We start from the raw sequence: 51,322 nt of genomic DNA, 5'->3' as shown, positions 1-51,322 counted from the left end.
ATTCCGGGCCCAATGCACTTTACGGGCGAACCAGTCCGCCAAGCTACCAGGTGGCGGGCGCCCCACGCCTCGCGGGAATGCCAAACACGCCTGCGGGGCAGGCTGCAGCTTCTGCCGCCGGGCTTCCTATCGCGCGCGGCGGCGAGGTCAGTCTCGTCTCTTTCGGTGAAGGCGCGACGAGCGGCACTGGAACCCCGGTGCCGAGGGGCAACACGGTCTATACCGACAGCGCCAATTACCTGCCGCCCAATTCAATTGCAGTCGCCAAGGTGATCGTCGGCGTCGATGCCAATGCCGGGGTCCAGAGCCAGACCGATCCGCTCCCCGTCGTGCTGCGCATCACGGGGCCGGCGCGCTCGGTCTACGACAAGGGGCGGCTGCTCACGACCAACATCGCCGGCTGCCTCGTCAACGGCGCGGCGCGCGCCGACCTCTCCTCGGAGAAGGTCTATGTGAAGCTCCAGCGCATGACCTGCCCGCAGCCGGGCGGCCGCTACGCGGTCTCGGACGTCAAGGGCTTCATCGCCTTTGGCGGCAAGACCGGGGTGAGGGGCCGGGTGGTCAGCCGCGAAGGCGCACTCGTCGGCCAGGCTTTCCTAGCCGGGCTCGCCGGCGGGTTCGGGCGCGGGTTCTCGGCCAACACCAGCTCGGTCCTCCAGGGCGCCAACGTCAATGTGAATGGCCAGCGCCAGAAGCTCGGCACGGGTGAAATCCTCGAAGGCGGATTGGGCGAAGGCGTCGCGACCTCGGCCGACATGGTCTCCAAATACCTGATCGAGCGGGCCGAGCAGTACCAGCCCGTGATCGAGATGCCGACCGGGATCGATGTCGAGATCGTCTTCCTCGAGGGCGTGTTCATCAACGGATGAGGAGTGAAGGCGATGACGTTCCACTTTGCTGATCTGAAACGGCTCAAGCCCACGAAACGCGCCGTCAAGCGTCTGGCCTGGCCGCTTGCGGCCATGGCGCTCGGCAGCGGCGCCTCGCTGGTCTGGGCCAGTGCCGAGGGCGGCGAGCGCCGCCCTTCGCAAGCCGATGTGGCGGTGGCGAGCCTGCTCAAGGAGCGCCTGCCCCGCACCGCGGTCTCCCGCGTCAATTGCCAGGTGGTGGACGGGGTCTGCGAAGTGACCGCCGGCTCGCAGCTATTCTACGTCGACCGGACCGCGCGCTACCTGATGATCGGGCGGGTCTACGACATGCAGACCCGCCAGGACCTGACCGCCGTGCGCCTGCTCGAGGTCAACCCTGACCTCCTCGTCGGCGGGGCGGCAGGCAGCCGCCGCGAAGCCGAAACCACGCAGGCTTCGGCCCGCGGGCTCAATACTTCCGCTGCGCGTGAGACAGGCGCGCAGGGGTCCCCCCGGACGATGTCGCTCGCCGAACTGCCCGAGGCTGGCGGCATCGTCTGGGGCAACCCCGCCGGCAAGACCGTTACGGTGTTCAGCGATTTTCGCTGCGGCTATTGCCGGGCGCTCTCGGCCGAGCTCGAGGCGATGAACGTGCGGGTGATCGAGCGGCCGATCTCGGTGCTCGGCAGCCGCGACCTTGCCAACCAGGTGTTCTGCGCGCGCAACCGCTCCCGCGCGGTCAAGGCGGCCTACGCCGGCGCAGCCATCGCCGACAGCAAGCCCTGCGACACCTCGGCGCTCGATGCCAACGAGCGCTTCGCCCGCGAGGCCGGGATTGCCGGAACCCCGGTGATCGTGCGCTCGGACGGCGCTGTGATCGAAGGCTACCGCCCGCGCGCGGTTCTCGAAACCTGGCTCAAGGCCGTGCGCTCATGACGCTTCTCACGCCCCGGCAACAGTCAGTGTTCCAGCGCGCGGTGCAGCGCCGCTCGCGGGGACAGGTGCGGCTTCCGGCCCTGAATCTTGGTCAATCGGAGGCAATCGCCCTCTGGCACAATCTTGTCGCAGCCTTCGCAAGCGACAGTGGCAAAGGCAGGGGCAGGGCGCTCACCCCCCGCGAACTCATGCTGCTGCGCCAGCGTGCCTGGCAGCGCTCGGCGGGGCATATCGCGCTGTCGCAGGACAGCGTGACGCTCGAGGCCGGGCTGGCGCTCTGGAATCTCGCGGGGCAGATCGAGATGCTTCTTGCGCGGCAGTCGCACGGATATGCAGCGCGGCCGGGCCTTGCACGCGCGGCGAAGGTGGCCGCGCTCGGGCTGGCCGCGACGCAGATGGCGGCCTGCACGAGCCTCTGGGGCGGCAACATCAAGGGCAACTTTGCCTGCAGCGCGCCCGGCGGCACCTGCGCGCCTTCGACCGTGATCGACGACCAGGCGCTTGCCGTCATCCAGAATGCGCGCCCGATGGTGCCGGCCTCAGGGCCCTATTTCCGGCCCCAGTCACGGACCTCAGGTCAGAGCGCCCGGTTGATGCCGACCGGCAGCGGCAGGATCGCCGCAGCCGGGCCAGGTGTCGCCCACCGCGAGCGCCGCGTGCTCAAGGTGGTGTTCCCCTCCTATGTCGATGGCTCCGGCAATTTTCACGAGCCGCGGGTAGTGCACACCGTCGCCGATGCGGGTGGCTGGATGCAGCTGTCCGGCGCCAGCTCGGGCGAGCAGGGTGCGGCGCAGGCCCAAGCTGACGCTGATGCCGCTGCGCCCCTCGCTGCGCAGCAGGCCAATCCGCCCGGCGATCCACAGTCTGCCGTTAGCCACAAGCCTGACGAGCAAGCCGGACTGCCCGGCCCAGGTGCCGTGCCATCGGGAGCCCTGCCCGATCCCAGGGTGGTGGCCGAAGCACGGGCCAAGGGCGCTGCGAGGTCGGCAGGCTCGCCGGTCGATGCGATCAGGGCCGAGGTCGAAGCACGGCTTGGGGGCGCCACCAAGGCTGGCCAACCATCCGCGCCATCACCCGTCCAAGGCGGCACCGCCGCCAAACCGGGAGACGCGGAACCTGCTGCGGCACAGGGCGCGACACAGGGCGCGGCACAAGCTCCTTTCCCGACACCCACGGCCGCCAATCCTCCCGCGTCCTTCTCCGGCAAGGTCGAGGAGTAGAACCATGGCGCGGCGCGGCTTCTGGGACAGCTTCCTCGATCTCCTCTTCGGCGAGAGCGCGCGGCCCGAGGCCGACCGGCCGCTGCTGGGCGCGCCGATGCTGGCAAACTGGCTGCCCTACCGCAGCTACGACGCGAAGTCGGGTCTGTTCATCAACACCGAGTCCATGGGGTTCATCCTCGAACTCGCCCCGATGATGGGAGCGGACGAGCGCAGCGGCGAAATCCTCACGCAATTCCTGTCGGATGCGGTGCCCTCTGGCTGTGAGATCCAGTTGATCCACTGGCAGAGCCCGTCGGTCGGAACCCGCATCGCCGATTGGGTCATGCCGCGCGTTGTCGCCAAGGGCGTCTATGGCCGCGCCGCCGCGCACCGCGCGCGCTGGCTGAGGCGCGGAGCCTGGATGTCGATCTCGCGCGACGCACCGTTCTTCGTGCGCAGCACCCGCCTCATCCTCTCGGTCGGCGCCAGGCTCAGCGGGTCCATCGGTGCCGACGTGCTGTCGAGCGTGCGCGAGAGCCTCAAGGGCACCTGCCAGGCGCTTTCGATCCCGGCGCGCGAAATGGGGCCGGTCGAGCTCATCGCCTTCCTCGACGATTTTCTCTGCCCCTCTGTCGACAATGCCGACCGGCCCGAACACTATTCCGAGCTCGACCCGATCAACGTCCAGTGCATCAGGCGCGATCTCGAGACCCAGGTCACGCCCGACCGAATCGTGCTGAGGACCGAGCGCTTCCGTCCCACCGGAGAAAATGTCGACGGCGCGCCGGTGATCGGCGAGGTCGTCCCCGACGCCTTCGACTGGCGCTTCTTCGCGGTGCGGCACCTGCCCAAGCAATGGGCGCCGTGGGACGTCCAGAAGATCATCGGCGACATGGTCAACGACAAGCTGCGCTTCGGCTGCAACGTCATGACCGTCATGGGCCTCGTCTTCCAGGACGACGAGGCCGTCGCCTCGCGCACCGGCCTCAAGGTCATGCGCACCACCAGCCTTGCCGACAGCCGCTCGGCCCGCTTTCTCCCCCAGCTTTCCGAACAGCGCGACGAGTGGCAGTACGTCCAGGGCCAGATCCGCCAGGGCCGCAAGCTCGCCCAGGTCTATTACGGGGTCGGCGCGCTCTCGCCGCTCGGCAAGGGCGACGTCAACGAGCGGCTCGTCAAATCGGTCTACAAGGCGGCAGGCTGGGACCTCATCGACGAACGCTATTTGCAGGTCATGGGGCTGCTCGCCGCCATGCCGCTGTCGCTGCCGAACGGTCTGACGGCGGATCTGAGGCGCATGAAGCGCTTCAAGACCATGCTGACCACGACCGCCGCCTCGATCGCCCCCTTACAGGGCGAACACATGGGCGGGCCGATCCCGCACGTGCTCCTCATCGGCCGGCGCGGCCAGCCCTTCTTCTGGTCGCCGTTCCAGAACCAGGCGGGCAACCACAACGTCGCGGTCTTCGGCAAGTCGGGTTCGGGCAAATCGGTCTTCCTTCAGGACGTCTGCGCCGCGATGTCGGGCGCTGGCGCCAAGGTTATCGTCATCGACGACGGACGCTCGTTCGAGCACATGGCCAAGGCCTTCGGCGGGGCTTTCGTCGAGTTCAAGCTCTCCTCGGGCTTCTCGCTCAATCCCTTCGACATGATCGATGCCGCCGCATTGACCAGCGACGAGGACGGCGAGGACTACGAGGTCGAATGCCTCGCGATGCTCAAAGCGATCATCGGCCAGATGGCGCGCCAGCAGGACCGCCTCTCCGACACCGAGCGCGGGCTCATTGATTCGGCCGTGAGCGCGGTCTGGCGCGAGAAGCAGCGCGCCGGCACAATCGATGATGTCGCGGCAGCGCTGCGCTCGGCGCCATCGCCCTTCGCCGGCGATCTCGCCGACGCCATGGCGCCGTTCCTCACCGGCGGCACCTATGGCCGCTTCTTTGCCGGCGCCTGCTCGATCGATCTTTCGGCGGGGCTCACCGTGTTCGAGCTCTCGGACCTTTCCTCGAAGCCCGAACTGCGCTCGGTCGCGCTGACCGCGCTCATGTTCCTGACCCTCAGGGTCATGCGCGATCTCGACCGCTCGGTGCCCAAGCTCACCATGATCGACGAGGCCTGGCAATTGCTCGGGGGCGGGCAGATGGGCCAGGCAATCGAGACCTATGCCCGCACCTGCCGCAAGTATGGCGGCTCGCTCATCACCGCAACGCAGTCCTTGAATGACTTTTACAAGTCCGAAGGCTCACTCGCCGCGCTTGAGAACTCGGACTGGTCGGTCGTGCTCCAGCAGAAGGAGGAGACGATCAATGATCTCGCGAAACACCAGCGTTTCGAGATGGACCGCTATACCGAGACGCTGCTGCGCTCGCTGAAGCGCAATGGCACCGAGTATTCCGATGTCCTGATCAAGGGGCCCGAGACGCTCTGCGTTGGACGGCTCGTGCTCGATCCCTATTCGGCGACGCTCTATTCCTCGAGCCCCAGGGTCTTCTCCGAGATCGAGGAGCGGGTGCGCGAGGGGCTGGCGCTCCCCGATGCGATCGAACGCGTTGCTTTCCCCGACTTCGTGCCGCCCGAACCCGGCGCGCCCGACTTCCATGCCGATGAATTCAGGGAGGCAGCCGAATGACCGCTGCGGTCCCTTCGGCCAGTCCGGCGCCAGCCTCGCGCTGGGCGGACGCCTGCTATGCCGCGCTGCGGCTTGCAGGCTGGCTCACGACCTCTTCGGCCATCGTCGCCGCGCTCTGGGTGCTGTTCTTCGTGATGCTGGGCGAGTTCACCTTTGCCGGTGCCGTCCTCCACCTGGGCAACTTCGCGGCGCGTTATGTCGCGGCGGATCTCGAGCGCCGAGCGGCGTTCGAAACCCAATTCTGGATCGCCAGCGCCGTGCTTTTCCTCGTGATCGGTGTGCTGCGCCGCCACGCGCTGCGCGATCTCATCCCCCACAGCAAGGAGACTGCCGATGGCCAGGTCTAAGGCGCCGAGCGGCGATGGCCCGTTGTTCGAGGAAGCGGGCGAGCGGTCAGGCGAGAACCCGCCAGTCGCCCCGCGCCCGGCGAACACGCGCAAACTGGGCTGGATACCGGTCGCGCTTGTCGGCGGCCTCGTTGTCGCAGGGCTCTGGGGCGCCTGGGTGACCAAGAACGTGCTTGCTGCTGGCGACCTGCCACCGATGGCCAAGGTCCAGCTCGCGGGGCTGGTCGGCGAATATGTCCAGGCCCAGGCACGTTCGGCAACCCCGCCCGAGCAGGTCACCTCCGAGACCAGGGCCTTCATGGCCGAGATCCAGCGCAACCTTGCCGCGCGCGGGCAGGCCGGACAGATCGTGCTGGTGGGCGAGGCGGTGCTCGCAGGCGAAGTCCCCGACATCACCGCCGAGCTGCGCCGCGAGGTCTATGCACGGGTCAAGATGCCGCAGGCGGCCACGGCCAATGCCGGCGATGTCATGGGCGCGATGCGGGCGGCGATGGCCATGCCCCCGACCGCCGCCAATGTTCCCACCGGAAACCCGCTCCATGCCCCCGGCAACTGAGCTCTCCGCCCCGGCCGCGCCCGCCAAGCTCGGCCAGCGCGCGCGATGGCTCGCGATCGGCGTGCTCGGCGCAGGTCTTGCCGCCAGCTCGGCGCTTTCACAATGGCGCGACGAGCACGCGGTGCTCATCAACACCACCGAGTCGCTCCCCAACTGGGCCTTCTTCATCGACAAGGGCCGGCTGCCCCAGCGCGGCGATTTTGTCGTGTTCAACCCGCCGAAGAGCGCGCTCATCACCGCGCATTTCGGGGAAAACCCCGCGCCCTTCGCCAAGCGCGCGCTCGGCGTGCCGGGCGATGTGGTGACGCGTGAGGGCAACCGGGTTAAGGTCAACGGCGAAACGGTCGCGACGCTCAAACCCCTGACCAAACGTGGCGAGACGCTGGCGCCCGGGCCGACCGGGCCGATCCCCGAGCGCTGCTACTATCTCGGTACGGCGCATCCCGACGGGTTCGACAGCCGCTATGCCGCAATCGGCTTCGTCTGCGCCGACCGGATCGTCGGCACCGGGGATGCGCTGCTGTGAGGCGGCGGACCCGCCTTGTCCTCGCGCTCGGCCTTGCCGCGCTTGCCGGATGGCCAGCCGCCTCGGCAGTCAGCGCCGCCGACCACGGACAGATGGGCGAGACTTTCCCGATCATCGAAACCGATCTTCTGGCGACGATCGAGACGCGGCTTCGGACCCTCGAAGCCAATGGCGGGATCGAGCGGCTGCAAAACCAGATGCGCGAACAGGCCGTCGCCAGCGTGCGCCGCCCCAAACCGGTCGAGGGGCTCACGCCCGCGACGGCGCGGCGCGAATGGCTCTACGACCCCTCGATGGTGCTCGAGGACGACATTGTCGATGCCAAGGGCCAGCTTATCGCGCCGCGCGGCACCCGGGTGAACCCGCTTGATCATGTGTCTCTCGGCCAGGACCTGGTCTTTGTCGACGGCACCGATGCCGCCCAGATCGACTGGGCGGTGAGGACCTACAGCGCGGCACGCGCCAAGGTGATTTTCGTCGCCGGTTCGCCCTTCGATGCGATGAAGCCCTACCAGCGCCGGTTCTGGTTCGACCAGGGCGGGCAGCTGACCGCCAGGTTCGGCATCCGCCATACGCCAGCGGTCGTGACCGGGGCTGCAGTTTCGAGCGGCGTCAAGGCGCTCAAGGTCAGCGAAGTGCCGCTTGCTCCCAAAGGCCGCGCGTCATGAGGCATCCGCTGCTCGCATTCCTGCTGACCCCGATGGCCGCGCCCGAGACGCCGCGCCTCAAGAGGCTGCGCTGGACCTGGGCCTTCCTCTGCGCGTCGCTTGCCCTCGCGGTCACCCTTAACCAGGCCAGCGTCGGCTTGTTTGGTCCGCTGGGCGCGCTTCCGGCGCTGCTGCTCGCTCTGGCGACCCCGGTGATGGGGATCGTATATTTTCGCGCCAAAGCGCGAGCAGACGCAGCGCATGATCGGGGAGCGGAGGCATGAAGCGGCTGCGCCGACTGGCGCTTGCCACTCTCGCCGTGCTGGCGCTCGCCATGCTTGGCGCCGCACCCGCCAGGGCGAACGCCACCTGCCACGGCAAGTTCGTCAATCCGATCACCGACGTGTGCTGGTCGTGCCTGTTTCCGCTGTCAATCGGCGGGCTTTCGATCTGGAAGGGCTCACGCCCTGATCCCAAGAACCCGACATTTCCCTTGTGCGCCTGCGGCTCGCCGATCCCGCGCATCGGCATCTCGGTGGGCTTCTGGGAGCCGGTGCGACTCGTCGATGTCACCAACAAGGCCTGGTGTTTCCCCAACCTCGGCGGGATCGGGCTCAACCCCGGCTTCGATATCGGCAACGGCCATGTCCAGGGGCGCAGCCAGGTCGGCGGCAAGACCCAGAACTCGTCGCAGTGGCAAGCCCACTACTACATCTATCCGCTGCTCTACTGGATGGAGATCCTCACCGACTTTCTCTGCTTCGAGCAGACCACCTTCGATGTTGCCTATGTAACCGAGCTTGATCCGCTCTGGCAGGATTCGGCACTGACCTCGATCCTCAATCCCGAGGTCGCGCTCTTCGCCAACCCGATCGCCACGGCCGCCTGCGCGGCGGACTGCGTGGCTTCCAACGCGAAGCTCCCGATAGATCAGATGTTCTGGTGCGCTGGCTGCAACGGCTCGATGTATCCCCTCAATGGCCATGTCTCCGCGCACGTCAGCCCGGTCCAGGCCTCGCGGCTTGTCGCGGAGCGCATGCTCTACAAGGTTCACCGCCAGGCGCTCGCCTGGGGGACGATGGGTTCGAAGGCGCTGTGCCACAAGTACCTGATGCCGGTGATGAGGAAGCAGCAGTACCGGCTGCAGATGACCAATCCGGTCTCCACCGTGAAGGGACGCTACGCCTGCGCCCCCATCGGGGCGACGACGATCATCCCCCACACCGGCAAGTCGTTTCCCGTCAAAGGCGAGGACTTTGGCTACCTCGTCTGGAGGAAACGCAATTGCTGCATGTTGTGAAAGGGTTGGCCGTAATGCGCCTGCATCTCACTCGCACCCGGGCGACTGCTGCCGCTGGCCTTGTAGCACTGGCGGCTGTCTCGGCAGCGCTCGCCCAGAGTGCCGCGCAGTCGGTCGAGGACCTCGATCTGGCCGCGATCAAGGCGCGGGGGAGCGAGCAGGTGAGGGAAGCGCAGGCCTTGGTCGACGCCGTGGCCCATCGCGGCGAGGCACACCAGGCCGAGGCAGAAGACCTGCGCGATGCCGGGCTCGCGGCGGCGGCCTCGCTCGATCCCGCGAGCCTGCCGCAGGGACCGAAAGGCCCGGTCGACTTCGACGAGATCCTCGCTGGCGCGGCCGCCAACAGTCAGGCGCCGATGGGCGAGGGGCCACTGTTCACGGTGTTCGCCAGCCTGTCGATGCCGCAGGCTTCGCTCTCCCGCCTGATCCGCGACACCACCCAGGCCGGGGGCGTCGTCGTCTTCCGCGGCTTCCCGCAAAACAGCACAAAGGCCTTTGCCGAAGGCCTCAAACGCGTCGTCACCGACGAGCGTCAGGAAGCCCATATCGCGATTGACCCGCGGCTGTTTCGCGCCTTTGCCGTTACCGCCGCGCCAACCTTCGTGGTGACGGGACGCGCCTATGAGCTCTGCGACGGGTTCGATTGCACCAGCATGGTTCCCGACCACGACCGCATGACCGGCAATGTCACGGTCGAATATGCGCTCGAGCGCTTTGCGACAAGCCGGGGACCCGGTGCCGGCGTCGCCCGGGTGGCGCTCGCCGAGCTGCGCAAGGGCAACTGACATGGCGGGAGCGGGACCACGGATGGCGAAGGGCAGGGCGGGCCAGTTCGCGCGCCTTGCTCTCCCCTGCCTGCTTCTCGTGCTCGCTGCCCTCCCGGCCCAGGCGCAGGTCTATATCCCGCCGCCCGATGATCTGGTCGAAGAGCTGCCGGTCCTGCCGCCCGACGTCGATCCCGTCCTGCCAGCACCCGCACCCCCGCCACCTTCCGCGCCAAACACCATGAGCGCGGAGGAAGCCAAGGCCGAGGCGAGGAGCACCGGCGCCGCGCTGCGGGGCGCTTACCAGGGGCTTACCCAGGAGGCAGGTGCCGCAGGCCAGGTCCCGGGCTACCAGGAAAGCTATCCGGGCCAGACCCAGTATTACACAAACCCGGAAGCGCTGCAGACCGACGGCGCGGTGGCGGGCTGGAACAGCGAGGCCTACCGCACCGCCAATTCGACAACGCGGCCGACGGTCAACGTGACGCGCAGCGACCTTGCCCGCGCGACCGCGATCGAAGCCGATCCCGATGCCTATCTGGAAGGCATGAGCGCCGATGGTTCGACCGGCGACTGCGTGCCGCTCCCGCCCGGCTCGGGCACAGCCAACACCGCAGAATGGACCTGCCATGTCGGATCGCAGGTTGTCGAGCAGCCGCGGACCTGCACCAACAGCCTCACGGTCGCGGAGTGGAATGACATGCTCTACCAATATGCCTGCGTGATCGCGCCAAGGTTCGACGGCTGCACCGCGCTTGCCGGAAATGGCCAGTGCCGCAGGACCGCGACCTATCCGGTGCCGGACTACAACCTTACCATCGACTATTACGACTGCGATACCGCCGTCAGCGATCCCAACGCCTATTTGATCGCCGCGCTGCCCAAGCCGCCGCCCGCCGACGCCTTCGCGGTCGTGAGCAACGCCTATCGCTGTAATGCTGAAGGGATCACCGATGCCCTGACTTTCGATCCCGTCACCGGCATGCCGCTGCAATATGTGACCGGCCTGCAGCAATGCGGAACGATTGCCTCGGACACGACATGTACCCGGACAAGCCCGGCGGCGGCCGGGCTTGCGGAGCGCGTCCTGTGCAAGACCTGGGATTTCATCGGCGATCCCTTCGGCGGCGGCGGATACCTGACCTGCATCGAGCCCGCCGCGCCCGAGGAGGTCTATCTCTGCTCGTCGAATGTCGCCGGAATGACGGCGGAGAGCGCGGTTTCGAAATGGTTCACGCAAGCGTGGACCGACAGCGCCTGCAGCATCGATCCGGCCAGTTGCACGCTGTCCACGGAAACCTGCACCGCGCCGGGCGAAGCCAGGATCATCGGCGGCGTGGCGGTCACCCGCCCGTGCTGGGAACGCACGCGGACGTACCTGTGCCAAAGCGTGGTCGGCGGCGGCAACGACTGCGGCGCGCTCGAGACCCAGGCGGGCTGTTCGCTGGCGCGCGAGGTCTGCCTCGACGATCCGCCCTCGGCCGATGGCTCCTGCGCGGTCAGCGAGCGGGTCTATTCCTGTCCGATCCCGGGCACCAGTGAGGAGCCCGCGCAGTACATCTGCGGCGGCGACGTCTACTGCGTGAACGGCGACTGCGAGGCGGTGGAACGTGAAGCCTCCGACGAGTTTAAGGACTCGGTTGTAGCCCTCAACGCACTCGGCCAGGCCAATGCCGAGTTCGACGAGGCCGCGCTCACGCTGTTCAGGGGGACGCGCGAAAGCTGCTCGCACAAGGTCTTCGGTCTTTCGAACTGCTGCTCGGGCAAGGGCGTGCCGCTCCTCACCCCCTGGCTTTGCTCCTCGGCCGAGAAGCTCCTCGACGAGAAGGACGATGCGGGCCTCTGCCACAAGGTCGGGACCTACTGCTCGTCGAGCTTCCTTGGCATTTGCGTCACCAAGAAGGATGTCTACTGCTGCTTCCAGTCCAAGATCAGCCGCATCCTCCAGGAGCAGGGCCGCCCGCAGATCGGCAAGCCCTGGGGCAAGCCCAAGACCGAAACCTGCGAGGGATTCTCGATCTTCGAGTTCCAGCAGCTCGACCTGTCGGTGATGGATTTTTCCGAGGTCTACGCCGACTTCATGGAAGCCGCGAAGCTGCCCGACGAGGCCGCCGCTCTCGTCCAGATCCAGCAGAAGATCGCCGACTATTATGCGGCGCACAAGCCATGAGGAGCTCGTCATGACCAGAAAATTCCGGAAACGGCCGCGCGGCGAGGTGCTGCAGTTTGAGGTCGGCTGCCACCGGCTCTGGACCCACATGAGCCTGTCCGAGTTCTTTGCCGTCATGGCTCTTTGCCGCCGCGGCCCTTCGACCTCTTCCGAGGTCGCGAGCGAGGCATCGACCTGGCTCGACACGCCGCTGCCGCCCGATGGCCTCGACCGCGCGCTGCACGCGGTGGCCGGACTGGGCTGGGCCCGCCTGGATGGGGGAATTTACACGATCAGCAGCGATGGGACCCGGATCATACGCAGCTGCCACATTGCCTACACGCGCATGTTGGGAAGCGGCGTCATTCACCCCGATGTCGCTGCTGCCCGAAGCTGCGCCGCAGAGTTTGAAAGGTCCTGATCATGATCCTGCGTCCCCGAACCTCTCTCACGGTGCTGGCCGCACTTCTGGCAGCACCCACCACTTTGGCGCTTGCGGCAGACCCGCACGGCGATGGCGTTGAAGTCGAGCAGCAGGAAGACGCGCTCTACTGCAAGGAGCGCAGGCTCGGGACCTGGTTCTACTGCGAGCGGCCCAAAGAAGCGCCGCGCGCGGCGGCAGGCCCCGCAGTCTCTGCGCGCAGCCAGCTTGCGGCGATCTCCGCCAATCTCGAGGAGCTGAAGGCGCGCGCCATCCTCGATCCGAGCGCCGAGAACGTCACCGCCTATGTCCGCTTCCAGCGCGAGCAGCTCGACCGCTCCTCGCTGTTCGCCGATGTCTGGCAGCGCGCTCTGTGGCAGGATCCGGGGCTCGACTACACGCTGCAGCGCCCGGTCTCGACGCTCGGCAAGCGCGCCTGGATCGACCAGCGCAAGACCGACCGCGACCTTGCCATGGCGAAGCTTTCCGGGCGCTACGGGGTGTTCTACTTCTACGCCTCGAGCTGCGGCGCCTGCGATATCTTCGCCCCGATCCTCAAAGCCGTGAGCGACAGGTACGGGCTTGCCGTCCTCGCGGTGTCAATGGACGGCGGCCCGACCGCGACCTTCCCGAACTATGTCGTCGATGCCGGGCAATACGAACGGCTCGGGCTCGGCACCGATCGCCAAGTGCCCGCGCTGGTCCTGTTCGACTCCGTGACGAAGCAACCGATGCCGATCGGTTACGGGATCCTCAGCCAGGACGAGATTATGGACCGGGTGTTCCAGCTGACCCAGGTCCAGCCCGGGAGCGACTTCTGATGCGCGGCGCGCTCACCCATCGCCTCGCCGGCGCCTCGCGCAAGGCTCTGACCGCCGTGCTCGCAGCCTCGGTCGTGCTCGCTGCCCCCACGCCTGCGCTCGCGGGCGTCGAAGGCGAGATGCAGAACTTCATGTCCGACATGGGCGCGCAGGCCAATGTCACCGGCCCTTCGGCCTATCAGGGCCAGTCGGCGGGCTATTATTCGGGCGGCGCCATGTGGTCGCGCTTTCCGCAGAAGAACATCCAGCCCTTCAACATCCAGCTGCCGCACGCACGCGCCGGCTGCGGCGGCATCGACCTGTTTGCCGGCTCGTTCTCGTTCATCAACACCGCCGAGTTGGTCGCGATGCTCAAAGCCACGGCCAACAATGCGCTCGGCTTCGCCTTCAAGCTCGCGATCGACACGATCTCGCCCGAGATCGGCAAGGTCATGGATGAGCTTGCCCAGAAGGTGCAGCAGATGAACCAGATGAACATTTCGAGCTGCGAGACCGCGCAGGCGCTGGTCGGCGGGCTCTGGCCGACCTCGGACACCGCCTCGTCGGTCATCTGCGAGGCAATCGCCAACAGCCAGGGTGCGGTCGCCGACTGGGCGCGGGCGCGCCAGCAGTGCAACAATGGCGGGCAGCGCGAGGCCCTGAAGAGCGCGAATTCCGATCCCGACATGAAGGAACAGGCCGGGATGCCCAACAATTACACCTGGGAAGCGCTCGGCAAGAAGTACGGCGGTTTCGACACCCAGTTCCGCGAGTTCCTGATGACGCTGGTCGGGACCGTGATCTACGATCCCAACGGCAGTGGCGGCAAACCGCGGGTCCAGTTCATCGGCCCGGCGGACTCCGCGCTGATCAGCGCCATGCTCGACGGCACTTCGGCCGCGCCGCACAAGGTCTGGTCCTGCGGATCGGACACGGCCAAGTGCATGGCTCCCACCGAGACCTCGCTGGTGATCGGACCCAATGTGGCTTTGAAGGCCAAGGTCCGCGCGCTGATCGAAAGCATGGCCCTCAAGGTCCGCGATCCCGGCGCTTCACTCACCCCGGCCGAAGTCCAGCTGCTCGGCATGGCAAGCGTTCCCGTCTACAAAATCATCACCGTGAGCGCGGCGGCCGAGTTCGGCATCTCCGTCCAGGAGATCAACGACCTTTCCGAAATCGTCGCAGTCGACCTCGTCACCACCATGACCATGCGCTTCATCGACATGGCGGTGAACGCGCGCTCGGACTTCAACGGGGCGGACGCCGATAGTTTGCGCGAATGGCGCGAGGGACTTTACGAGACCCGGCGCAACTTCCTCGGCCTCGCGGCGCGCACCTCGGCACGCTTCGACCAGACCTTCGCGCTGATCCAGCGCACGCAGATGCTCGAAAAGACGCTGCGCAGCCAGCTTTCCCCGCAGATGTCGGCGGCGCTGCGCTTCTCGCGCACTCTGAGCAGCCAAGTCCAGTAGGGGCGGTAACCGCACGATGCTCGAGGTCTTCACAGTCGGCGGCGGCGAGTACCTCGTCAATACCTTCAACGCCATCGCTGCCTGGACCGGTTCGGGCGGGTTCAAGTCGGTGATCCGCGTCGTGATGGTGATGGGGTTGATCTACGCGCTCCTCGTCACCGCCATGGACCTCGACTGGCGCGCCTGGTTTCGCTGGTTCATTCAGTCTACGCTGATCTACCTCGTGCTCATGGTGCCGACGGTCACCGTCAAGGTCACCGACCGCGTCAATCCGGGGCTTGCCCCCGCCACGGTGGCCAATGTGCCGATCGGGCTCGGCGTCATGGCCTCATTCACCAGCCAGGTGAGCGACTATTTTACCCGCACGGCCGAGACGGTCTTCGTCATGCCCGCCGCTCTCAATTACTCGAATGGCGGCTTCGTCTACGGCGCGCGGATGTGGGACAAGGTGCGCGGCTTCGAGATCCGCAATCCCGTCTTCAAGGCGAACCTCGACGGTTACCTCAAGCAATGCGCCTATTACGACATCCTCTTGGGCACAAAGAGTCTGAAGCTGCTCAGCGAATCTACCGATCTCTGGGCCGACCTTGGGGCCAATGCCGCGACCAACCGCGGCATGAAGTACCTGACCGATACCGGCGCCGGCTCGGTAGACATCGAGGGCAAGACCTGTGCCGAGGCCTGGACGCTGATCGACGGGCAGTGGGAAGCCGAGATCAATGCCTATGCGCTGCCCTTTGCCCACACCATGTACCCCAAGCTCAGCCAGGCCGCCGCCGGGGCCAAGCTTGCCACCGACGTGCCGGTGATTTCGCAGCTGCTCACCGGCGCCGCCATGCCGCGCAACCAGTTCCTCAAGCAGAAGAGCGTGGTCGATGCCTTCGAGGCCGCCCAGCTCGACTTCGGCAATGCCGACAGCGATTCCTTTGCCCTCCAGCGCGCCGATGCCCAGACCCGCAACGCCATGACCACCACGGCCGAGCAGGGGTTGATCTGGATTCCAGTGCTGAACGTCGTGCTGACGGTCGTGTTCTACGCGCTCTTCCCGATCGTCTTTCCGCTGCTGCTGTTCCCCAAAAGCGGCATCGCGACGCTCAAGGGATACTTCGCCGGGTTCTTCTACCTCGCCGCCTGGGGACCGATCTACGTCCTCATCCACATGTTCATCATGGACCGGCTGACCGCTCAGACCAATGCGGCGGCGCCGGGCGGGATTGCGCTTGCCAACTGGGCGGGGATCGACGCGGTCAACCAGGACATCGCGACGATGGCCGGGTTCCTGATGATGTCGGTGCCGGTACTTGCGCTGATGGTCATGCGCGGCACCATGTCGGTCGCCTCGAACATGGGCTCGATGCTCAGCGCGCCGCAAGGGGCGGCCGATGCTGCCGCGCTCGAGCGGACCACCGGCAACTACACATTCGGCGATGTCAGCCATGGAAACTTCAACGCCAACAACCGCCAGATGGCGCAGTGGAACCAGGCCCCCAATCTGGCTGTGGGCGCAAGCCACATGGGCCTCAGAAGCGACGATGGCGCGATGACCCATGCCTATGGCAGCGGCGCGCGGGTGATCGACACCAGCGGGGCGATCTCGCAGTTGCCGTTCAAGGCCTCGATGACGCGCGGCTATGCCAGCGATTTGCGAAATCAGGGCCAGTGGTACCTCAATGAGGCCGACCGGATCGAGAACGGCACCTCGGCGAGTTGGAGCAGCACACGCGGAACCTTTGGAAGCGCGGTCAGCGCCAGCAGCCAGGTGACCGGAAGCCGCAGTGAACGCGGATCGCGCGCGTCCGACACCCACAATGTCGGCGGCAATGTCGTGGTCGAAGGCTCGGCCGGCAAGTCGACGCGGGAGGTAACCAACGACGATCTGATCCTGCGGCAGGGCAATAGCCGTTCGAGCGGGAATTTCTCGACAAGGACCTTTGGTACGAGCGCCTCTCTGACGGGCACCGGGACAATCGGGACCCCGCTCGAGGGCGCCATCGGAAGCGGCGTCTCCGCTTCCGCCTCCGCGGCCATATCCGGTCGCAAGGAGACCGGCGACAGCGCGAGCGTAAACACCGAGCGGTCAGCAACGAACCAAGTCACCCGCGGCACCGACAAGTCCGAGGATGTCAGCAGCCGCGTCGTCGTCAGCGGCAACAGCGGCGACGTCCAGTCTTCAGGCACGTTCAGCCAAAGCTCCGACTACACCGATGCCAGCCAGAGCCGGACCAGCAGCGAGGGCTCCGACTGGCGGGTCTCCGAAGCCGAGGAGCGCCGCGCCGCAGCCGCGCGCTACCGCGAGATCGGCAGCCGGATGATGAACGAAGCAAGCTATGCGGAAAGCCACGGGTTTCAGGTCTCGAGCGACATGTCGAACCTGATCCAGGATCGATACGAGGCACTGCAGCGCGAGCATCCCGAGTGGCACCTGCCAGACATTGCCAACCCGCGGCTCGATTACCGCGACATGGCACGGCGCGATCAGGCGATCAGCTACATCATGGACGACCTGATGAGCGACCTCAGGAACCGCCGGATTGACGAACTGGGCGACGTCGCGGCGATCGCCGGGCAGGGCAAGCTCGGCAGCCATGCCGATCTCGGCATGCCGCAAGCCGCATCGCTTTCGCCTGCCGATCGCACGCCGCCCCTCGTGGCCTCTTCCCTCGAGGGAGGACCACTGCTTGCCGCTCCCGAAGGCCCGGTCGATGGTGCCAGGCTGGCCAGGGAACTCGGCATGGGCGTCAAGGCCGGCGCGCGGCTCGGCCGAATGGACGGCGACCTCGTCCCTGCGATGGGCGTGGTGGCGGACGAGGCAAGGGCGCTCGGGTTGCCGCGCCCGGTGGTAACTTCGGGGAATGACAGCAACCAGCATGCCTCCGGCTCGGCGCACTACGACAATCGCGCGCTCGACTTCCGCGGCAACAACATCTCGGACCAACAGGGAGAACAGTGGGCGGAGCGCGTACGCGAGCGCCTGGGCCCGAATTATGCCGTCGACTTCGAAAGGTTTCCAGATAACCCTGCTCGCGATCACCTGCACGTTGCCAGGCGGCGTGGATAGCTTCAGCCGAACAAATTCGACATATAAGCGAGGAAAGCTCCCAGCGCGGCCATGATCACCGCCAAGGGAAGAGCCAATGGGTAGTTCCCCGAACGACCCCCTCCCCGAAAAGTCGGGAGCGGTTGGCCGGTTACGTGATCGAAGTGACCTGGGCGGGGAAACACGGGTTGGCCATCGAGTCCGTAACGATTGTGGTCCATGGCGGGGCTCCTTGCGCTGGCAGGATCATATCCGGTTCTCGCCCGATTTTCAATGATCTGCCAGGAAAAGGGAATGCCCCCCGCACCCATGCCGAACCTCCACACTCCCCAGCGCGAAGCGCCGATCACCTCGGCCCCCATCGGCGGAAATGCGGAGAATAGAGCGGCTATTCTCCGCAACATGTGCGGTGAACATATCCAGAGAGTCCGGTCGATGCCAAGTAGGAACCTTGACAAGGTAAGAATTATTCCTTACCTCAATCCCCGACATGGAGAGCATCATGGCGATCTCACTCGAAGAAATCAGCACCATCACCGCCAAGGGGCAAACGACGATCCCCAAAGCTGTGCGCCAGGCGCTTGGCGTCGACTACGGCGGCCGCATTGCCTTTCGCGTGAGCGATGGGGGGGTTACCGTCTGCCGTGCCGACGACGACGAAGATCCGGCAATCGACAGCTTCCTGAGTTTCCTGGCAGCCGATCTGAAGCGTCATCCCGAGGCCGTGAAGGCGCTTGGCCCGGAATTGGCAGCGCGCATCACGGCGCTCACGGCCGATGTTCCGGTCGATCTCGATGACGCGATCGATGGCGACGTCGCCCTTTGAAGAGGAAGCCCGTTCCTGAAGGGCTGACGGTCAACGGATGGACGCTTTACGCTCATCCGCTTTTTCTCGAACAGCTTGAGAAGTTGACGCTCGCGGTTGAACGCGCCCGCGAGAAGGATCCGGGTGGATACGCGTCGACTGCCAACGCCAAACTTCTGGCAGCGCTCCGCAAACTGATGTTCGAGGTGATCCCCGTCGATCCCGCTCGCCCCGAATTCCGCCAGGGCGGGACGCTGGGTCCGGCGCGCAAGCACTGGTTTCGGGCAAAGTTCGGCAATGGCCGCTTCCGCCTGTTCTTCCGCTATTCGACCGCAGCGAAGATCATCATCCTGGCCTGGGTCAACGACAGCGACACGCTTCGCACCTATGGCGCGAAGACCGATGCCTATGCCGTGTTCAAGACCATGCTCGACAAGGGCAACCCGCCCGAGGATTGGAATGCCCTGCTGAAGGCGAGCCAGTCGCTTGCGGAGAAATGATCAGGACGGCTCAGGCGCTATCCCTGACGTCAACGTACTCGGCCTCGATCCGGTCGACCTCGACGATACGGCCGCGCACACGAACGCGCCCGCTCAAGCCGACCGCGACGGCTTCATCGACAAAGCCGAGCCGCCAGCACATCCCGTCATCGTCGCGCAGGATCAGCCCGCGCGCACCAGGTTCGATGGTGCCGACGAATGTGCTTGCAGAGAGGCGGGCGGGCTGGATCATGGAATCACCTTGGCATCCTGATAGCGGGCAGGGGCGTTTGTGGCGAGATCAGGATGCAAGTCATGCCGGCAATGGCTGTCTTTTCCGCCATGACAGCAGCCGGTTCGGCAAGTGCAAGGCGCCGATAATGATGAACAGCCCCATGAATACCGATATCTTCAGGGGCATCTCCCCACGAAATCGGGGCGGTGTCGTCGCAGACATATCGAGCAGAAACTGGTAAAGCTCGGGCGAGCGAAAACCATAGACGGCAAGGCCCAGGCAAGCGCCAAGCATTAAGGTGCGCACTGCCGCCGCGCGGCCGCCAACGATGGCGTCACCCTCCCGAATTGCAGTCCACCCCTGACAAAAAACCGCCGCGCCGCAGATAAAGTTCAGGCCGCAGACCAACAGGGCAGGACCTGGGCCGAGATGGCGTCCCAGATGGAAGCCAACCGTCTGGTCAAAGGTCACCGCGAGCAGGAACATGCCGATCAGCAATGTCAGGATCCCCCCCGATATGCCATTTTCGCGGCCAGGGTCAGCGCCATGCCGGACTGGTACTGGTCTTGCCACGGTGGCAGTGGGCACAGTCTTGGCGCGCCGCACCACTGGACCTGGTCCTGGAGCCCTTGCAGGCGAAGCCTTGACGCTCTGGGCCCCGGTTGCCTGGGCGGCCGCCGGCAGCGATGTGGGCTTGGGATCCATTGGCAACGGTCCATAACGCTTGCGGAACTGATGACGCAGTCGGCGCAATGCCTTCATCTCAATCTGGCGGATGCGCTGGGGATTTACTCCAAACTCGTCGCCAATTTGCTGCAAGGTCCATTCACCGTGACCTCCAAGTCCGAAGCGCAACCGGATGACACGCTCCTCGCGCGCAGAGAGGCAGGACAAGGCCGCGGTCAGGACACCGATATCGCCGATCAGGTCGATTGATCGCGGCTCGCTGGTTGCCTGCATGGCTTCGGCCATGTCCACCCGCTCTGGCGCATCAAGCATGTCGCGCGGCGCTGCTCCGCTGCGAAGGCACAGCAGGTCATCGTCCTCCACCGCGTTTGCCAGCAATGTCCGGCTGCAAGACTGGCGCGGCCCGGTGGGAGGCGTCCCGGACCGCGCCTTCCGTCCGGATGTGCGCTGCGCACCCGGTGGAAGCGATTGGGTTCTGGCCGGTTTCGCTGTCGGTATCAGAAAAAGCCGGTCCGGCGGCCGTAGGAGAGGTCGCTGGTTGCAGAATCCCCGAGCGCCGACCGGCGCACGCTCAGGGTCACGCCGCGCTCGCGCACCGCGCGCAGATGCAGGTCGCGAACATCGATGCCATTGCGCTCGGCCCAGTCCTGAGCGTCGCGTTCATTGGCAAAGTCGCCGATTTCCTGATGGTCATAGGACATGGCTCTCGTCCTCCCTGGTTGTGGGTGATGCATCTCGCAGGCTTGGGGCTGGGGTCGCAGGGCAAAGCGCAACGAAGGCCGCGGCGAGCGCCACGGCTGCCATGGCAGCAAGCGCCAGTGTCTCGACTTGCTCGTCGGCGACAACACTGGCGAGCACCGCCAGCCAGACCAGCGCCGCCTGGCAGCCGTCGAACAGGCGTGTGCGCCGCTCGCGCGAAAGCAAGGGCAGGGGCCTCACAGGTCGAGCCCCAGCGATTTTTCCGGGACGGGGAGCTGGCGCACCGCCGGGGCTGCGACCGGGCCAAGGGCAGCATCGAGCTTCGCCTTCAGTTCCGGGCTCATCCTGAGTTCGGGGAGCTGGCGAGGCTCGATCGGGTTCGCGGGCCGCGCGTCAACCTCGAGCCTGCCGACCGTCTCGAGCGCCGAGGTCTTGTTGCCCGGCGTCCGGTCGAGCTGGAACTTGAGCGCCTCGAGGTCGTTGGTCACGACCCGCATGTCGTCGGTCGCGCGGGTATTGAGAACGTTCTGGGTGCGCTGGGTGGCGAGGTTGCGCTGCCGTGAAGAGATCACCTCGATCGCCTGGGCCTGGGTCATGCCCTGCGCCATGTGCGCATTGAGCGCATAGCCCAGGTCAAGCCGCCGCAGCATGGGATCGCTGGAGGGCAGGGTGATCTGCCGCTTGTCGGCAAGCTCAAGCGTCACGGCTTGCCCAGTTGCCGAGACGACCTTCGCATAGGTCGACTTCGCGATATCGCGGGGCCCATCCTTTTCGCGCCAGAACACCGTCTCGCCGCCATGGAGGGTAATGTCCTTGCGGTCGTAGAGCCCGATTCGGTCGAAACGGTGCTGCGGGTCGATCCGGTCCGGATCGATGACCTTGCGCTTGCCATCGCGCTCCAGCGTCACTTTGCCGTCGCGGCCGATCGCCACCACGTCGTATTCGCCGCGCCTCAGCCCCAGTTCGCGCACGTCCATCCGCGCCTCGAGCACCTGGCCGGGCCGGTAGGTCGAGGCAAAGCGCATCTCCTCGCGGGTGGCATTGGCGCTCTGCAGGGTCGAGAAGGGGACGCCGGGGCCGGCAAGACTGCCCTCCTTGAGCAGGCCCTGCTGGACGAGGCCGTTGATCCGGGTGCGGTCGTCGCGGCCGGCCGTGAATATCGCCGTGCGCGCGCGCTCCTCCGGGGCAAGCGACAACCAGAGGTCGGCAGCGGCGGCAATATGATCGGCCTTGTCCTCGATCACCCGGCCGTGGGCCGCCAGGAGATCGAGCGCCAGGCCGGCATGGCCTTCGTTCGACAGACCGGCCACCGCGAGCAGCAGCGGCGAGCCCTTCTGGCGGATGTTCTCGTCCATCCTGACTGTCGCCTGCCCCGCGGCCTGCGACACCGCGAACATCTTGCCCTGCTCGATCGCCGAGAGCTGCTGGCGGTCGCCGATGAACGGTGCCTTGGCGAGGTCGAGACGCTCGGCGATCATGGTCAGGCTCGCCATGTCGCGCGAGGAGACCATCGAACTTTCGTCGGTGATGATGACCGTGTTCTGGAGCGCGGTGCGCGCGGTCTCGAACCGTTCGCCCTGGCCTTGCGCGGCGGGCCCGGCATAGCGGTTGACGAAGCTGGCAATGGTCCAGGCTTCGATCCCGGCCTCGCGCATCTGCTCGGCAGTCATCATGCCTGAGCCTCCGCCGCGCAGGTCGGCAACCATCTTGTTCTGGAAGGCGAGGCCAACGAGCTTGACCCCTTCGGCGGACAGCACCTTGTCAAGCGCGCCCAGCAGCGTCGACTTGCCCGCGCCCGCCACGCCCTGGATGTTGAGGAAGCGGTCCTTGCCCGACAGCACGGCCACGCCCGCGGCGAGCTGCCCGGCATTGAGCTGCCAGCCATCGCTGCCGGCGCGCTCGATCCCGAGTTCGCGTGCCGCCGCCTGGAGCCGTACCATGGCGACCTCTGGCGCCATGAACACCCGGCCCTTGCCGGCTCCGGCATCGATCCGGTCCAGTATCTGCTGCTCTCGCCCGAGCGCCGCGGGCGTGGTCACGAGATCGTAGTGGCCATCGAGCCGGTCGGACTTGCCCGGGATCAGATGCCCCTCACGGACCAGTTCGCCGATCCGCAGGGCGACAGCGCCCCCTTCGAGACCCTTGATCTGGAAGCCGAGCGCGGCGCTCAGGATCGCCTGCGGGCTGAATGCGGCCTCGCGCTCCGAAAGGTGCCGGATGGCCGAGGCAGTGGCATGCTGGGCCTTGATCGTCTCGGCGGAAAGGAAGAGTGCGGCGGGGCCGCTGACCGCGAGCGCACTGGGCGGCCGCATGGCAGCGCTGATCCGTTCGGCGACTTCAGCAAAGGCCTGGCTCGCCGTTTCGCGCAAGGTCGGGCGGACCTGATGGGCGGCCCGCGCCATGGCCTCGGCGATGAGGGGTTTGCCGTCAAATCCCAGTTCGGCAGCGCGGGTCTTCCAGCCTTCGGCCAGCGCGGCCCGATCCTCGACGGCGAGCTTGGGGTCACGGGTGTAGAGGGTGATCTGCTTCTTGGTGGCGAGGCGGGTCGCGCCGGTCTCGGCGATCTTCGCCTCGATCTCGTTAGCCCGGGTCGAAAACGCCTTGATCACAGCCGTGGGCACGCCCTTGATCTCGAATGCGCCATGCTTGCCGGATGCCTCGGTCTCATAGCCGAGCTTCTGGAGCTGGGCGCGGAAAGCGGCGTGGTAGAACTGGCCGATCGTCGTGTTGTTCTTCCAGATCTCGCCGTTCCACAGCGCCTTCCAGTTGCCCTTGAGGTCGCGGGTCAGATTGGCGACGACGGCGTGAATATGCCCCTGGGGATCGAGCGCGCGGCTCGTGTCGTGGGCAAACAGGGCATAGACGAGGTTGCCGGTCTTCTCAGGCTCGCCGCTGCGACTGCGCTCGTAATTGCGGCCTTCGGCATACTGCTTCTCGACGAGCTGCGACATGGTCGAGCGCACGGCCGCCATGTGGGCATCCAGGATCCGCCGGTCGCCTGAGACCAGAGCCAGGATCGAGGCGGACTTGGGCATGGAAAAGGTGAGATCGAGACCCAGCCTGCGCCCCTCGACCTGCCCCACCTTGTCCCCGTCGGGCAGATGGCCGTTGAGAATGGCTTCAAACGCATCGCGCCCGACCGTTCCCTCGAGCCCGAGTGCGCGCGCACCCTCGCCAGCCCAGACCCCCGCTTGCGCGCTCTCTTGTGCCGTGTAGTAGTTGTCGTTCGCGAAATAGTCGGCAGCACCACCGGACGAACGAACCGCTGCGATGGAATGCATGGCCTAGATCTCCATGCCCTCGTCAGGCGCGATCTCGGGCTCATCAGTGCCTTTAGGCCCGCCCGCGGATCGCTCGATCCGGGTTTCCGGTTCAAGGGCTTCACCCAGCTCGCGCGCGTTCTGGTTCGCGCGCTGTCCGGCCGCTTTGGCAGCTGACTGTGTGATTGCTTTCGCCTCGCTGGGCGCGTGGCGGGAATGGGTATCGGCGACAGGCGAGGCGCCGCCCGCTCGAAACGACATTGTCGCTGCGATACGGACCGCGGGCGCGCCGCTCTCGGCGCCGACCTGCGGCGGTAGAGGCTCTGCCTCATCTTGCCCCGGCACCGCCGCGGCAGGCTTTGCCTGTTTCTCATCGGGCTCGATCAGATTTGCAGGTTGGAGCTCATCCCTGGTCTCCCGGCCACCCTTGTCTTCCGCATCGTCAGCCTCGCCGCCAGCGGCATTCGAGAACTCGATCGGCTCGACATTCTCGCGCAGGACATAGCCATCGGCGACCTTGGGATAGTCCTTCCAGGCGAGCTTGATCCGAGCGGCGTCGAAGCCTTCAGGGAACACCACGAAGCCGCGCAGCGAGGGCAGCTTCATGATGTCGTCGGGGAGCACCAGAGGCTGGACTTCGGAGCGCGGAGTGATCGTCGCGGCGTCGCGGATGTTGGAATAGCCGTAGCTGTAGGCTTCATCCATCATTCGCACTTCGCGGTGGCCAATGTAGTCCGAGCAATGCTCGGCGGTGTCACGGTCGGCCGCGGCCAGAATGAGCTTGGTGCGCGCCAGCGCAGCAAGGTTCTGCGCGCCTTCCTTGCCGTAAGTCTCCGAGAGCTTGGCGAACGAATGGATGCCGAGCACGAAGGCGCCGCCGAAACCTCGTGCGGTCTGCAATCCGTCCTCGATTGCCGGCAGGCGGTGGAGCGCATGCACCTCGTCGAAGAAGAACCAGGTGCGCAGATCCCGCGTGCGCGGCAGGCGCATCAGGGTATGAACAGCAAGGTTCATCCACAGCGACAGCAGCGCCCGGTTGAGCACCAGCTCGTTGTGCGAGGAGGTGATGAACAGGATCGAACCCGGCTTGTCCTCGACGCGGACCCAGTCGCAGATCGAAAACGGCGCTTTGCCTTCAGGGAGAAAGCGAAGGGCCTGCGCGTTGGTGTTGAACACGGCCCGGATCGATTCCGCCATCTTGGCCGCCTCGGGCGCGGTCAGCGGGTCGGCGACGGTATTCTCGAGCATTTTGTGGACCGCCTTGAGGTCGGCCATCATCAGGCGGCTTGCGAGCGCCTGGTTGGTCGCCTGACCTTCCTTGATGAGCTTGATGCAGGACTCGACGAACAGCGTGCGCGCAGCGAGCATCCAGAAGGGTTCCGCGCCTCCGCCATCCGCGGGCAGCAGCGCGGCGGCGATGCCGGTAAAATCGGCGTGGTTCTTCGCCTCTGCGAACACCGACCACGACGGACAGCGCTCGTCCATCGGGTTGAGGATGATGTCGGTTTCCGGGTTGTAGAAGGCCTCGACGTAGGCGCCAGTGAGGTCGAAAACGACAGCCCGGTCGCGTCGCACCCGCATCTGCGCGATAAGTGCGCGCATCTGGGTTGTCTTGCCGGTACCGGTCGAGCCGATCATCATCGTGTGCGACTGTTCGGTGCGCCAAGGGAAGGGGATACCGGCCATCGAATAGACATGATGGATACCCGCCGCCTTGCGGTCTTCGAAGCTCATTGCCATTATCTGATCGAAGCTCTTGCCGGGCAGTTTTTCGGCGATTTCCTGGTCCAGCTGCGCGCGATTGTGGGCATTGATGACACTGGCGAGCTCTGCCCCATCGACCAGCATCGCGCCGCGTTGGTGTCGCTCCTCGAGGATCGACTTTCCGCGCCGCTTCGAGAAGTCAACGAACCAGACCGCGAGCGGGACGGCGACGAACAACGAGATGAACAGCGAACCCCAAATGGCGCGCATGAGCTTGTTCCAGGCGATCACCACATCGGGGTGCGAGGCCACCATCGAAATCGGCGCCGGGATCGCTTCGCCCGATGGCACGGTGAGGTTGATCACCTTGCTCGGCGAGAACTCCATGAAGGCCCAGCCTGCGGCATAGATCCGCATCAGGATCATCTCGATTTCGTGTTCGTGAAGCCGCAGTGCGAGGACCACCGAGAGCACGAACAGGAACGTGAAGAACCAGACCAGGAAGGGGAGCCGGGCAGAGGCAAACCACATCAGGAATTCATGAGTGATGAGCTGCGAGCCGCGGGTGAAATCACCGGCATTGCGCGGCATGGTTCCGCGCGCCGAATGGTGCTGCAACTTGCCCGGCCGAGCGCGGTCCGACCAGGTGTCAGGCCCCGCCATGGAAGACCTCCATGCGCCGCTCGGCTTCGGTCAGGAGTTCATCGTGCACCTCGGGATATTCGCGCTGGACCATGAGGTCGAGCGCGAGGAAGGTATACTCGGCCGAGAATTGCCGCCGACGGTCCTGTTCGGACGAACCGGAAAGGTCATCGAGGAAACGCTCGATGGCGATTCGCAGGAGCTTCGAGCGGGAGATGTTGCGCGAGGTCGCAGCGGCATTGGCCGCCTCGGCAACCGATCCGGGAAGCCGGACCGAAATCAGGACTGTTTCTGTCATCACCAAACCCTTCGAAAAGGGCCCGGTGGGGATTGCGCCAGAAGGTTTTAGGCCATCGTCGATGGCTTGGCAAGGGAAGGGAAGGCCGGCACCTACCGTATTCTAATGTATTACGCCCTAAATGGCGCATTTGCGTTGTCTGCATTTGTGTTCAGCAATTTGCACACTTTGTGATACACAGAGACGATTGCTGTATACGCGCACGATTCCGCCAAATCGCCTGACGGCCATGCCGTGTACGGTCTGCATTTCTTCCCCTCAATCCGATGCCTTGTGTCTGGTGGGTGGTTGCTGGTCTTTGATGCGCATAGAGTCGAGCCTTGACCGCTTGTCCGGGAGCCAATGAACGTCGCTGATTACAGGACGAGCAACACGATTTATTTGCAGGGCCGATGGCAAAGGGCTTGCCACTGACGGCGCAGCTTGGAATCCTCGCGCACGGGAGGTTTCAGCGCCAACCCACGAGGTATCATCATGGCCAGGAAAGGAAGTCTTGAAGCGGAACGACAGGCGATCGCAAAGGAGCGCAGTGCGCTGGAAGCGCGCGAAGCGAAGCTGCGGGAAAGCGAGCAGGTTGCCATGGCCGAACTGCTGAGGAAGTCAGCACTCGGCAAGGCACCTTTCGAGCGGGTCGAAGCCTTCTTCGCCGCGCTCGGAAAGCTCGGCCTCGACGAAGCAGAAAAGCGCCTGCGGGCAAGCTGAAACCGGCCTCGAGAGAGGCCAGCGCAGCCGGGGTTCCCAAAGTTGCTGCCTGCCTTGCGCAGGCAGGCGAGGGGGCCTCGGCTGCGCTTTATCTGGACACGCAAAAAAGGGGGCCGGAGAGCCCCTTGTCGGTGCCCTCCGGCGCTGCGGTCGATGATCATTTCAGAATGGGCAATCCGCGTCCCATTCGGGATCCATCACCACGCTCATGAAGCTTGCGGCGCGGGCGATGTTCGCTTCGTCGAAGTCGTCGGCCATCACGCCCGGGACGGAATGGACGATCCGGTCGATCAGGTCCTGGGGCAGGGCGTTGTAGTCGCCTTCGTCGATGGCGAGAAAGCAGCCGAACTCGTCCTCAATGACGTGCTGGTCGAAGAAGCTGTGCTGGGCCCGGATAGTCGCGGCGCGCACTGCTGCGTCATAGCTGATGGGGTCGAAAGCCGGGATGTCGAGGGACTTGGTAAGAGCGTTCATGGGAGCCTCCTGTCAAAGGAATTGAAGAGGCACCTCAAGGGATGGCCGAGCTTGGACCGGGTCAGGAACGGGCCGCCCGCGGCCCGCCGCGCGAGCGGGGGTGGGGGAGCCGATTTTTTCGCCTTCTTCAGGCGTAAAAATTGGGGGAACCGCCCTTCTTGACGCGGGCCAATGGCGGCCATCATGCTTGGAATTCTGCGAGAGTGTTTAACCCTGTTGGGCAGCCCCCCGGTGGTCCCAGGCACAAGCCTTGCCGCCCGGCCGATGCGAGGCCCTCGGAGCGTTCCTAGTCGCCACATCGCCAGTAGCGATGCTTAGGCGCCAGCAGGCCGTCAGGCGATTACTGGCGAGGGCAAGAAGCAAGCGAGCCGGACCATGGCAGTGTGCGTCCCGATCGACAAAAAGGAAGGGCATCCGGCGGTGAGGCCGGACACCCTTCATGCTTGATGCAATCGGAGCAGGCCCTGCTCAGAACGGCGGGAGTTCATCGCTATTGACGGTGCCACATGCCGTGCGCTTCATCGCAGGCCGCTCGGCTTGCGCTGCGGCTTTGGTCCGCGCCGCCGGAGCCTCGTTCTGAACCGAAGCGTCGCGCACGATGTGGAGCGGCACGCGGGCTTCACGCAGCCGGTCGGCCAGGTTCGCCTGGATGCCGCCGCCGCTGCACACCACCGCCTCGACAGGCTTGAACGCGAGCATGCGCGCATTGCGCTGATAGGGGGCGGATGCTCCCCGAGAAGCGTCGGGCTTGCACAGGATCACCGGCACATTGTGGCGCGACGCCCAGGCCGCCGCGATCACGTCCGCACCCTTGTTCTGGGCGGTCGTTGCCAGCGCCATTGACGGGACCCGGGCATGGATCGCATCGAGGTAATCCTCAACCAGCGCAATGTCAGTGAACTGCTGTCCACCCGAGAACACCACGACCGGACCCGATGGGGCATATTGTTCGCGCCGCTGCGCCTTCTGTGCCGCGAGATAGTCGCGTGCTTCGATCATCGAGGCATTGGTCTTGGACGACACCCGCGAGCCCCGGACCGGCGAGAATGGACGGCCGGTTTCCACGAGGTAGATCTTTGCTGCGTGGTCGCGCATGCATTCCATCGCATCGCGGCATTCGGCAAGGCTGCGGGCCTGCATGGTGAGGTCCTCAAGATCGGTCGCATAGACCTCGCTCGGATCGTACTCGCGCAGCTTCTCCTGAAGCCGGTTCGCCATCGCGTCCTCGCGGTCATCGAGGCGTTTGGCGACGACATGGAAGCTGTTGGCCACGCCCCAGGCAACTTCGCTAGCGAAGTCCTCCATTCGGGTGTCGCGGAACAGGTCGAAGACCGTTGCCAGCATCATCTCGATCGCCGCCTGGGCCACCTCGGGGTCGGGCATTTCCGCAGCGCTCGGCTCATGCTCGATCGAGAGCTTGGCCAGTTCGGTCTGCTCCATGAACGCCCGGGCGTAGTCGGGCGTGGCGATTTCGCGCGCATAGTGTTCGGCAAGGTCGGCGAAGTTCGAGAAACGGTCCGTCATGATAACCTCCAAGAGGAATTTTCTCTCATCACGCTGATGAAAGATGCCCATCGGAAGGACGCCGGAGTCAGGCAGTCAGGGACGGCGGCGCGCACGCGCTGCCGCCGCCAATAGCGGGCGTGGGGGGAGCCGATTTTTGCTCGCAAGGCGATAGCCGCAGCAGGCCAAAATCGGGGGGCACCCGCGATCCTTGACGGCCGCCAATCTCCCAGGCGTCATGCTATGGCGATGCTGATTTCGCTCAGCCACCGAGATGAGAGAGAGATTACGGTTTTGCCCCCGAACCCCATCGGGGCGTTCGGGGTTAACCGCAAAACTCAGCCCTTGCCTAGCCGCAGCCTCGGTTGCGGCCCACTTGCAAATGACGGACCCCTTGCCGGAGCAAGTCAGTCGCACCGTGGCCCGGTGCATCGCACGGGCGCGGGACGGCGACGGAGGCGAAGGCAAGAGTGCCGGCGGCCCAATGCAGGAAATCCCGCACCCGCAGGAGCGCGCCAGCAAGGCGCGCGGGACCGAGTGCGGCAATCTTGACGGGGCCGCTCCTTATTTTCGGACCTGCGATGTCTGGCACCCTGCTGATTGTCGTCATCACCGAACGCCGTCGCCGGTGATGGTGATGGTGGTGATGACCAACAGGCATGCGCTGACCATGATCATGATGGCCATCGAAGGGCCTCTCGCGGTGGTATGGTTTGTTTGAAATATGTGTGCTAGTTTCTAACGAAAGGAGCATACGAATCATGTCCGCCATGGCCGACAAGATCATGAAGCGCGTTCGCGCGAAGGGGCGGGGGTGGGTATTCACCCCCAAGCATTTCATCGACTTCGGCACACGCGGCTCGGTCGACATGGCACTGTCGCGCCTGGCGCAGAATGGAGAGATACGCCGGATCGGGCGCGGCCTCTACGACTATCCGCAGTTGCACGACAAGCTGGGCGCGCTGACACCAGATGCCGAGATGATCGCGCAGGCCGTATCGGCGCAAAGCGGCGACCGGCTCGCGCCCTCGGCAGCAGCAGCGGCCAACAAGCTTGGCCTGTCGACACAAGTCCCTGCCAGGGCGAGCTATGCGACGACAGGACGAACCCGCGTGCGCCAGGCCGCTGGCCGAAGCGTCACGCTCAAGCACAGCCGCGCACCAGTGCTGGGCAATGCCTCTGAGGCTGCCAACGGCGTGGTCCAGTTCCTGGCCGGGCTCGGGCGAGACAAGGTCGATGCCGATGCGATTTCGCAGCTCGCCGCGCGGCTCGACGACAAGGACGTGCAGGCGCTGATCAAGGGCCGCGCGCAGATGCCGGGTTGGATGGGCGATGTCGTGCTGAAGATCGGGGCGGCGCACCATGGATGAATTTGCAAGGCGGCCTGCCGAAGATCGGCGGGCGTTCTTTGCCGAAGCAGCCGCACGCCGCGATCTCACGCCGCTCATCGTCGAGAAGGACTTCTGGGTGTGCTGGACCCTGCGCCGACTGATGGGCGTGCCCGAGTTGGCCAAGGTCCTGACCTTCAAGGGCGGGACCTCGCTCTCGAAGGCATTCGGGATCATCAAGCGATTTTCAGAGGACATCGATCTCACCATCAATCGCGCAGCGCCGTTGCTCGGCGAAGTCGCTTCGCCGACGGCGAGCGACATCAGCGGCAAGGAACGCGAACGGCGCGCCACGGCGCTCGGAGCTGCCGCGCAAGAATGCGTTGGGACGATCCTCCTGCCGGCACTCGCGCAAGCGATCGCGGAAGCCCTGGACACGCGTGATGGTTGGAGCATCGAGGCGGATCCCGAAGACAAGGATCGGCAGACCGTCCTGTTCAACTACCCGGCATCCTCGGGCTACGGCCTCGACTATGGCAACGCTTATGGCGGGCGTACCGGCTACGTGCAGCCGCGGATCAAGCTCGAATTTGGGGCAAGGGGCGATCCCGAGCCATTCGAGCTACGGGACATCCTGCCCTATGTCGCTGAGGACTTTCCGGCCGAAGTGCCCGATGCGGTGACCGCCGTGCCAACGCTTGCACTCGAAAGGACCTACTGGGAAAAGGCGACGATCCTGCATGCGCTGCACCACAGCGGCAAATTGCGGCCAGGTCTGTCGCGGCACTTCTATGATGTGTTCATGCTCGATGCTGCCGGCATTACGGAACGGGCGCATGCGGGTCGAGTTCGGGCTCGAGACCGACAAGGGACGCAGGTTCGCCATGTGGTCGCTGCTCTACATGCTGGGTTCCGCGCCGGACCTTGACGTTGCGTTCAAGGACCCTGGCGACCGCGAAGCGGCGCGGACCTTCATGGACCTGCTCGATAAGGCAAATGCCGGCGAGGACAGCTGATTGCAGCTTGTTCAGGCGAAGTGCCGCTCGCCAGCATGCTACTCAGGGGAATGTGCTAGGCCGTCTCGGGCGCAAGCATGGCGCAGAGCCTTTCGAGCGCCGCGAATGCCTTCTCGAAATCGGGGATGTCGCCGGCCCCAGCGAAAGCCATGCTTTCGACAAATTGCCGGTACTCGGCCGCATATTCTGGATCGCGCTTCACGCGATCGATCATTGTCTTGAGCCGTTCTTGGGGCGGCAGGTCTTGCACCGCGCCCTGGCCGCGCATCGTGTCTGCGCGCAGGGCTTCTAGCAGCAGCGCCGGAAATTCGGCGCTGGCGGTGGCGGCAGCCTCAAGCGCTGAAAGATCGTGGAGATGGCGCACGATAGTCGGATCGTCGTCGGGGTGGCTGCGATCACGCGCGATCGAGCGCCAGGCAAAGGCGCTCAGCTTGTCCGCGGCGGTCTCGACCGGATCAACACAGAGGATGGCAGGCACCTCGGGTTCCGCGGCACGGAACTGCGCGACGAACGAGGCAATCGATCGAGAGACCGGCTGCAAGGCGGGTGGCTTGGCAGACAGTTCGGCAAGGATGTGCGGGCGCAGCGCCGCATGTCCGCCGAGCTTGGTCGGGTAGCTCATTTCGAACTGCAGGAAGGAATTGCCGCTGCGGGCCTGGACTTCCAGATCCGTGAAGCCCAGCTCGGACCACAGCGCCGTCAGCCGGTCGCGATAGTCGCCAAGGCGCCGGCGCTGCTGATGGTGCGACAGGGCGAGGAATTCTGCCGACAGGCTCAGCTGAAGTCGATGTCTTCGGAAAAGCGCTTGATCAGGCCGTGGCCTTTGAGCAGCGAAGTTCCTCCGGAAAACACAGGCGTGAAGTCGGCGTCGTCGAGCGTCAGCAGCGCCCGAATCGCCTGCACAACATACCAGTCCTTTTCGACGAAGGCTTCGTCGACGGCGAGGGTGCCCGCAACCCGGCCCAGCGTCCTGCTGTCAGGCGGGTTGGAGAACGACATAATTGCCATTGTAGCCGATGCGGCGGCGAATCCGGGCATTGACCATCAAGGTGCGGCCAGTCGGAACCTGGGTCGAGCGGCCGCTGTTATAGGCCTTATCAAAGCGCGTGGGCTCGACCGACTTCCCGAGCCGCTTGACCGCTTCGCTCGCCAACGCGCGAATGCCGACAACGGGCGCGGGCTTGCCGGTCAGCGGCGATGGCTCGGCCTTGGCATAGAGGCCATAACCGATCTGGACCAGGCGGCCGGCCTGGACCTGCTGGCGCAGCGCGCGTCCGACACCGTCGTAGCTGCCGAATTCGTCGAAATCGGCACGCAAGAACACGTTGCGCCGGGACCGCCGGACCCGCTGGGCAATGAGGTCTGCAATCGACGAAGCTGAACAGGTCGCCGGACCACCAGATTTGCGGTAACGGCCGCGACCGACGCGCACCAGCTTGCCGGTCTGGACGAGCTGTTTCAGCGCGCGTCCGACCGAATCGTAGTCAGCCGCCAGCACGAGCGCGCCGCGATCGACGGTCGCATTCTCCGGGATGGAGTCCAGAATCTGGTTCGCAAGGCTCGACATCGTTCAACCAACATACGACGTTTACGGCACCCAGATAGGCCCAAGTGGTAAAGATTTCAAGCAATCCGTAGAGGTCGCTTTCGCGGGCTCGTGCCAAATGCGCGCGGGACCAGGAACGTTACCCTGCAAAAAGGCCAAACTGCCAAAATGCAGGGTAAAATCTTGTCGCCCGGCGAGGCAGCGCGCATGGTTGGGTTTATCCCACAACCCGGCAAGAGGCGAAAATGTGGGATAAACCGGTGGGGCCCGCTCGGTCGTTGTTCCCTACTTGTTCCAGATTGATAAGATTAATTATGTTAAATGAAATCAAGTACTTGGCGGAAATTAGCGGTTCAGCTGGCGTCTGCCGAGCCGAAGGCAACGCCGAGCTTCTTGCGTTTTGCCGGGGTCGCAGCGGCCTTGGGCTGCGCCTTGGGTGCAGCTTCGGGCGCTGCGTTGGTCTCAGACTTCGGGCTCTGGCCAGGCTTGCGGCCGAGGCCGATCCTGACAGCAAGATCCTTGCGCTTGGCGGCATAGTCGGGCGCGACCATTGGATAGTCGGCGGGCAAGCTCCAGCGCGTGCGGTACTCGGCCGGGGTCATGCCGTGCTCGGTGCCGAGGTGGCGCTTGAGCATCTTCATCTTCTCGCCGCATTCGAGACAGGTGACGGCGTCGGGCTTGACCGACGAACGCACCGAGACGGCAGGCTTCAGCTCTTCCACAGCCGGTTCCGGCGCCCGTCCAAGCGCGGCAAGCGAAGCGTAGACCGCCTGGATCAGGCCCGGCAGGTCCGCGGCTGCCACCGCATTGTTGCTGACATGGGCAGAAACGATATCGGCGGCATGATCCAGCAGTGCTTCGTTTTCCATGCGGGCGAGACCCTTTTCAATCCTCGGTCGGGGGTGTCCTAGGCGATCGGTCGCCAAGACACCATAGGAGCATCGCCGCAGCGTGGTAGGCGTAGCTTGATGCTTGAAGTTCAGGGGTTCAGGCCGCGAAGAGTTCGCCCTGGGGATTGGCAGCGCCCGGGCCCTGACGCCGCAGCGGCGCAGGTTTGCGCAGCAGGGCAAGGACGCCCGGCTTGACCACATAGACCGCATGGCGCCCGCCGCCGCGGTTCTTGTGGTTGGTGGCGTAGCCCGCATAGTGCCGGGTCATCAGGCCGGCGCGGACCAGATCGGAAATCGCGCGGCTGACATTGGCGCGGCCGACCGCCTGGACCTGCTCTTCCACCGCCGCGTCAATGCGCGCCGCATCGCGCATCGCATCGCCGGTGAGCTCATCCTTCAGACCCGCGGCAACGCGCGCGCGCAGCGCAGCGCGACGTGCGGGCTGCGCGCTCATCGGCAGAAGCTGGGAGCAGAGCCAGTCGCGCAGGAGTACCGGCACGCCGCCTTGCGCCACAAAGGGGCCAGCCTGCCCTCGCCCGTCGGCGATTTCAGCGACCAACTGGAGGACGAGGAAGGCGTAGCGCGGGCGGTTCGAGGCTTCGACCAGGACCGCGTAGATCCCACCGACGCCAGTGATTTCTTGGGCTCGTTCCATCGATCAGTATTGAGCACAAAAGGTGAATCCTGTGAATCCCCTTTGTGCCTTGCGCTGTCGTTTGTCGCCCGTGACACTTCGCCCAGCGGCGCCGCCGGACTTGCACGGCTAGTCGCGTCAAACCTTGTCTCTCGGCCGATCTGGGACCCAGGCTGGCAACATCGACGGGCCGCCCTCAGCGCTTGTCACGCGCGCCATGCAACATGACACTCCGCCCGAGGGCAAAGTGTCACAAATGCCATGCCGGACGGGGCGCAAGCCGCCGATCCGGCAGGCAAAAAATAGGGCCAGCTTGCGCCGGCCCCTTGGAAAGTTTTGGGAGAGGATGCCTGAAAGGCACTGCTGATATGGGTGAAGGATCCTGATGCTGCAAGTGCGAAATAAACGCGGCGCGTTGTCTTTTTCGCAATCGGTGTTTCGCCCGTCGCAGCGTCTACATGAGTGATGGGGGGCTGGCCTTGGCCCTATGGGAGGCGGCGCTGCCGCCTCCCGGGCTCGGGTTTAGAGGAAGAGGACTTCCTCGGCCACGATCTCGACCGCGTAGCGTTCGACGCCCTCGCGGTCGGTCCACTTCGAGTAGTGGAGGCGGCCCTGCACCTCGACCACGTCGCCCTTCTTCTTGTGCTTGGCGACCGAGGTGCCGAGGCCGTTGAAAGCGGTGACGCGGTGGAATTCGGCGAGGGTTTCGGTATAGCCGGCCTCGTTCTTGACCGTCTTGCCGTCGACCAGCTTGGGGCGGTCGGTGACGAGGGTGAAAGAGGTGATCGCGGTCTCGCCGGCGTGGCGGGTTTCGGGAGCAGCAGCGATGCGGCCGATCAGGATGACGAGGTTCTTCATGGGGTATTCTCCGTGGCTTGAACTCGGCGGAACCGCCCGCCGATGAACACCACAGGCAGGGCCAAAGGCCCGGGCCCGCACCGAACGCATGTGAGGGGAACCCAAAAGCGAGGAGTGGTGCGGCAAGCCCAAAGGGCTTCACGGTCCGCTGCTTCTGGGTTGCGGCCAGGGACTGGCCCTGCAGGGTTCATCGGCAAACGAAGGGCGGTTTCGTCAGGTCAGGCCCAGCGGATGCCCGCAAAGGCAAGACCCGTCAGCCTCGGCCATTTCGCCGGAACCTGCTCCCACCCGCCAGCGCCCGCGGCAGCGGGCATTGCCTTCCTCGCCACCGACTCCATGCCGGTCAAAGACGCGTCGGGTCACAGAAGGGCCGCCCTCCGGCCCTCCCCGTTCAGCGTTTCGGCTACGGCTAGGCCCCCCGGTCTGTCGCAAAAGGAGGCGTCCGCAGGCGAGCAAAGCTCGCCACCTTCGATAGGGACCATCAGCGCCAGGGCCTCGCGAGGCCTTGCGCGACCAGATAGTCGCCGGCGTCCACGCCGTTCACCGTGACCGTGGCGAGCGTCCGCCCATAAGGGTCGGTGCCGAGCCGCGTGATCATGACCCGTCCGCGCGACAGCAGCCGCGCGAGTTCGACCCGCGAGGCTTCACCCGCTGCAAAGTCGCACCAGGCGTAAGAGCGCCTTCGGTCCTGACACTTGGGGCTGTCGGGAAGCTCGGGTGCATCGATATTGGCGATGCGGACCCGCTCGCGGCCGCAGCGGATCGTGTCGCCGTCGTGGACAGAAGGTGCGAGGCAAAGGGCGGCGGCGGCAAGAATAATCGGCATGGACCGGAGCCTAGCGCCCTCGCCCGCCCGCGCCAACCAGCCTTGCCGACTCCCCCACTGGCCCCGATCGTCACCCGCAGGGCCGGCATCCATGCCGGCGAGCTTGGGTGGGCGGCGGTGCGACAGCGCCGACGTGCGCCTTAGCGAGTAGAGCGGGTTGCCCCCAGCCCGCGCGGGGCGCGGGCGCCGGGGTGCCCCTCCCCTTTACCACCTCGCCAAATCCCGCCAAAATCGGTATGCTCGCCCCCCAGCTCAACCTGTCCGGCCCCGCTGCCGCAGGCAGAGCCACCCGAAGGGAAGGATCCCGGCCCATGGCTGATCCACAGCAGATGCCCAGCGCCCTGCAAGTCGCGCGCGCGATGACGCAGGTCCTGCGCACGAAGCTTGCCGTGTACGGTGCGGAAGAGATCACCCTCACCCGCGAGGAAGCGGCTCTGTGCCTCGGCCTGGCCGAGGGCATAAGCGAACACCTGGAACTGGAAGAGGGCGGCGCACGCTGAGGCGGGCGGTCCCCGCCCCTAACGGACGTTGAGCCCGAGTTCGCCCAGCAATTGCCCGGCCTGCTCGCGCGAGATCGTCGCTCCGCGAAACAGCCCACCATCGACCAGGCGAAGCCCGCCAAGATCGGCGCCGCGCAGGTCCGAGCCTTCGAAGCGCGACCCGGCGACCAGCGCCTCGCGCAGCGAGCAGGCCTCGAACACCGTCATGCGGAAATCGCCCTTGCGCAGGTCTGCACCCGACATATCGACCCGGCGCAGGGTCTCCTTGCGGAACGAGAACCCGGGCAGCTTGGCAGAGACCAGCAGCACTTCCTCGAAATGGATGTGCATGGCGCGTGCTTCGGTGAAGTCGGCGCCAGTGAGCTTCGATCCCACGAAACGCGTCGCGGTCAGGCCCGCGCGGCGCATCACGCAATTGTTCCAGTCGCCGCCGATGAACTCGGCTTCGCTGAGGTTAGCACCGGCGAAGTTGGCGAACGGTCCCCGGCAGGACTGCCAGACCGTGCCTTCGAGCTTTGCCCCCGACAGGTCGCTGCGCCGCAGGTTGCAGCGTTCGAAGCGCCAGCGGGTGAGATCGAGGCAGGAAAGGTCCGCTTCCTGGAGGTCGCAGTCGATGAGCGTGCGCGGCGCCGCGCCGATCAGGCGCTTGATGTCGCTGCGAGTCAGCACGGCGCCGGTAATGGGCTGCGAGGCGAAAAGGTCGTCCATCCAGGGACCGGTAGCGCCAGTCATGCGCCCGCACCAGCAAGCCGCGGACGGCCTCCACGGTTGCGCAGCCGCCGGTGCGAGGCGCGTCCCCGGCGAGCTTGCCGCGATCTCACGGCTATCATAGACTGACCCCAGCGCGCCCACCCGGGGCCGCGAAAACCTGAAGGAGATGCGCGAGAGGTCGAACGGGCAGCGTCGATCGCGAGAAATTGGAGCAGACCCCAATGATCCAGCGATACCGTGTGCTCGGCCGCAGCGTGGCCGAAGGCGATGAACTTCAGCCCGTCTTGCGCGAAGCCTACGAGCGCAAAGTCCCGGTCCATTGCGAATGCCGTAAGGGCTCCCCCTCTACATCTCGCACCGGCAGACCGGCTACGTGCTCGCGCGCTGGCCGGGCTCGGGCGCGCGCCATGCGACCGCCTGCGATCACTACGAGGCGCCCGATTACCTCACCGGCATGGGCCAGGTGCGCGGGAGCGCCGTTCTGGACGATGAGACGAGCGGCGAGACCAGCCTGAAGCTCGGCTTCCCCCTCTCGCGCGGGGCGGCCCGGCTCGCGCCCGCGGCGCTCACCAACGACAAGCCGACGGTAAAATCGTCGGGTCAGAAGCTCTCGATGCGCGGGCTGCTGCACGTCCTCTGGGACCGGGCCGAGCTGACGCATTGGCATCCGAAGATGGCGGGCAAACGAACCTGGTTCGTGGTGCGCCGCGCGCTGCTCGAGGCGGCAGCCAGCTGCCGGGCCAAGCAGGAAGCCCTGTCCCACGTGCTGTTCGTACCCGAGAGCTTTAGGCAAGAGGAGAAGGAGGAAATCCGGGCCCGCCGCCGCGCGGCCCTCGCCCGGGTCTATGCCTCACGCGACGAAATGATGGTGGTCGTGGGCGAGATCAAGGAGATCGTGGCCGCGCACGGCGCCGAAAGGATCGTCCTGCGCCATGTCGGCGACATGCCGTTCGTGATGGACCAGGACATGGCGCGGCGCTTCCACAAGCGGTTCGCGGGCGAGCTCGCATTATGGCAGGCGCAGGATGGCCCGAACGGCAAGAGCGGGCACCTGATTCTCGGCGGTTCGTTCGCGCGGCGGCGCGAGGGCACGTTCGATCTCATCGAGGTCGCGCTGATGCCGGTGACGGCGGAATGGCTGCCCTATGAGACCAGCGATGAACGCTATCTCGTCGGCAAAGCAGTCGCGGAGAAACGGCGGTTCATGAAGGGCCTGCGCGTCAATCTCGACCTCGACACGCCGATCGCCAGCCTGGTGCTCAAGGACACCGGCGAGGAAGCAAGCGCCATCCACATCCACGACCGCGACGACGAGGTGGCAGAGCCGCTGGAAGCGCTGCTCGCCGGGCAAGGCGTCGCGCACCTGCTGTGGAAGGAAGGCGAGCCGCTCCCGGCCCGCGTCAGCCGCGCGCCGCGGCGAAACTGGGACGCGCAGCAGGCTGCCTGAACAGGGTCAGTCGCTCTCGCGCGGCAGCGGCCTCAACGGCAGCAGATCGAGACGCCGGGACGTGTCGCAGGCCGCGCGCAGGGCTTGGAGGCGCGCCGCGACTTCGCCCTCGTGCTGGGTGATCTCGATGCGATTGAGGCCAACGATCGTCCAGACCGGCAACTCGGGCCGCTCGGTCACGTGGACCGAGTAGGCGATGGGCAGCTTGTCGGGATAGAGCCACAGCAGCAGCACGGGCAGCGCGGCGAGGTTGGGCTTGCCGCCCGACGCAGCGAGTGTCATCACGCCCCGGTCCTGGTCATACCGGCAGGTGATCCCGAGGGGTTGCGGGTGCCCGGCAAGGCCGAGGATCGTCTCGCCTGGCCGAGCCCCGAAAACCGCCTCGAGCTCGGCGGGCGGCGCGGCCTCGGCGTTCTCAGCCACCTCGGCGAGGAACAGTTCGACCGCGGCAAAGCGCGCGGCCTCCTCGCGGGTGCAGGCAAGTTCGAGCGTGAGCGTGATCGAGGACATGGCTGGGACTTTCGTGTTGCCGCGCGCCGACGCGTCCCGTTGCCAAGGCAAGGGACAGAACGGCGGACAGGCGTGGAATTGAACGGGTCAGAGCACGAGGTGGCGCTCGACGTGCGAGCGTTCGCGCGGCCTCTGGAGGTTAAAGACGGGGACGCCGTGGCTGGCGGCGATGCGCAGCGCCTGGCCGGTGCCGCCCGAGGCCTCACCGTCGGCGGTCCAGCACAGCACGAATTCCGCGGGGCTATCGAGGCTCACTCCCAGCACCTGGAACACGTTGCGGGTGTGGAGCGCCTGGACGAAAGCCGAGAGCCCGGCAAAGGCCGGATGGTGCGCGGCAGCGATCAAGCGCGCCCTCCCCCAGAGCTCGGCCCCGAGCGTCCCGGGATGAAGCGCACTTGCCGACCCGCGCCAGCCCACCGCCGGCAGGAAGATCTGCGCAGAGGGGCCTGCCCCGCGTTCGAAGGCGCTGTCGGCGCCGATCGCGTGGCCCGAGCGCAGGACATAGCCGCGCTTGGTGAGCGCGAAGGCGGCGTGGGTCATCAGGCTGAGGATTGCGGGCGGCGTCGCGCGCGCACCGATCCCGGCATAGAAGCGAGGCATGGGCTTGGACTCCTTTACGGAACGCCCAGCCCCAAGCCCCCTCCCCTTACCCCGTGTCGGCGGCGGCCAGAGTGGCAGGCCCGTAGGCGGCGAGCAGGTTGCGGTGGAGCACCGCGTTCTGCGCCGGGAAGAAGCTGCCGTCGGCGTTCGCCCGGGTGATCTGGAGCGCAGCGGCGACCACCTCGCGAAACGGCCGCATCACCGCACGCGATCCCTCGTAGGTCACCGGCTGCGGAAATCCCGCCGCGATCCAGGTGGCCGGTTCGACAAGGTTTTCGAGCCAGGCCTGCGCGTCGTCGGGCAAGGGCGATTCCGCCGAGACCAGCCAGAGCGTCCGGTATGTCCCGAAATCATGGGTATTGGCGACCATGGCAAAGCCGAGCGGCAGGGGCGGCTCGCCGTTGAGGGCAATGATCGCGGCCTTGTAGGCGAGCAGTTCGAGGGTGTTGGCCGCGGCAAAGTCGGCGCATTGCCCAAGCTGCGCGCAGGGCTCGTCGGCGGGACCGGCGCCGAGTTCGAGAATCCAGTGCCGGCTCATGACGCGGCCCCCTCGAGGCTGTCGGGATACCAGGCGAGTTCCACCGCGTCCGGATGGGCGGCTTCGAACTCGGCGATGCGCGCATGGGTGATGAGGCCCGCACGGTCCCTCACCCCGACGTAGCCGCCGTAAAAGCGGCCGCCTGCAGCAACGAACTGGGCGTGGATGTCCTCGCACACCGCCTCGGAGACGAAGAAGCCCGGCACGCCGGCGATGTGCGCCGGCGGCAGGACGCCAAGCATGTCGTCGAAGAAGGCCTCGCTCACCCGCGAGAGCGGGAAGCGGGCGAGCACGACTTCGCGTGAGGAGGCCAGCAGGGCGGCGTCAATTGCGGTCATCGCTCGACCCTCCAGCGATCACGAAGGCCGGGATGGTCTGTTCGGCGCGGGCAATTTCGCGCTTGAGATCGCGCAGCCGGGTGAAGTTGTTGATCCATGAAGGAGGGAAGAGGACGTATTCGTCTTCGCTCGCCGTGTAGTCGCGCATCGGACCTTGCCCATCGAACAGGATGATTTCGGGGAGATAGGCGCCGAGACAGCCACCCGACCAGCGGCGGAACGGCAGGCCGTGCTCGGCGCAGAAAGCGTCGATCTCGGGGATCTGCCCGCCGTTGAGCTCGGTGCCGTAGAGCTCGAGCGGCTCAGCCTCGGGCAGCACTGCCGGATCGAAGGGTTCGCCGTCCCACTCCGTGCGCAGGTCATAGTCGGCGGCGTGCGACGCGAAGGCTTCGAGATGTTCTCGCGGCAGTGCGCCGCCGATGGTGATGTGGACGGGGGCTCGGTCGCCCATGGGCTTGGGTCCTTTCGCTTGGGTCTGATCCGACCGGCGAAGCCCCCCTCCCCTCAGCCTGACGTCGCCGCGGACCTCCCGGCACCCCAGCGCTCGGCTCTGCGATCGACGGCGAGTTCATTGGAACAGGTCTGGCACAGCGCGAAGGCTTCGGCGGGTGTGCCTGCGAGCCATTGCTCCCACTTTTCTCGGGCGAGGACGACGGGCATGCGGTCGTGTACGTCGGCCATCTGCGGGCAGCCATCCACCATTATCATCGAATAGGCCGCGCCCCACTCCTCGGTCGCTCGCCACAGGCCGGCGACGGCAACGACCTCCTCGCCCGCCAGCGAATACCAGGTCCGGGTCATCTGGCCCTTGATGCCCTCGGCCTCGGCCCAGGCGGTCACCGGGATCAGGCAGCGGCGGCGCTCGAAGCTCGGCCGCCAGAACGAGGTGCCGAGCTTGTCCTCGCGCGCGTTGTTGACGGGCTTGGGCTTGAGTGGCTGACCGTTCTTGCCCTTCAGGACAAGCGGAAAACCCCAGGTCATCACCCGCGTCTCGCCTTCGGCGACGACGAGGCCGGGATAGCCCGGGTAGACCTCGGCGGCGAAGTTCGCGCCTGCGCCGCTGCTCGCGCCGAACAGTCGGGCGATTTCTGCAGGGGCCTTGGTCATGCGGTACAAGTTGCACATGCCTTGATGCTCGGCGGACCGCCCTGCCCTGTCAATCAGGACAAACAGCGGCGCCCGCTGTCTTGCAAATATGTTCTTCCTATGTGCTCTTACCAGCATGGAACGAATCGATACGTCTGCTGTCGCTCATGCGATCCTGGACGCTCCGGGCTGGGCGCGGGTCGGCATCACAGCCCCAAGCTCCTGCATACGCGAGGATGCCGCGCTCGAACTCGGGCGCGTGATTGCCGATGCGGTCGACGCGCCGGCGAGTGCGCCGTCATCGGAACAGTCGATCCTGCCGCTCTGAAGCCCGCCAACTCAGCCCGCCGGGCGAGGGAGCAGCGCCTCGATCTGCGGGTCGAGCGGAAATCCGAAACGCCGGGCGATCTCGGCAGCGTGTTCGAAGTCGGCCGCGCTGACGTGGAGTGAGCGGGCGAGATCCGCGAGCGTGTCGCCCTCGCGTGGCGCAGAGAGGGCATGGAGATTCCCATGCGCCAGTGTCACCGCGAACGGTCAGGTCATGGCGATGCCGATAACCTCCTCGGTGAGGACGACCATCGTATCGCCGGTGTGGATGGCCTCATCGCACTGGACCGCGTCGTAGGCGTTGCCGGTGCTCGCAAAGGCGTGGTGGCGCCGGGTGGTGAAAGCGAAGCGTTCGCTATCGGTCAGCATTGTGGATCTCCGGGTAACTCCAGGCAAATGAAGAGGCGGAACGCCGGGCGGGGGGGGCAGTGCCGGCGTTCCGCCTCAGGCCGCGCGGCGGGCTTATCCGCGGCCTTTGCACGGGAACGGGGACCCGCTTGGAGTCCCCGCCGGTTGGAGTTGGACTTGCCGATCAGGCGTCGACGAGCGGCGGCAGCGCGCCATCGTGTTCGGCGCCGTCCTTGGCATTGGCCCGGACGCGCTTGGCGGGCGGGGTCGCGGTGCTGTCACCCAGACCGTCGTCGTTTCGGCCATCGCCAGCCTGTTCGCCGCCGCGGTCGCTGCCACCGGCATCGTCGGCCGGGAACATGTCGCTCTCGCCGTATTCTGCCGAACCGAGCTGCGTATTGCGGCGGCGCGGACGCTGCCAGGCGATCGCCATGGTGCCGTCCTCGCGCGGGAAAGCGGCGATATAGAGCGGCTGCGCCATCGACGGATCGTCGATCTTGCCCTGGTAGAAGCTCTCGCCGGTCGAGTTCGAGGAGAGTTCGAAGAGCGCACCGACGATCACCCAGCGGCGCTGGTCGTTGAGCGCAACGATCTCGTAGCGGGGTGCGCGGGGGTTGCTGGAGGTCACTGGCCTGAGGCCGATGGTGCGGGTGATGGTGAGCGTTTCGACAGAGCCGATCAGCTGGCCGTTGGCGTTCTTGCGGATTTCACCGATGTTCATGGACGTTCTCCTGGATGGATCGATTGCGACCGAACCCCTTGTTCGATCACTCTCTTCCCACCCCCCTTCCCTCCCGGCCGTCAGGCCGAAGCTGCGGGCGCTGCCCGCAGAGGTGTCCAGGACCGCTCAAGCGGTGTTTTCAGACAACGCTATGACCGAAGAACCAGAGACGAGGACGTTCAATGACAACGATGAGTGTAATACGGATTCTACCTTCCAAAGATCGATTTAATCTGATCAGCCAATGCCAGTGCTGCCTTCCACAGACGGGCAATCCAGGATTTTGGCTTGGCGTCGTTGGCGACATGGCGCAAAATCTGTTTCTGCATGAGCGATTTCGCCGCTTCGGTGCTAAATGCATCCAGCCATTCGACCTGTCCGGCTGAGATGACATAATGAGATTTGCAGGGACCATCGCACACTGCGATGGAAGGGCGGATCGTGGCAAACCCGTCGTCGCAATAGACTTGGTGGCTATCGGGAACGAGAAGCGTGATCCGATGGCCGCAGCCGCAAGCACAGAGAAGTCCGGCGAGCTCGAATTCCTCGCTGTGATAGACAGTTTCAGGCTCCAGCTGCTTAGGGATCCGATCTACCGCTTGATAGGCAAACTTCATTCTAACCCCCCAAAGCGATCAAGATCAAAAGATGCCGTCTCAAAAGTGTAGGCGATGGCATCGCTTAATCGGTCATAAAACTCAAAATGCTGCTTGAACCGGATCACGGCGAATATCGCGTTGAGCGCATTGAGTTCGGCGACTTGCGCCTGCTTCCGATACTCTCCATTTTCTGGATTCGTCGTTGGCAGATAGGGTGTATTTACCGATTGCTCAAATGCAGCGCGATCCGCTCCGGTGATCCGAACGACGCCATTCAACCCAATGAGTGAGCGATTGAGGCCCATGCCACAATCAACGAAGGGAATGGCATTTGCACTCAACCAGTCGACGATGGCGAGCCGCGACGGCCCGTCGTCAATCGACACAAAGACAAAATCGAACTCACGCAGGCTCTCGATATTCTCGGAGGTGATGCGCTCCGGGATCGGGACGATGCCACAATGCCAATTGGCATAATGTTGCGCCAGCGCGTCAACCTTCTTCATCCCGACCGCCCGATGGATGAAGCCGGGGATCCTAAAGAGCGTGTGAATATGAACCTTATCGTCGTCGAAAAGCCCGATCTTTTCGAGATGCGTGCGGGCGATGAAATCGAGGATGTAAGCTCCTGTGCCGCCGAGGCCAATGATTGCTACCTTTATGCCCCTCAACCGCGAAGCCACGTCGTTGAGGTGGTAGCGTGACGACATTGAGTCTGGAATGCGCAACGGACTGTTCTGCGCCGCGGCTTTGATTTCTATGCCCCGCAGCGGACTAGCATCGGGGAAAGCTGCCATCGCGGGTGCAACGATCACATCGAGATAAGTGCGCACCTTTTCTTCAAACGACCGATATGGGCGCATTGCGCCAGACTCGAGCAATTTGAACGAAAAGGAATGGTTGCAAACAAAGCCGTCAGCCACCAGGACGGTAGCCGCGCCACCGCCCAATCGCAGCGCCCGCCCGTTCTGGTCGTGCGGACGGCATCCCTTGAACCAGGCCTGATGGTCGCTTGGGGCATCGATGACCCAGTTATTCAGATCGACTGGACTTGCCCAATCGCCATATTCGAGCTCACCGGCGCTGTTGAGGCACGGTAACCCGTAGATGACGAAATAGGCGTTGACGAAGTCGAGGTGATAGCCCTGTTCCTCCAAGTCCCGGATGAAAGGATTATGACTCGCCAGTTCCTGAAACTCTGAAGCGCATTCCATCTTTAACCATTACCTCCTGACCTGGCGCGAGGGTGCCGCTGATGTTAGCGGAGTGGCCGCGTGAATATTTGATGAGATACTCGGTTGAAGAGGCGCCGCCGTCCTGAAGGTAGTAGGCGACGACCTCGTCATATGAGATTTTCGTCTTGACCACTTCGTGGTCGTCTTGGTTGACGATGATGGTGACGGTCTTTTCCGACTTTTCAGACATGTTTTGAATCCAATGCAAGGGTTGGGTGTTGCGGCTTCGGAATCGGACCAAGGCTCCAAAGCACTTTGGCCGGAATGGGGATGAATCGTCGGTTCATCAGGAATTCGGGCTATCGCGCCCGTCGGGTTCACGGGCGACGCCTTTGAACGGCTTGCCGTCCTGCTTCACCTCCATGAAGTGTCCGGTGCGCTCGTTCCGTTTCTGATAGTTGCCGTCGGTCCGCTGAAATTGGGTGCGAGCGGTAACAGCGCCGCGACGGAAGTCATTTCCTGTGTTCTTGGCCATGAGAACGATTCCCTTGTTCAAGCCTGCGATTTAACCCGGCTTGAGATTGATCGCCGGATGGCGTGGATATGATAGCTAGTTTTTAGCTAGTCAAGGGCTATTTTTTGATTGACATTTGCGCAGATGTTGTGTAGCCCTACTCCCGCTGAAGGAGGCGTAATGGCTGCCAAGAAGACGATGACGCTCAACCTTACGGATGCGGAAATGCACGCACTCGAAGGCCTTTGCGACAAGAAGGATTTGAGCAAGACGGCTGTGCTGCGTCAGGCATTACGGCTCTATCAGCTTGTTGAAGCTCGTGTTGAAAAGGGCGACAAGCTGTTTTTCGAAGACGAAAAGAGCAAAGAAAAAGCGGAAGTCATGATGCTATGACCGCCGTGATCAGTCCGATCGCACTCTTGAACGCGACGAACGGCAAGCTTGAAGAAGCCGAGCTCTGGGATGCGATAACCGAAAAGCAGCTGGGTGACTGGGAAGCCGAATGGATCCCGGAGCTCTTCAAGGCGATCCAGAAACTGCACCGCGCCGGTGTCGAGCGGGTGCATTGGCCGCAAAGTCGGCATTGGAACTGGCGTCAGAAGACCCGGGCTTTGCAGGGCATGTTGGCGCATCCCGGCTTCAGCATCGTGTGCAACGGAACCACCCAGGGCATGATGATCGTGGACATCACAACGCATCGTTGCCGGGTTGAGAGCCAAAAAGGAAAGGACCTGGTTTATGTCGAATATGTTGAAAACGCGCCGTGGAACCGCCCCGAGCTCGCCGATCCGCCGCTCTATCGCGGTATCGGCAGTATTTTGATCAGGGCTGCTATCGCACTCAGTATCGAGGAGGAGTTTAAGGGAAGGATTGGCTTACACGCTTTACCGCAGTCGAATGGCTTCTATGCCAACACCTGCGGCATGACCGATCTTGGCATCGACGCAAGCTATCATGGTTTGCGCTATTTTGAGATGACGCCGGAGCAAGCCGAATCCTTCATCGCCAAAGGAAATTAGCCATGAAGATCGAGATCTCCAAGGATTGGTGTCTCAAGATGGCATCGTTAGAAGGTGACACCGAAATTGGTGCCGGCGTCACCGCCGCCGATCCGCTTTTTGATGGTGAGGCAGAAACGCAGAATGTTGGCGAAGATGAGCCGAGCATTGCTTTTGGTCGCTTTGTCCGTCTCATGCGGCGCAACAAAGGATTGACGCTCGAGGAACTTGCCGAGCAAGCCGACATTGACGTCGCCGAACTCGTAGAGATTGAGGACGACGTTCGTCACAAGGCTGAATTGCGGTCCGTTTATCAGCTGGCCAATTATTTTCAGGTTCCGCGTGGGAACCTGATGCAGGTGGCCGGTCTGACGACACCCAAGAATGACAACCTCATTCATGAAGCCGTTCGCTTTGCTGCGCGATCTGAGCCTGTGGCAGCGCTTAGCCAGGCTGAACGTGCTGCATTGGAGGCGTTCGTCACAGTTTTGAGCGAACGGGACTGAACGTCAAGGAGCAGGCGGTTGAGCAGAAATCGACTTTTATCTGAGAGAACCGCCCATGATATCGACGCCCGCGTCGAACGGGTGTTGAAGGGGCTCGGGAATCCCGAGCCCCCGCTCCGGCTCGAAGACGTGCGGCATTTGCTCAAGCTCGATCTCAAATTCTACACGGCGAAGGATCCGAGCGTCGCGCAGGAGGCGATCAGCCGGATCAGAGTCGCCACGCTTCAGGTTTTCAATCGTCCGGCACTCATCCTGGACGCCATCCACAAGTGGTCCTTGAAGGCGCTGTATCTGCCCGATCGCAAGCGTATCCTGCTTGATGGCGACCTGCCGATCAAAAAGCATCGGTGGAACGAAGCGCATGAAATCGGTCACAGCCTATTGCCGTGGCACGAGGATGCGATGCTTGGCGATAACAGCCACACCCTCTCGCCCGAATGCCATGAGCAGGTCGAAGCCGAAGCCAATTTTGCCGCAGGCCGCCTGCTGTTCCTGCGCGATCGATTTACGCAAGAAGCCCTATCGATGTCGCCGACCATCGAAACCGTGAAGAGCCTCCACGGCGTTTTCGGCAACACGCTGTCGACGACGCTATACCGATTCGTCGAGACTGCGGGCGTTCAAACTCCACTGGTCGGGATAATGTCCGGCCATCCACACGTTTCTCGCCGCAAGCCGGACTTCGATCCAGCGAATCCCTGTCGGCATTTCATCCGGTCATCGGCCTTTGCCAAACACTTCGGAAAAGTAGACGAGTTAGAGCTTTTCAAGGCTGTCGCTGGATATTGCGGAGCACAGAGCGGCGGGCCACTCGGCAGTTGCGAACTGGTGCTAATCGACGACAATGGCGATCAACATCGCTTCTATTTCGAGACATTCTTCGCCTATTGGGACGCACTGACGTTAGGGGTGTACGTTAAGCCTGAAATTCAAATGGTTGCTGCTGCATAGCTGGAATATCAACTATCCAGTCGTTTGGCAGGCGGGGAGAAGGATGATCAGACGCAGCCATTCCCGAGCAGCCCTGAAATCAATCGACTCAACCGCTGTGGAGGGCTCGCGCCGCCGTTGCTTTGGTCGCCTCGAAGCCGACTGACCAGTTCCATCGGAAGTTCAGCGTATGGCGATACCTCAGTCTGAAGCTCCTCGACCGTAACAATCTGTCTGGGCTGGCCACCACGCCAGTGCCTCACATCAGGATCGCGGCCAACCTCGGCGACGCCGAATACCATCACAAAAAACGTCCCCAGCCCCAGGTCCCACCCGACCGCGACCTCGAAAATGTCCGAGCGCTCCGGCAGCGGTCTTAGCGAATACCGGCTCATCGCCTCACCAGTCGCTTGCCAACATAATCGTGACGACGCGGAAGCTCTGCTGCGCGTCCCACAGTGTCTCCGACCCCCCAGGCGAACGTCCCGTCGTTGGCATAGACATCGATCTTCCAGAAGATCTTGTACCCCTGGAACTCGACCGCGCCGAAGTCGCGCTCGCCATGAGGATCGTTCCCCGGCTCGATCGGCGTTTCGTTGATAAGACGGCGCAGCGCTGCCTGACCCAGCATCAGGCTGGCCTGGCGTGCGCCGGGGTCTTCGGCGTCGCCAGCACGAATGTCGGCCAGCGCCCGCGTGAACACAGTGCGCGAAGTGGGCAGTGAACCCGCGCGGGCCGCGTCGTTGAGCCGGGCGATCTCAGCAGTGTGGTCGACGCCGGCAGGTGTGGATGAAGCAAGTGCGGTCATGGGTTCTACCTTTCATGATTGATCCCCCGCTGAGTTCCCCCTCCCCTCCGCTGTCCGGTTGACGGGGCCTGAACGTTCACGCTACGTTCTTTTGGAAAGGATCTCGCCATGCCCGCTCCCAGCCACCTCGACCATTTCGATCTCGACATTGGCCTGCGCGATGCGTCGTGCGACGAGAACCTGCCGCCAGTGCGCCGGGCGATCGCCGCGCTTTGCATCGGGGTCGGCGTGGACGATGCCTACCTGTCAGTCCGGGAACTGCGCGAGGCAGTGTCGCTGGTGCATGAGAACGCCCCCGGCGGGCGGGCAAAGCTCGCGGGCATCCTCAGCACCCAGTGCGACGACTTCCAGCGGGCGATCTATTACTGCCTCGCCGGGCGCGGCGTGGTCGAGATGGCCGAGGCGATGGATTGGCTGCTGACGGTCCTCAAAGCGCGCGGCCGCACCGCGGCCTGGCTCAGCCGGATGCGGGTGCGGCGCAAGGACCTCGTTTCGCCCTACGTGGCTGAAGCACCTGACGGGCCGCTCGTGTCGCCAAGTCCCGATTTCGAGCTCGGGCAATCGTGGTTCGTCGAGCGCGGACCCGAGCCCTACTGATCCTCGGGCTCGTCATCGTTGCAGGTGACGACCCGCGAGACGGTGCGCCCCGGCGCTGCCTTGCTTGCCAGAACCACGCGGAAGGGCTGCAGCGGATTGCCGGTCTTTACCACGGCGGTGTCGCCCTGGACGTGCTCGGCGACCCGGGTGGCGATCCGGTTGGCGTTCTCGATGCTGCAAAGGCGCGCTCGCTTGGACGAGCGCTGCGGTGGGGCGGGATCGGTCATGGCGCTACTCGCTTGGGTGCCGGGTCACGAAGTTGACGGGGCACCGGGTGGCGGCACGATCGTCCACGCCCGGCTCATCAGCTTGCTGATCTTCACCCCAACCCCGTCGCTGACCCGGCGCAGGATCGTCTTGCGGCCCGACTGGACCACGCGGAAGCTGCGCTCGCTCTGCCCGTCGGTGAAGGTCAGCGGCTCGGCCAGCACCAGCATATCGCCCGGTGCGGGCTTGCGGCGCGTGGTCAGGGCGAGGCGCTGGCGGCAATGCTCGCGCCACTGCGCGGCATATTCGTTGCCGGGCGGTCCCAAGAGGTCGAGGATCGAGGCCGGGCAGTCGTAACTGTAGGGGCCCATCGTTTCGGTCATATCCTTGTAGCCAAACTCCTCGCCGCTCTTCGCGCCGGGGTTCCATTTGACGAGGCAGATGATCGCGAAAGTTTCGTGCGGGGCTTCAAGATCGTAGCTCTGGCAGGCGGCATAGTAGGCGCCCGAACGGACGGTGGATTTGAGGACACGCAGGCCGGTCGCCCGGCCCTTGTCAGGGTCGGGCGGATAGGTGCACTGGTTGTCGAGATAGGCCTTCGGCGTGGCGAACGGAGCCATGCCGCCGCGAGACATGAACAGCCAACCCATGGCGGTTCTCCTAGACGAGCGCCTGTTGGCGCGGATTGATGGAAAGGCCGGTCTCGCGGACGACGAGCGCGCGGAAGCTGTGCGGCGCGGCAAGGACCGCGATGTCGCAAAAGTGATTTCGATCGCCGAGGTAGTCCTGGCGGCCTTTGCACCGGCGGAACATGACCTCGCGGCCCGGATGGATGCAGGGGATCGAGACCTGGATGTAGATCTCGTCGCCGTGGAGCGTGATCTCGCCCGAGACCGCAGGGCCGGCGAAGTTGCTGCGCAGATCGTACTGATCTGGCTCGAGACCGAGATGGCGCGCCGCCACCCGCAATGCCGAGCGGGCTTCGCGGTGGAAGGCGCGCTTGGCTTCGGGATCGTAACCGATGCCGCGGCGGGCGAGCGCGACCAGCGCGGGCTTCAATTTCAGCTCGTCGATCTTGGCCAGGCACTGCCGGCGCAGCGGCAGGTCTTCGGCAAAGGTTTCGTCGGGCGCGTGGCCCAATGCGATGCGCCCGACGTGACGCGCGAGCAGGATCGTCGCGGGATCGCGCGCTGGGTCGATCCCGGCGTTGCGCGCGTCCTGCATTGCATCGACCACGGCCTGGGTGGCGGTGGCAATGGTTGCGAGCGCGTCGGGCTGCAGGGCACGGCGATAGCGGAAGTCGAGATCGTAGTTCATCGGTGAAATCTCCCTTTGCGCCCCCTGGCGCATCGGGCTCCCACCCCCTCCCCTTCCCGCTCGCGCTGCGAGCGGGCCAAGTGCCTCGGCTTCCCGGACACCGTCAGGCTGCCTCCTTGAGTTCGTCCGGCAGGGTCGAACCGAGCGCCGGATCGAACTGGCGAAGCCACTTGACCGCCTGCTCGGCCTTGGCCGCCGCGTGGAGGATCGCGGTCTTGTCGCCGCGCAGGATCTTCATCCAGTGGTGGATGTAGGAGGCGTGGCTGTCGTGGAGTTCGTTGGGAAGGCCGTATTCGGCGCAGAGGGTGGCCTGGCAGAGCGAGGC

64 protein-coding genes and 2 pseudogenes are annotated in these 51,322 nt (G+C 64.8%); 31 read left to right on the top strand and 35 right to left on the bottom strand.

Features of this window, described 5'->3' with window-relative positions; genetic code table 11:
* From NSE01_RS19070 to NSE01_RS18980, 18 genes are all read left to right on the top strand, one after another.
* On the top strand, window positions 1-869 hold an 869-nt coding region (locus NSE01_RS19070), incomplete at its 5' end, for a TraB/VirB10 family protein (RefSeq protein ID WP_218033307.1).
* A 12-nt stretch (window positions 870-881) separates the two neighbouring features.
* A complete protein-coding gene (locus tag NSE01_RS19065) occupies window positions 882-1,784 on the top strand; it encodes a DsbC family protein (protein ID WP_092960362.1) in 903 nt (300 codons plus the stop codon).
* On the top strand, window positions 1,781-3,004 hold the full coding sequence (locus tag NSE01_RS19060) for a hypothetical protein (RefSeq protein ID WP_092960364.1): 1,224 nt from the start codon (window positions 1,781-1,783) through the stop codon (window positions 3,002-3,004). Before NSE01_RS19065 ends, NSE01_RS19060 begins: the two co-directional genes overlap by 4 nt.
* 4 nt (window positions 3,005-3,008) lie before the next feature.
* On the top strand, window positions 3,009-5,615 hold the full coding sequence (gene traC / locus NSE01_RS19055; RefSeq protein ID WP_147161217.1) for a type IV secretion system protein TraC: 2,607 nt from the start codon (window positions 3,009-3,011) through the stop codon (window positions 5,613-5,615).
* On the top strand, window positions 5,612-5,962 hold the full coding sequence (locus NSE01_RS19050; protein ID WP_147161216.1) for a hypothetical protein: 351 nt from the start codon (window positions 5,612-5,614) through the stop codon (window positions 5,960-5,962). Before traC ends, NSE01_RS19050 begins: the two co-directional genes overlap by 4 nt.
* On the top strand, window positions 5,949-6,518 hold the full coding sequence (locus NSE01_RS19045; protein WP_147161215.1) for a type-F conjugative transfer system protein TrbI: 570 nt from the start codon (window positions 5,949-5,951) through the stop codon (window positions 6,516-6,518). The genes NSE01_RS19050 and NSE01_RS19045 overlap by 14 nt, the downstream gene beginning before the upstream one ends.
* On the top strand, window positions 6,502-7,044 hold the full coding sequence (locus NSE01_RS19040) for a S26 family signal peptidase (protein WP_147161214.1): 543 nt from the start codon (window positions 6,502-6,504) through the stop codon (window positions 7,042-7,044). Before NSE01_RS19045 ends, NSE01_RS19040 begins: the two co-directional genes overlap by 17 nt.
* Window positions 7,041-7,712 carry a type-F conjugative transfer system protein TraW gene (traW, locus tag NSE01_RS19035; RefSeq protein ID WP_246135293.1) on the top strand — a complete coding sequence of 224 codons (672 nt, stop codon included), beginning with the start codon at window positions 7,041-7,043 and terminating at the stop codon, window positions 7,710-7,712. The genes NSE01_RS19040 and traW overlap by 4 nt, the downstream gene beginning before the upstream one ends.
* Window positions 7,709-7,975: a hypothetical protein gene (locus NSE01_RS19030; protein WP_147161213.1), complete on the top strand. Its 267-nt coding sequence runs from the start codon at window positions 7,709-7,711 to the stop codon at window positions 7,973-7,975. The genes traW and NSE01_RS19030 overlap by 4 nt, the downstream gene beginning before the upstream one ends.
* Entirely contained in the window at window positions 7,972-8,991 is a 1,020-nt protein-coding gene (gene traU / locus NSE01_RS19025) for a conjugal transfer pilus assembly protein TraU (protein WP_147161212.1), read from the top strand. Before NSE01_RS19030 ends, traU begins: the two co-directional genes overlap by 4 nt.
* Window positions 8,992-9,005: 14 nt before the next feature.
* Window positions 9,006-9,776, top strand: a complete 771-nt coding sequence (gene trbC / locus NSE01_RS19020) for a type-F conjugative transfer system pilin assembly protein TrbC (protein WP_147161211.1) — start codon at window positions 9,006-9,008, stop codon at window positions 9,774-9,776.
* Between the two features lie 22 nt (window positions 9,777-9,798).
* A complete protein-coding gene (locus tag NSE01_RS19015) occupies window positions 9,799-11,925 on the top strand; it encodes a conjugal transfer protein TraN (RefSeq protein WP_147161210.1) in 2,127 nt (708 codons plus the stop codon).
* 10 nt (window positions 11,926-11,935) lie between these two features.
* On the top strand, window positions 11,936-12,325 hold the full coding sequence (locus NSE01_RS19010) for a hypothetical protein (protein ID WP_147161209.1): 390 nt from the start codon (window positions 11,936-11,938) through the stop codon (window positions 12,323-12,325).
* A 2-nt stretch (window positions 12,326-12,327) separates the two neighbouring features.
* Window positions 12,328-13,146 carry a conjugal transfer protein TraF gene (gene traF, locus NSE01_RS19005; protein ID WP_147161208.1) on the top strand — a complete coding sequence of 273 codons (819 nt, stop codon included), beginning with the start codon at window positions 12,328-12,330 and terminating at the stop codon, window positions 13,144-13,146.
* Window positions 13,146-14,597 (top strand): conjugal transfer protein TraH, encoded by a 1,452-nt coding sequence (locus NSE01_RS19000; RefSeq protein WP_147161207.1) that lies wholly within the window; start codon window positions 13,146-13,148, stop codon window positions 14,595-14,597. The genes traF and NSE01_RS19000 overlap by 1 nt, the downstream gene beginning before the upstream one ends.
* A 16-nt stretch (window positions 14,598-14,613) precedes the next feature.
* Window positions 14,614-17,655 (top strand): conjugal transfer protein TraG N-terminal domain-containing protein, encoded by a 3,042-nt coding sequence (locus NSE01_RS18995; RefSeq protein WP_011608034.1) that lies wholly within the window; start codon window positions 14,614-14,616, stop codon window positions 17,653-17,655.
* 481 nt (window positions 17,656-18,136) lie between these two features.
* A complete protein-coding gene (locus NSE01_RS18985; protein ID WP_147161205.1) occupies window positions 18,137-18,460 on the top strand; it encodes a type II toxin-antitoxin system PrlF family antitoxin in 324 nt (107 codons plus the stop codon).
* The gene (locus tag NSE01_RS18980) at window positions 18,457-18,939 is read left to right on the top strand and encodes a type II toxin-antitoxin system YhaV family toxin (RefSeq protein ID WP_011608037.1); all 483 of its coding nucleotides are present in this window, start codon (window positions 18,457-18,459) and stop codon (window positions 18,937-18,939) included. The genes NSE01_RS18985 and NSE01_RS18980 overlap by 4 nt, the downstream gene beginning before the upstream one ends.
* Before the next feature lie 10 nt (window positions 18,940-18,949).
* Here the strand turns inward: NSE01_RS18980 and NSE01_RS18975 are convergent, their stop codons facing one another.
* The 7 genes from NSE01_RS18975 to NSE01_RS18945 form a co-directional block, all read right to left on the bottom strand.
* The gene (locus tag NSE01_RS18975) at window positions 18,950-19,171 is read right to left on the bottom strand and encodes a DUF5818 domain-containing protein (RefSeq protein WP_011608038.1); all 222 of its coding nucleotides are present in this window, start codon (window positions 19,169-19,171) and stop codon (window positions 18,950-18,952) included.
* A 60-nt stretch (window positions 19,172-19,231) separates the two neighbouring features.
* Window positions 19,232-20,218 (bottom strand): sigma factor-like helix-turn-helix DNA-binding protein, encoded by a 987-nt coding sequence (locus NSE01_RS18970; RefSeq protein ID WP_011608039.1) that lies wholly within the window; start codon window positions 20,216-20,218, stop codon window positions 19,232-19,234.
* 119 nt (window positions 20,219-20,337) lie between these two features.
* Window positions 20,338-20,541, bottom strand: coding sequence for a hypothetical protein (locus NSE01_RS18965; protein WP_011608040.1), 204 nt, complete (start codon window positions 20,539-20,541; stop codon window positions 20,338-20,340).
* Window positions 20,531-20,779, bottom strand: a complete 249-nt coding sequence (locus NSE01_RS18960) for a hypothetical protein (protein WP_147161204.1) — start codon at window positions 20,777-20,779, stop codon at window positions 20,531-20,533. Before NSE01_RS18960 ends, NSE01_RS18965 begins: the two co-directional genes overlap by 11 nt.
* On the bottom strand, window positions 20,776-23,820 hold the full coding sequence (mobF, locus tag NSE01_RS18955; RefSeq protein ID WP_147161203.1) for a MobF family relaxase: 3,045 nt from the start codon (window positions 23,818-23,820) through the stop codon (window positions 20,776-20,778). Before mobF ends, NSE01_RS18960 begins: the two co-directional genes overlap by 4 nt.
* Window positions 23,821-23,823: 3 nt before the next feature.
* Window positions 23,824-26,166: a type IV secretion system DNA-binding domain-containing protein gene (locus tag NSE01_RS18950; RefSeq protein WP_011608042.1), complete on the bottom strand. Its 2,343-nt coding sequence runs from the start codon at window positions 26,164-26,166 to the stop codon at window positions 23,824-23,826.
* Window positions 26,153-26,443, bottom strand: a complete 291-nt coding sequence (locus NSE01_RS18945) for a hypothetical protein (RefSeq protein ID WP_011608043.1) — start codon at window positions 26,441-26,443, stop codon at window positions 26,153-26,155. Before NSE01_RS18945 ends, NSE01_RS18950 begins: the two co-directional genes overlap by 14 nt.
* 423 nt (window positions 26,444-26,866) lie before the next feature.
* On the opposite strand from NSE01_RS18945, the gene NSE01_RS18940 reads away from it, so the two are divergent.
* Window positions 26,867-27,145 (top strand): hypothetical protein, encoded by a 279-nt coding sequence (locus tag NSE01_RS18940; protein WP_011608044.1) that lies wholly within the window; start codon window positions 26,867-26,869, stop codon window positions 27,143-27,145.
* A gap of 162 nt (window positions 27,146-27,307) precedes the next feature.
* Here the strand turns inward: NSE01_RS18940 and NSE01_RS18935 are convergent, their stop codons facing one another.
* Together NSE01_RS18935 and NSE01_RS18925 are read right to left on the bottom strand one after the other, a co-directional pair.
* Window positions 27,308-27,619 carry a hypothetical protein gene (locus NSE01_RS18935; RefSeq protein ID WP_011608045.1) on the bottom strand — a complete coding sequence of 104 codons (312 nt, stop codon included), beginning with the start codon at window positions 27,617-27,619 and terminating at the stop codon, window positions 27,308-27,310.
* A gap of 468 nt (window positions 27,620-28,087) precedes the next feature.
* Entirely contained in the window at window positions 28,088-29,143 is a 1,056-nt protein-coding gene (locus NSE01_RS18925; RefSeq protein WP_011608047.1) for a DUF2493 domain-containing protein, read from the bottom strand.
* 463 nt (window positions 29,144-29,606) lie between these two features.
* Between NSE01_RS18925 and NSE01_RS18920 the strand changes: the two genes are divergently transcribed.
* The 4 genes and pseudogenes from NSE01_RS18920 to NSE01_RS21820 form a co-directional block, all read left to right on the top strand.
* Window positions 29,607-29,843: a hypothetical protein gene (locus NSE01_RS18920; protein ID WP_147161200.1), complete on the top strand. Its 237-nt coding sequence runs from the start codon at window positions 29,607-29,609 to the stop codon at window positions 29,841-29,843.
* Between the two features lie 40 nt (window positions 29,844-29,883).
* Entirely contained in the window at window positions 29,884-30,492 is a 609-nt protein-coding gene (locus NSE01_RS18915) for a DUF6088 family protein (protein WP_147161199.1), read from the top strand.
* A pseudogene (locus tag NSE01_RS18910) lies at window positions 30,485-31,255 on the top strand (nucleotidyl transferase AbiEii/AbiGii toxin family protein); the annotation flags it as partial. The gene NSE01_RS18915 and the pseudogene NSE01_RS18910, both read left to right, overlap by 8 nt.
* Window positions 31,256-31,283: 28 nt before the next feature.
* Window positions 31,284-31,466, top strand: a pseudogene (locus NSE01_RS21820) (hypothetical protein); the annotation flags it as partial.
* Window positions 31,467-31,521: 55 nt separating this feature from the next.
* On the opposite strand, the gene NSE01_RS18900 reads toward NSE01_RS21820, so the two are convergent.
* From NSE01_RS18900 to NSE01_RS18870, 7 genes are all read right to left on the bottom strand, one after another.
* Window positions 31,522-32,100, bottom strand: a complete 579-nt coding sequence (locus NSE01_RS18900) for a nucleotidyl transferase AbiEii/AbiGii toxin family protein (RefSeq protein ID WP_503826176.1) — start codon at window positions 32,098-32,100, stop codon at window positions 31,522-31,524.
* 140 nt (window positions 32,101-32,240) lie between these two features.
* Window positions 32,241-32,465, bottom strand: a complete 225-nt coding sequence (locus tag NSE01_RS21920; protein WP_147161196.1) for a nucleotidyl transferase AbiEii/AbiGii toxin family protein — start codon at window positions 32,463-32,465, stop codon at window positions 32,241-32,243.
* The gene (locus NSE01_RS18890) at window positions 32,443-33,033 is read right to left on the bottom strand and encodes a hypothetical protein (RefSeq protein ID WP_011608055.1); all 591 of its coding nucleotides are present in this window, start codon (window positions 33,031-33,033) and stop codon (window positions 32,443-32,445) included. Before NSE01_RS18890 ends, NSE01_RS21920 begins: the two co-directional genes overlap by 23 nt.
* A 332-nt stretch (window positions 33,034-33,365) precedes the next feature.
* Entirely contained in the window at window positions 33,366-33,881 is a 516-nt protein-coding gene (locus NSE01_RS18885) for a Ros/MucR family transcriptional regulator (RefSeq protein WP_011608056.1), read from the bottom strand.
* Window positions 33,882-33,999: 118 nt separating this feature from the next.
* Entirely contained in the window at window positions 34,000-34,557 is a 558-nt protein-coding gene (locus tag NSE01_RS18880; protein WP_147161195.1) for a hypothetical protein, read from the bottom strand.
* 501 nt (window positions 34,558-35,058) lie between these two features.
* Window positions 35,059-35,394, bottom strand: a complete 336-nt coding sequence (locus NSE01_RS18875; protein WP_147161194.1) for a single-stranded DNA-binding protein — start codon at window positions 35,392-35,394, stop codon at window positions 35,059-35,061.
* Window positions 35,395-35,875: 481 nt separating this feature from the next.
* Window positions 35,876-36,220 carry a thermonuclease family protein gene (locus NSE01_RS18870; protein ID WP_011608058.1) on the bottom strand — a complete coding sequence of 115 codons (345 nt, stop codon included), beginning with the start codon at window positions 36,218-36,220 and terminating at the stop codon, window positions 35,876-35,878.
* 311 nt (window positions 36,221-36,531) lie between these two features.
* Between NSE01_RS18870 and NSE01_RS18865 the strand changes: the two genes are divergently transcribed.
* Window positions 36,532-36,720 carry a hypothetical protein gene (locus NSE01_RS18865; protein ID WP_011608059.1) on the top strand — a complete coding sequence of 63 codons (189 nt, stop codon included), beginning with the start codon at window positions 36,532-36,534 and terminating at the stop codon, window positions 36,718-36,720.
* Window positions 36,721-36,738: 18 nt separating this feature from the next.
* On the opposite strand, the gene NSE01_RS18860 is transcribed toward NSE01_RS18865, so the two are convergent.
* On the bottom strand, window positions 36,739-37,428 hold the full coding sequence (locus tag NSE01_RS18860) for a pentapeptide repeat-containing protein (RefSeq protein WP_011608060.1): 690 nt from the start codon (window positions 37,426-37,428) through the stop codon (window positions 36,739-36,741).
* 376 nt (window positions 37,429-37,804) lie between these two features.
* On the opposite strand from NSE01_RS18860, the gene NSE01_RS18855 reads away from it, so the two are divergent.
* Window positions 37,805-38,878 carry a DUF1173 family protein gene (locus tag NSE01_RS18855; protein WP_011608062.1) on the top strand — a complete coding sequence of 358 codons (1,074 nt, stop codon included), beginning with the start codon at window positions 37,805-37,807 and terminating at the stop codon, window positions 38,876-38,878.
* A gap of 6 nt (window positions 38,879-38,884) precedes the next feature.
* Here the strand turns inward: NSE01_RS18855 and NSE01_RS18850 are convergent, their stop codons facing one another.
* The 6 genes from NSE01_RS18850 to NSE01_RS18825 form a co-directional block, all read right to left on the bottom strand.
* Window positions 38,885-39,388, bottom strand: a complete 504-nt coding sequence (locus NSE01_RS18850) for a hypothetical protein (RefSeq protein ID WP_011608063.1) — start codon at window positions 39,386-39,388, stop codon at window positions 38,885-38,887.
* Window positions 39,389-39,475: 87 nt separating this feature from the next.
* Entirely contained in the window at window positions 39,476-39,988 is a 513-nt protein-coding gene (locus NSE01_RS18845; protein WP_011608064.1) for a hypothetical protein, read from the bottom strand.
* A gap of 46 nt (window positions 39,989-40,034) precedes the next feature.
* Entirely contained in the window at window positions 40,035-40,526 is a 492-nt protein-coding gene (locus tag NSE01_RS18840) for a hypothetical protein (RefSeq protein WP_092960004.1), read from the bottom strand.
* The gene (locus NSE01_RS18835; protein ID WP_011608065.1) at window positions 40,523-40,864 is read right to left on the bottom strand and encodes a hypothetical protein; all 342 of its coding nucleotides are present in this window, start codon (window positions 40,862-40,864) and stop codon (window positions 40,523-40,525) included. The genes NSE01_RS18840 and NSE01_RS18835 overlap by 4 nt, the downstream gene beginning before the upstream one ends.
* Window positions 40,851-41,315 carry a hypothetical protein gene (locus tag NSE01_RS18830; protein ID WP_011608066.1) on the bottom strand — a complete coding sequence of 155 codons (465 nt, stop codon included), beginning with the start codon at window positions 41,313-41,315 and terminating at the stop codon, window positions 40,851-40,853. Before NSE01_RS18830 ends, NSE01_RS18835 begins: the two co-directional genes overlap by 14 nt.
* Window positions 41,316-41,368: 53 nt before the next feature.
* Window positions 41,369-41,989: an SOS response-associated peptidase gene (locus NSE01_RS18825; RefSeq protein ID WP_092960002.1), complete on the bottom strand. Its 621-nt coding sequence runs from the start codon at window positions 41,987-41,989 to the stop codon at window positions 41,369-41,371.
* A 97-nt stretch (window positions 41,990-42,086) separates the two neighbouring features.
* Here NSE01_RS18825 and NSE01_RS18820 point away from each other — a divergent pair, with 97 nt between their 5' ends.
* Window positions 42,087-42,278, top strand: a complete 192-nt coding sequence (locus NSE01_RS18820) for a DUF6771 family protein (protein ID WP_092960000.1) — start codon at window positions 42,087-42,089, stop codon at window positions 42,276-42,278.
* An 11-nt stretch (window positions 42,279-42,289) separates the two neighbouring features.
* Here the strand turns inward: NSE01_RS18820 and NSE01_RS21815 are convergent, their stop codons facing one another.
* From NSE01_RS21815 to NSE01_RS18790, 7 genes are all read right to left on the bottom strand, one after another.
* Window positions 42,290-42,475: a hypothetical protein gene (locus NSE01_RS21815; protein WP_238828874.1), complete on the bottom strand. Its 186-nt coding sequence runs from the start codon at window positions 42,473-42,475 to the stop codon at window positions 42,290-42,292.
* Between the two features lie 9 nt (window positions 42,476-42,484).
* Window positions 42,485-42,646, bottom strand: coding sequence for a hypothetical protein (locus NSE01_RS21810; protein WP_011608068.1), 162 nt, complete (start codon window positions 42,644-42,646; stop codon window positions 42,485-42,487).
* A 163-nt stretch (window positions 42,647-42,809) separates the two neighbouring features.
* Window positions 42,810-43,346, bottom strand: coding sequence for a DUF736 domain-containing protein (locus NSE01_RS18810; RefSeq protein WP_011608069.1), 537 nt, complete (start codon window positions 43,344-43,346; stop codon window positions 42,810-42,812).
* A 209-nt stretch (window positions 43,347-43,555) separates the two neighbouring features.
* Window positions 43,556-43,963 (bottom strand): ubiquitination-like system serine protease family protein, encoded by a 408-nt coding sequence (locus NSE01_RS18805; protein WP_011608070.1) that lies wholly within the window; start codon window positions 43,961-43,963, stop codon window positions 43,556-43,558.
* Window positions 43,960-45,159, bottom strand: a complete 1,200-nt coding sequence (locus tag NSE01_RS18800; protein ID WP_092959998.1) for a ThiF family adenylyltransferase — start codon at window positions 45,157-45,159, stop codon at window positions 43,960-43,962. The genes NSE01_RS18805 and NSE01_RS18800 overlap by 4 nt, the downstream gene beginning before the upstream one ends.
* Window positions 45,119-45,370 (bottom strand): multiubiquitin domain-containing protein, encoded by a 252-nt coding sequence (locus NSE01_RS18795; RefSeq protein ID WP_092959996.1) that lies wholly within the window; start codon window positions 45,368-45,370, stop codon window positions 45,119-45,121. Before NSE01_RS18795 ends, NSE01_RS18800 begins: the two co-directional genes overlap by 41 nt.
* Before the next feature lie 96 nt (window positions 45,371-45,466).
* Window positions 45,467-45,655 (bottom strand): hypothetical protein, encoded by a 189-nt coding sequence (locus NSE01_RS18790; RefSeq protein ID WP_092959994.1) that lies wholly within the window; start codon window positions 45,653-45,655, stop codon window positions 45,467-45,469.
* Between the two features lie 159 nt (window positions 45,656-45,814).
* On the opposite strand from NSE01_RS18790, the gene NSE01_RS18785 reads away from it, so the two are divergent.
* The 4 genes from NSE01_RS18785 to NSE01_RS18770 are packed head-to-tail and all read left to right on the top strand — an operon-like array spanning window position 45,815 to window position 48,089.
* Entirely contained in the window at window positions 45,815-46,027 is a 213-nt protein-coding gene (locus tag NSE01_RS18785; RefSeq protein WP_020818060.1) for a transcriptional regulator, read from the top strand.
* Window positions 46,024-46,653 carry a hypothetical protein gene (locus tag NSE01_RS18780; protein WP_011608074.1) on the top strand — a complete coding sequence of 210 codons (630 nt, stop codon included), beginning with the start codon at window positions 46,024-46,026 and terminating at the stop codon, window positions 46,651-46,653. The genes NSE01_RS18785 and NSE01_RS18780 overlap by 4 nt, the downstream gene beginning before the upstream one ends.
* Window positions 46,654-46,655: 2 nt before the next feature.
* Complete coding sequence (locus NSE01_RS18775) at window positions 46,656-47,138, top strand: helix-turn-helix domain-containing protein (protein WP_092959992.1); 483 nt, start codon at window positions 46,656-46,658, stop codon at window positions 47,136-47,138.
* 18 nt (window positions 47,139-47,156) lie between these two features.
* Window positions 47,157-48,089: an ImmA/IrrE family metallo-endopeptidase gene (locus NSE01_RS18770; protein ID WP_092959990.1), complete on the top strand. Its 933-nt coding sequence runs from the start codon at window positions 47,157-47,159 to the stop codon at window positions 48,087-48,089.
* Between the two features lie 370 nt (window positions 48,090-48,459).
* On the opposite strand, the gene NSE01_RS18760 is transcribed toward NSE01_RS18770, so the two are convergent.
* Window positions 48,460-48,876, bottom strand: a complete 417-nt coding sequence (locus NSE01_RS18760) for a DUF3768 domain-containing protein (RefSeq protein WP_011608078.1) — start codon at window positions 48,874-48,876, stop codon at window positions 48,460-48,462.
* 108 nt (window positions 48,877-48,984) lie between these two features.
* Here NSE01_RS18760 and NSE01_RS18755 point away from each other — a divergent pair, with 108 nt between their 5' ends.
* A complete protein-coding gene (locus NSE01_RS18755; protein ID WP_011608080.1) occupies window positions 48,985-49,473 on the top strand; it encodes a hypothetical protein in 489 nt (162 codons plus the stop codon).
* Here NSE01_RS18755 and NSE01_RS18750 read toward each other — a convergent pair.
* The 4 genes from NSE01_RS18750 to NSE01_RS18735 form a co-directional block, all read right to left on the bottom strand.
* The gene (locus NSE01_RS18750) at window positions 49,467-49,700 is read right to left on the bottom strand and encodes a hypothetical protein (RefSeq protein ID WP_011608081.1); all 234 of its coding nucleotides are present in this window, start codon (window positions 49,698-49,700) and stop codon (window positions 49,467-49,469) included. The genes NSE01_RS18755 and NSE01_RS18750 overlap by 7 nt on opposite strands.
* 24 nt (window positions 49,701-49,724) lie before the next feature.
* A complete protein-coding gene (locus NSE01_RS18745; RefSeq protein WP_011608082.1) occupies window positions 49,725-50,330 on the bottom strand; it encodes a DUF6927 domain-containing protein in 606 nt (201 codons plus the stop codon).
* 10 nt (window positions 50,331-50,340) lie between these two features.
* On the bottom strand, window positions 50,341-50,997 hold the full coding sequence (locus tag NSE01_RS18740) for a hypothetical protein (RefSeq protein WP_011608083.1): 657 nt from the start codon (window positions 50,995-50,997) through the stop codon (window positions 50,341-50,343).
* Window positions 50,998-51,100: 103 nt separating this feature from the next.
* On the bottom strand, window positions 51,101-51,322 hold a 222-nt coding region (locus tag NSE01_RS18735), incomplete at its 5' end, for a zincin-like metallopeptidase domain-containing protein (protein WP_246135292.1).

The sequence above is a fragment of the Novosphingobium sediminis genome (assembly GCF_007991615.1).
GTDB lineage: Bacteria > Pseudomonadota > Alphaproteobacteria > Sphingomonadales > Sphingomonadaceae > Novosphingobium > Novosphingobium sediminis.
Note: the sequence above shows the minus strand (reverse complement) of the source record. Positions and strands in the feature narration are given on the sequence as shown.

Bases quoted from the DNA above. Each gene is read 5' to 3' on its own strand.
- NSE01_RS18800 (WP_092959998.1), bottom strand. From the start codon at position 45,159: ATGGAATGCGCTTCAGAGTTTCAGGAACTGGCGAGTCATAATCCTTTC.
- NSE01_RS19045 (WP_147161215.1), top strand. From the start codon at position 5,949: ATGGCCAGGTCTAAGGCGCCGAGCGGCGATGGCCCGTTGTTCGAGGAA.
- NSE01_RS19065 (WP_092960362.1), top strand. From the start codon at position 882: ATGACGTTCCACTTTGCTGATCTGAAACGGCTCAAGCCCACGAAACGC.
- NSE01_RS18935 (WP_011608045.1), bottom strand. From the start codon at position 27,619: ATGAACGCTCTTACCAAGTCCCTCGACATCCCGGCTTTCGACCCCATC.
- NSE01_RS18920 (WP_147161200.1), top strand. From the start codon at position 29,607: ATGCAGGAAATCCCGCACCCGCAGGAGCGCGCCAGCAAGGCGCGCGGG.
- NSE01_RS19010 (WP_147161209.1), top strand. From the start codon at position 11,936: ATGACCAGAAAATTCCGGAAACGGCCGCGCGGCGAGGTGCTGCAGTTT.
- NSE01_RS18965 (WP_011608040.1), bottom strand. From the start codon at position 20,541: ATGTCCTATGACCATCAGGAAATCGGCGACTTTGCCAATGAACGCGAC.
- NSE01_RS18880 (WP_147161195.1), bottom strand. From the start codon at position 34,557: ATGGAACGAGCCCAAGAAATCACTGGCGTCGGTGGGATCTACGCGGTC.
- NSE01_RS18945 (WP_011608043.1), bottom strand. From the start codon at position 26,443: ATGACAGAAACAGTCCTGATTTCGGTCCGGCTTCCCGGATCGGTTGCC.
- NSE01_RS18850 (WP_011608063.1), bottom strand. From the start codon at position 39,388: ATGTCCTCGATCACGCTCACGCTCGAACTTGCCTGCACCCGCGAGGAG.
- NSE01_RS18995 (WP_011608034.1), top strand. From the start codon at position 14,614: ATGCTCGAGGTCTTCACAGTCGGCGGCGGCGAGTACCTCGTCAATACC.
- NSE01_RS18860 (WP_011608060.1), bottom strand. From the start codon at position 37,428: ATGGACGACCTTTTCGCCTCGCAGCCCATTACCGGCGCCGTGCTGACT.
- NSE01_RS18795 (WP_092959996.1), bottom strand. From the start codon at position 45,370: ATGTCTGAAAAGTCGGAAAAGACCGTCACCATCATCGTCAACCAAGAC.
- NSE01_RS18950 (WP_011608042.1), bottom strand. From the start codon at position 26,166: ATGGCGGGGCCTGACACCTGGTCGGACCGCGCTCGGCCGGGCAAGTTG.
- NSE01_RS19050 (WP_147161216.1), top strand. From the start codon at position 5,612: ATGACCGCTGCGGTCCCTTCGGCCAGTCCGGCGCCAGCCTCGCGCTGG.
- NSE01_RS19015 (WP_147161210.1), top strand. From the start codon at position 9,799: ATGGCGAAGGGCAGGGCGGGCCAGTTCGCGCGCCTTGCTCTCCCCTGC.
- NSE01_RS18775 (WP_092959992.1), top strand. From the start codon at position 46,656: ATGAAGATCGAGATCTCCAAGGATTGGTGTCTCAAGATGGCATCGTTA.
- NSE01_RS18975 (WP_011608038.1), bottom strand. From the start codon at position 19,171: ATGATCCAGCCCGCCCGCCTCTCTGCAAGCACATTCGTCGGCACCATC.
- NSE01_RS18750 (WP_011608081.1), bottom strand. From the start codon at position 49,700: ATGACCGATCCCGCCCCACCGCAGCGCTCGTCCAAGCGAGCGCGCCTT.
- NSE01_RS18820 (WP_092960000.1), top strand. From the start codon at position 42,087: ATGGAACGAATCGATACGTCTGCTGTCGCTCATGCGATCCTGGACGCT.
- NSE01_RS18810 (WP_011608069.1), bottom strand. From the start codon at position 43,346: ATGAACATCGGTGAAATCCGCAAGAACGCCAACGGCCAGCTGATCGGC.
- mobF (WP_147161203.1), bottom strand. From the start codon at position 23,820: ATGCATTCCATCGCAGCGGTTCGTTCGTCCGGTGGTGCTGCCGACTAT.
- NSE01_RS19000 (WP_147161207.1), top strand. From the start codon at position 13,146: ATGCGCGGCGCGCTCACCCATCGCCTCGCCGGCGCCTCGCGCAAGGCT.
- trbC (WP_147161211.1), top strand. From the start codon at position 9,006: ATGCGCCTGCATCTCACTCGCACCCGGGCGACTGCTGCCGCTGGCCTT.
- NSE01_RS18890 (WP_011608055.1), bottom strand. From the start codon at position 33,033: ATGTCGAGCCTTGCGAACCAGATTCTGGACTCCATCCCGGAGAATGCG.
- NSE01_RS18760 (WP_011608078.1), bottom strand. From the start codon at position 48,876: ATGACCGCACTTGCTTCATCCACACCTGCCGGCGTCGACCACACTGCT.
- NSE01_RS18745 (WP_011608082.1), bottom strand. From the start codon at position 50,330: ATGGGTTGGCTGTTCATGTCTCGCGGCGGCATGGCTCCGTTCGCCACG.
- NSE01_RS18875 (WP_147161194.1), bottom strand. From the start codon at position 35,394: ATGAAGAACCTCGTCATCCTGATCGGCCGCATCGCTGCTGCTCCCGAA.
- NSE01_RS18925 (WP_011608047.1), bottom strand. From the start codon at position 29,143: ATGACGGACCGTTTCTCGAACTTCGCCGACCTTGCCGAACACTATGCG.
- NSE01_RS18865 (WP_011608059.1), top strand. From the start codon at position 36,532: ATGGCTGATCCACAGCAGATGCCCAGCGCCCTGCAAGTCGCGCGCGCG.
- NSE01_RS18780 (WP_011608074.1), top strand. From the start codon at position 46,024: ATGACCGCCGTGATCAGTCCGATCGCACTCTTGAACGCGACGAACGGC.
- NSE01_RS21810 (WP_011608068.1), bottom strand. From the start codon at position 42,646: ATGCTGACCGATAGCGAACGCTTCGCTTTCACCACCCGGCGCCACCAC.
- NSE01_RS18915 (WP_147161199.1), top strand. From the start codon at position 29,884: ATGTCCGCCATGGCCGACAAGATCATGAAGCGCGTTCGCGCGAAGGGG.
- NSE01_RS18755 (WP_011608080.1), top strand. From the start codon at position 48,985: ATGCCCGCTCCCAGCCACCTCGACCATTTCGATCTCGACATTGGCCTG.
- NSE01_RS18840 (WP_092960004.1), bottom strand. From the start codon at position 40,526: ATGAGCCGGCACTGGATTCTCGAACTCGGCGCCGGTCCCGCCGACGAG.
- NSE01_RS18740 (WP_011608083.1), bottom strand. From the start codon at position 50,997: ATGAACTACGATCTCGACTTCCGCTATCGCCGTGCCCTGCAGCCCGAC.
- NSE01_RS18785 (WP_020818060.1), top strand. From the start codon at position 45,815: ATGGCTGCCAAGAAGACGATGACGCTCAACCTTACGGATGCGGAAATG.
- NSE01_RS19030 (WP_147161213.1), top strand. From the start codon at position 7,709: ATGAGGCATCCGCTGCTCGCATTCCTGCTGACCCCGATGGCCGCGCCC.
- NSE01_RS18825 (WP_092960002.1), bottom strand. From the start codon at position 41,989: ATGTGCAACTTGTACCGCATGACCAAGGCCCCTGCAGAAATCGCCCGA.
- NSE01_RS18870 (WP_011608058.1), bottom strand. From the start codon at position 36,220: ATGCCGATTATTCTTGCCGCCGCCGCCCTTTGCCTCGCACCTTCTGTC.
- NSE01_RS19060 (WP_092960364.1), top strand. From the start codon at position 1,781: ATGACGCTTCTCACGCCCCGGCAACAGTCAGTGTTCCAGCGCGCGGTG.
- traU (WP_147161212.1), top strand. From the start codon at position 7,972: ATGAAGCGGCTGCGCCGACTGGCGCTTGCCACTCTCGCCGTGCTGGCG.
- NSE01_RS18835 (WP_011608065.1), bottom strand. From the start codon at position 40,864: ATGACCGCAATTGACGCCGCCCTGCTGGCCTCCTCACGCGAAGTCGTG.
- NSE01_RS18845 (WP_011608064.1), bottom strand. From the start codon at position 39,988: ATGCCTCGCTTCTATGCCGGGATCGGTGCGCGCGCGACGCCGCCCGCA.
- NSE01_RS18790 (WP_092959994.1), bottom strand. From the start codon at position 45,655: ATGGCCAAGAACACAGGAAATGACTTCCGTCGCGGCGCTGTTACCGCT.
- NSE01_RS18885 (WP_011608056.1), bottom strand. From the start codon at position 33,881: ATGGAAAACGAAGCACTGCTGGATCATGCCGCCGATATCGTTTCTGCC.
- traF (WP_147161208.1), top strand. From the start codon at position 12,328: ATGATCCTGCGTCCCCGAACCTCTCTCACGGTGCTGGCCGCACTTCTG.
- NSE01_RS18985 (WP_147161205.1), top strand. From the start codon at position 18,137: ATGGCGATCTCACTCGAAGAAATCAGCACCATCACCGCCAAGGGGCAA.
- NSE01_RS18805 (WP_011608070.1), bottom strand. From the start codon at position 43,963: ATGAAGTTTGCCTATCAAGCGGTAGATCGGATCCCTAAGCAGCTGGAG.
- traC (WP_147161217.1), top strand. From the start codon at position 3,009: ATGGCGCGGCGCGGCTTCTGGGACAGCTTCCTCGATCTCCTCTTCGGC.
- NSE01_RS19040 (WP_147161214.1), top strand. From the start codon at position 6,502: ATGCCCCCGGCAACTGAGCTCTCCGCCCCGGCCGCGCCCGCCAAGCTC.
- NSE01_RS18830 (WP_011608066.1), bottom strand. From the start codon at position 41,315: ATGGGCGACCGAGCCCCCGTCCACATCACCATCGGCGGCGCACTGCCG.
- NSE01_RS21920 (WP_147161196.1), bottom strand. From the start codon at position 32,465: ATGTCGTTCTCCAACCCGCCTGACAGCAGGACGCTGGGCCGGGTTGCG.